General features: G+C 61.4%; 52 protein-coding genes and 1 tRNA gene (2 of these 53 running past the window's edge). 25 read left to right on the top strand and 28 right to left on the bottom strand.

The window, feature by feature from the left end; translation table 11 throughout:
• The 3 genes from lspA to B0B52_RS11875 form a co-directional block, all read left to right on the top strand.
• A protein-coding gene (lspA, locus tag B0B52_RS11865) for a signal peptidase II (protein ID WP_077593852.1) crosses the window boundary here: on the top strand, positions 1-240 show its final stretch. Its footprint begins 258 nt before the window's first position; only the last 240 of its 498 coding nucleotides appear in the window; its start codon lies beyond the left edge, outside the window; it ends in the stop codon at positions 238-240.
• A 178-nt stretch (positions 241-418) separates the two neighbouring features.
• Positions 419-2,086, top strand: coding sequence for a Na/Pi cotransporter family protein (locus B0B52_RS11870; protein ID WP_077593853.1), 1,668 nt, complete (start codon positions 419-421; stop codon positions 2,084-2,086).
• Positions 2,087-2,104: 18 nt separating this feature from the next.
• Complete coding sequence (locus B0B52_RS11875) at positions 2,105-3,340, top strand: multidrug effflux MFS transporter (protein WP_077593854.1); 1,236 nt, start codon at positions 2,105-2,107, stop codon at positions 3,338-3,340.
• Here B0B52_RS11875 and B0B52_RS11880 read toward each other — a convergent pair.
• From B0B52_RS11880 to B0B52_RS11900, 5 genes are all read right to left on the bottom strand, one after another.
• Entirely contained in the window at positions 3,337-4,155 is an 819-nt protein-coding gene (locus tag B0B52_RS11880) for an NUDIX domain-containing protein (RefSeq protein WP_077593855.1), read from the bottom strand. The genes B0B52_RS11875 and B0B52_RS11880 overlap by 4 nt on opposite strands.
• Before the next feature lie 101 nt (positions 4,156-4,256).
• Positions 4,257-5,612, bottom strand: a complete 1,356-nt coding sequence (locus B0B52_RS11885; RefSeq protein WP_168173542.1) for a DUF1501 domain-containing protein — start codon at positions 5,610-5,612, stop codon at positions 4,257-4,259.
• A gap of 32 nt (positions 5,613-5,644) precedes the next feature.
• Entirely contained in the window at positions 5,645-7,075 is a 1,431-nt protein-coding gene (locus B0B52_RS11890; RefSeq protein WP_077593857.1) for a DUF1800 family protein, read from the bottom strand.
• Between the two features lie 93 nt (positions 7,076-7,168).
• Positions 7,169-8,164, bottom strand: a complete 996-nt coding sequence (locus B0B52_RS11895; RefSeq protein ID WP_077593858.1) for a quinone oxidoreductase — start codon at positions 8,162-8,164, stop codon at positions 7,169-7,171.
• 178 nt (positions 8,165-8,342) lie between these two features.
• Complete coding sequence (locus B0B52_RS11900) at positions 8,343-9,446, bottom strand: SMP-30/gluconolactonase/LRE family protein (RefSeq protein WP_077593859.1); 1,104 nt, start codon at positions 9,444-9,446, stop codon at positions 8,343-8,345.
• A gap of 253 nt (positions 9,447-9,699) precedes the next feature.
• Here B0B52_RS11900 and B0B52_RS11905 point away from each other — a divergent pair, with 253 nt between their 5' ends.
• The 3 genes from B0B52_RS11905 (at position 9,700) to B0B52_RS11915 (ending at position 12,287) form a co-directional block, all read left to right on the top strand.
• Positions 9,700-10,068 (top strand): hypothetical protein, encoded by a 369-nt coding sequence (locus B0B52_RS11905; RefSeq protein ID WP_077594087.1) that lies wholly within the window; start codon positions 9,700-9,702, stop codon positions 10,066-10,068.
• A 231-nt stretch (positions 10,069-10,299) separates the two neighbouring features.
• Positions 10,300-11,733 (top strand): ethylbenzene dehydrogenase-related protein, encoded by a 1,434-nt coding sequence (locus tag B0B52_RS11910; protein WP_077593860.1) that lies wholly within the window; start codon positions 10,300-10,302, stop codon positions 11,731-11,733.
• 2 nt (positions 11,734-11,735) lie between these two features.
• Entirely contained in the window at positions 11,736-12,287 is a 552-nt protein-coding gene (locus B0B52_RS11915; protein ID WP_077593861.1) for a hypothetical protein, read from the top strand.
• 117 nt (positions 12,288-12,404) lie between these two features.
• Here B0B52_RS11915 and B0B52_RS11920 read toward each other — a convergent pair whose 3' ends face one another.
• On the bottom strand, positions 12,405-13,199 hold the full coding sequence (locus tag B0B52_RS11920; RefSeq protein WP_077593862.1) for an SDR family oxidoreductase: 795 nt from the start codon (positions 13,197-13,199) through the stop codon (positions 12,405-12,407).
• Positions 13,200-13,235: 36 nt separating this feature from the next.
• Between B0B52_RS11920 and B0B52_RS11925 the strand changes: the two genes are divergently transcribed.
• Both B0B52_RS11925 and B0B52_RS11930 read left to right on the top strand, forming a co-directional pair.
• Complete coding sequence (locus B0B52_RS11925) at positions 13,236-13,826, top strand: SH3 domain-containing protein (RefSeq protein WP_077593863.1); 591 nt, start codon at positions 13,236-13,238, stop codon at positions 13,824-13,826.
• 15 nt (positions 13,827-13,841) lie between these two features.
• Positions 13,842-14,891: a M48 family metalloprotease gene (locus B0B52_RS11930; protein ID WP_077593864.1), complete on the top strand. Its 1,050-nt coding sequence runs from the start codon at positions 13,842-13,844 to the stop codon at positions 14,889-14,891.
• A 198-nt stretch (positions 14,892-15,089) separates the two neighbouring features.
• Here B0B52_RS11930 and B0B52_RS11935 read toward each other — a convergent pair whose 3' ends face one another.
• The 8 genes from B0B52_RS11935 to B0B52_RS11970 form a co-directional block, all read right to left on the bottom strand.
• A complete protein-coding gene (locus tag B0B52_RS11935; RefSeq protein ID WP_254425702.1) occupies positions 15,090-15,959 on the bottom strand; it encodes a DMT family transporter in 870 nt (289 codons plus the stop codon).
• Between the two features lie 78 nt (positions 15,960-16,037).
• Positions 16,038-17,663 carry a gamma-glutamyltransferase family protein gene (locus tag B0B52_RS11940; RefSeq protein WP_077593866.1) on the bottom strand — a complete coding sequence of 542 codons (1,626 nt, stop codon included), beginning with the start codon at positions 17,661-17,663 and terminating at the stop codon, positions 16,038-16,040.
• A gap of 155 nt (positions 17,664-17,818) precedes the next feature.
• Positions 17,819-19,339: a tripartite tricarboxylate transporter permease gene (locus B0B52_RS11945; protein ID WP_077593867.1), complete on the bottom strand. Its 1,521-nt coding sequence runs from the start codon at positions 19,337-19,339 to the stop codon at positions 17,819-17,821.
• 9 nt (positions 19,340-19,348) lie between these two features.
• Positions 19,349-19,837, bottom strand: coding sequence for a tripartite tricarboxylate transporter TctB family protein (locus B0B52_RS11950; protein ID WP_077593868.1), 489 nt, complete (start codon positions 19,835-19,837; stop codon positions 19,349-19,351).
• Positions 19,838-19,949: 112 nt separating this feature from the next.
• Positions 19,950-21,752 (bottom strand): GspE/PulE family protein, encoded by a 1,803-nt coding sequence (locus tag B0B52_RS11955; RefSeq protein WP_077593869.1) that lies wholly within the window; start codon positions 21,750-21,752, stop codon positions 19,950-19,952.
• A gap of 47 nt (positions 21,753-21,799) precedes the next feature.
• Entirely contained in the window at positions 21,800-22,564 is a 765-nt protein-coding gene (locus tag B0B52_RS11960) for a spermidine synthase (RefSeq protein ID WP_077593870.1), read from the bottom strand.
• 3 nt (positions 22,565-22,567) lie between these two features.
• Positions 22,568-23,068, bottom strand: coding sequence for a DNA-deoxyinosine glycosylase (locus tag B0B52_RS11965; RefSeq protein WP_077593871.1), 501 nt, complete (start codon positions 23,066-23,068; stop codon positions 22,568-22,570).
• Entirely contained in the window at positions 23,062-23,913 is an 852-nt protein-coding gene (locus B0B52_RS11970; RefSeq protein WP_077593872.1) for a TatD family hydrolase, read from the bottom strand. The genes B0B52_RS11965 and B0B52_RS11970 overlap by 7 nt, the downstream gene beginning before the upstream one ends.
• A gap of 137 nt (positions 23,914-24,050) precedes the next feature.
• On the opposite strand from B0B52_RS11970, the gene B0B52_RS11975 reads away from it, so the two are divergent.
• From B0B52_RS11975 to B0B52_RS11990, 4 genes are all read left to right on the top strand, one after another.
• The gene (locus tag B0B52_RS11975; RefSeq protein WP_077593873.1) at positions 24,051-24,950 is read left to right on the top strand and encodes a S1C family serine protease; all 900 of its coding nucleotides are present in this window, start codon (positions 24,051-24,053) and stop codon (positions 24,948-24,950) included.
• A gap of 12 nt (positions 24,951-24,962) precedes the next feature.
• Positions 24,963-25,973 (top strand): MoxR family ATPase, encoded by a 1,011-nt coding sequence (locus tag B0B52_RS11980; protein WP_077593874.1) that lies wholly within the window; start codon positions 24,963-24,965, stop codon positions 25,971-25,973.
• 199 nt (positions 25,974-26,172) lie between these two features.
• Positions 26,173-27,147 carry a DUF58 domain-containing protein gene (locus B0B52_RS11985; protein ID WP_371327396.1) on the top strand — a complete coding sequence of 325 codons (975 nt, stop codon included), beginning with the start codon at positions 26,173-26,175 and terminating at the stop codon, positions 27,145-27,147.
• A 39-nt stretch (positions 27,148-27,186) separates the two neighbouring features.
• On the top strand, positions 27,187-28,230 hold the full coding sequence (locus B0B52_RS11990) for a VWA domain-containing protein (protein ID WP_077594088.1): 1,044 nt from the start codon (positions 27,187-27,189) through the stop codon (positions 28,228-28,230).
• On the opposite strand, the gene B0B52_RS11995 is transcribed toward B0B52_RS11990, so the two are convergent.
• Complete coding sequence (locus B0B52_RS11995; RefSeq protein WP_254425695.1) at positions 28,214-28,942, bottom strand: Crp/Fnr family transcriptional regulator; 729 nt, start codon at positions 28,940-28,942, stop codon at positions 28,214-28,216. The two genes, B0B52_RS11990 and B0B52_RS11995, sit on opposite strands and share 17 nt — an antisense overlap.
• Between B0B52_RS11995 and B0B52_RS12000 the strand changes: the two genes are divergently transcribed.
• Positions 28,902-29,348, top strand: a complete 447-nt coding sequence (locus B0B52_RS12000; RefSeq protein WP_077593877.1) for an isoprenylcysteine carboxylmethyltransferase family protein — start codon at positions 28,902-28,904, stop codon at positions 29,346-29,348. The genes B0B52_RS11995 and B0B52_RS12000 overlap by 41 nt on opposite strands.
• 46 nt (positions 29,349-29,394) lie before the next feature.
• Here B0B52_RS12000 and lolD read toward each other — a convergent pair whose 3' ends face one another.
• Both lolD and B0B52_RS12010 read right to left on the bottom strand, forming a co-directional pair.
• On the bottom strand, positions 29,395-30,078 hold the full coding sequence (gene lolD, locus B0B52_RS12005) for a lipoprotein-releasing ABC transporter ATP-binding protein LolD (RefSeq protein ID WP_077593878.1): 684 nt from the start codon (positions 30,076-30,078) through the stop codon (positions 29,395-29,397).
• Complete coding sequence (locus B0B52_RS12010; RefSeq protein WP_077593879.1) at positions 30,071-31,327, bottom strand: lipoprotein-releasing ABC transporter permease subunit; 1,257 nt, start codon at positions 31,325-31,327, stop codon at positions 30,071-30,073. Before B0B52_RS12010 ends, lolD begins: the two co-directional genes overlap by 8 nt.
• Positions 31,328-31,514: 187 nt before the next feature.
• Between B0B52_RS12010 and B0B52_RS12015 the strand changes: the two genes are divergently transcribed.
• Genes B0B52_RS12015 through B0B52_RS22470 form a run of 3 tightly spaced genes read left to right on the top strand, consistent with a single transcriptional unit; the run spans position 31,515 to position 34,279 of the window.
• Complete coding sequence (locus B0B52_RS12015) at positions 31,515-32,357, top strand: hypothetical protein (protein WP_254425696.1); 843 nt, start codon at positions 31,515-31,517, stop codon at positions 32,355-32,357.
• Positions 32,354-34,078, top strand: coding sequence for a single-stranded-DNA-specific exonuclease RecJ (gene recJ / locus B0B52_RS12020; RefSeq protein ID WP_077593881.1), 1,725 nt, complete (start codon positions 32,354-32,356; stop codon positions 34,076-34,078). The genes B0B52_RS12015 and recJ overlap by 4 nt, the downstream gene beginning before the upstream one ends.
• Positions 34,079-34,138: 60 nt before the next feature.
• A complete protein-coding gene (locus B0B52_RS22470) occupies positions 34,139-34,279 on the top strand; it encodes a hypothetical protein (RefSeq protein WP_168173537.1) in 141 nt (46 codons plus the stop codon).
• Between the two features lie 83 nt (positions 34,280-34,362).
• On the opposite strand, the gene B0B52_RS12025 is transcribed toward B0B52_RS22470, so the two are convergent.
• Positions 34,363-35,034 carry a glutathione S-transferase gene (locus tag B0B52_RS12025; protein WP_077593882.1) on the bottom strand — a complete coding sequence of 224 codons (672 nt, stop codon included), beginning with the start codon at positions 35,032-35,034 and terminating at the stop codon, positions 34,363-34,365.
• Between the two features lie 160 nt (positions 35,035-35,194).
• On the opposite strand from B0B52_RS12025, the gene B0B52_RS12030 reads away from it, so the two are divergent.
• From B0B52_RS12030 to B0B52_RS12055, 6 genes are all read left to right on the top strand, one after another.
• Positions 35,195-36,055: a 3',5'-nucleoside bisphosphate phosphatase gene (locus tag B0B52_RS12030; protein WP_077594089.1), complete on the top strand. Its 861-nt coding sequence runs from the start codon at positions 35,195-35,197 to the stop codon at positions 36,053-36,055.
• Positions 36,052-36,957: a DMT family transporter gene (locus B0B52_RS12035; RefSeq protein ID WP_077593883.1), complete on the top strand. Its 906-nt coding sequence runs from the start codon at positions 36,052-36,054 to the stop codon at positions 36,955-36,957. Before B0B52_RS12030 ends, B0B52_RS12035 begins: the two co-directional genes overlap by 4 nt.
• Before the next feature lie 22 nt (positions 36,958-36,979).
• Positions 36,980-37,615 (top strand): L-threonylcarbamoyladenylate synthase, encoded by a 636-nt coding sequence (locus B0B52_RS12040; protein ID WP_077593884.1) that lies wholly within the window; start codon positions 36,980-36,982, stop codon positions 37,613-37,615.
• 120 nt (positions 37,616-37,735) lie between these two features.
• On the top strand, positions 37,736-38,404 hold the full coding sequence (locus B0B52_RS12045) for a site-2 protease family protein (protein ID WP_077593885.1): 669 nt from the start codon (positions 37,736-37,738) through the stop codon (positions 38,402-38,404).
• Positions 38,405-38,406: 2 nt separating this feature from the next.
• Positions 38,407-39,732, top strand: coding sequence for a tryptophan--tRNA ligase (locus B0B52_RS12050; RefSeq protein WP_077594090.1), 1,326 nt, complete (start codon positions 38,407-38,409; stop codon positions 39,730-39,732).
• 185 nt (positions 39,733-39,917) lie between these two features.
• Entirely contained in the window at positions 39,918-40,505 is a 588-nt protein-coding gene (locus B0B52_RS12055; protein WP_077593886.1) for a response regulator transcription factor, read from the top strand.
• Between the two features lie 21 nt (positions 40,506-40,526).
• Here the strand turns inward: B0B52_RS12055 and B0B52_RS12060 are convergent, their stop codons facing one another.
• Positions 40,527-41,948 carry a HAMP domain-containing sensor histidine kinase gene (locus B0B52_RS12060; protein ID WP_077593887.1) on the bottom strand — a complete coding sequence of 474 codons (1,422 nt, stop codon included), beginning with the start codon at positions 41,946-41,948 and terminating at the stop codon, positions 40,527-40,529.
• 927 nt (positions 41,949-42,875) lie between these two features.
• Between B0B52_RS12060 and B0B52_RS12065 the strand changes: the two genes are divergently transcribed.
• A complete protein-coding gene (locus B0B52_RS12065; RefSeq protein ID WP_077593888.1) occupies positions 42,876-44,390 on the top strand; it encodes a P-loop ATPase, Sll1717 family in 1,515 nt (504 codons plus the stop codon).
• A 153-nt stretch (positions 44,391-44,543) separates the two neighbouring features.
• On the opposite strand, the gene B0B52_RS12070 is transcribed toward B0B52_RS12065, so the two are convergent.
• The 5 genes from B0B52_RS12070 to B0B52_RS12090 form a co-directional block, all read right to left on the bottom strand.
• A tRNA-Ser gene (locus B0B52_RS12070) sits at positions 44,544-44,631 on the bottom strand.
• A gap of 38 nt (positions 44,632-44,669) precedes the next feature.
• Entirely contained in the window at positions 44,670-46,004 is a 1,335-nt protein-coding gene (gene serS, locus B0B52_RS12075; protein WP_077593889.1) for a serine--tRNA ligase, read from the bottom strand.
• Between the two features lie 31 nt (positions 46,005-46,035).
• Positions 46,036-46,980 (bottom strand): threonine/serine dehydratase, encoded by a 945-nt coding sequence (locus B0B52_RS12080; protein ID WP_077593890.1) that lies wholly within the window; start codon positions 46,978-46,980, stop codon positions 46,036-46,038.
• Between the two features lie 4 nt (positions 46,981-46,984).
• Positions 46,985-47,977, bottom strand: coding sequence for a 4-hydroxy-3-methylbut-2-enyl diphosphate reductase (ispH, locus tag B0B52_RS12085; protein ID WP_077593891.1), 993 nt, complete (start codon positions 47,975-47,977; stop codon positions 46,985-46,987).
• Positions 47,974-48,447, bottom strand: coding sequence for a peptidylprolyl isomerase (locus tag B0B52_RS12090; protein ID WP_077593892.1), 474 nt, complete (start codon positions 48,445-48,447; stop codon positions 47,974-47,976). Before B0B52_RS12090 ends, ispH begins: the two co-directional genes overlap by 4 nt.
• Positions 48,448-48,602: 155 nt before the next feature.
• On the opposite strand from B0B52_RS12090, the gene radC reads away from it, so the two are divergent.
• Positions 48,603-49,277: a DNA repair protein RadC gene (gene radC, locus B0B52_RS12095; protein WP_077593893.1), complete on the top strand. Its 675-nt coding sequence runs from the start codon at positions 48,603-48,605 to the stop codon at positions 49,275-49,277.
• A gap of 17 nt (positions 49,278-49,294) precedes the next feature.
• On the opposite strand, the gene B0B52_RS12100 is transcribed toward radC, so the two are convergent.
• Positions 49,295-52,804: a M48 family metallopeptidase gene (locus B0B52_RS12100; RefSeq protein WP_168173543.1), complete on the bottom strand. Its 3,510-nt coding sequence runs from the start codon at positions 52,802-52,804 to the stop codon at positions 49,295-49,297.
• A gap of 222 nt (positions 52,805-53,026) precedes the next feature.
• Between B0B52_RS12100 and B0B52_RS12105 the strand changes: the two genes are divergently transcribed.
• Positions 53,027-53,683 (top strand): Smr/MutS family protein, encoded by a 657-nt coding sequence (locus B0B52_RS12105; RefSeq protein WP_077593895.1) that lies wholly within the window; start codon positions 53,027-53,029, stop codon positions 53,681-53,683.
• Positions 53,684-53,879: 196 nt separating this feature from the next.
• On the opposite strand, the gene B0B52_RS12110 is transcribed toward B0B52_RS12105, so the two are convergent.
• The 3 genes from B0B52_RS12110 to B0B52_RS12120 all read right to left on the bottom strand — a co-directional run.
• A complete protein-coding gene (locus B0B52_RS12110) occupies positions 53,880-54,296 on the bottom strand; it encodes a group II truncated hemoglobin (RefSeq protein WP_077594091.1) in 417 nt (138 codons plus the stop codon).
• Between the two features lie 2 nt (positions 54,297-54,298).
• The gene (locus tag B0B52_RS12115) at positions 54,299-56,842 is read right to left on the bottom strand and encodes an ABC transporter permease (protein WP_077593896.1); all 2,544 of its coding nucleotides are present in this window, start codon (positions 56,840-56,842) and stop codon (positions 54,299-54,301) included.
• Positions 56,843-56,921: 79 nt separating this feature from the next.
• Positions 56,922-57,157, bottom strand: partial view of an MBL fold metallo-hydrolase gene (locus B0B52_RS12120; RefSeq protein ID WP_077594092.1) — the end only. It continues 802 nt past the right edge of the window; 236 of the gene's 1,038 nt are visible here — the last part of the coding sequence; its start codon lies beyond the right edge, outside the window — the gene reads right to left on this strand; it ends in the stop codon at positions 56,922-56,924.

Consider the following 57,157-nt stretch of genomic DNA (forward strand, 5'->3'; position numbering starts at 1 on the left):
ATTCTGTGGATGCTCAAGTCGCACGCAGGCCAAAAACTGTTCTCGTTTGCGCTGGCCTGCATTCTGGGCGGCGCGTTGGGCAACGTGATTGATCGTCTGCTGCACGGCTATGTCGTGGATTTTCTGGATTTTCACTATGGCGGCTGGCATTTTCCAGCCTTCAATGTGGCAGACAGCGCGATCACGGTGGGCGCCGTCTGCCTGATCCTGGACGAGCTGCTGCGGGTAAAAAGAAGTTAGCCCCCACGCTTGTCGCTTCGCGTGCCTTCGGCGGTGCGCTGCCCCTTGCACGAAGAAGAGGGGCGCTGCGGCTGCGGCCCCGGCTTGCGGGGGATTACCATCGTTGTCGCTCGAATCACCCGGCGTTTCGAAGAATGCCCCTCAGGCCGCGCGCGGGCGTTATAGTGATTCCTAGTTTATGAAGCATTTGTTGAATTTATTGGCAGCCATTGCGCTGTTGGTGTGGGGAACCCACCTTGTCCGGACTGGCATCCTGCGTGTGTTCGGGGCCAATTTGCGCCAGGTGTTGTCGCGCAGCATCAGCAACCGCTTCGCCGCCGCCCTGTCGGGCCTCGGCGTGACCGCGCTGGTGCAGTCCAGCACCGCCACTTCCCTGATTGTTTCTTCCTTTGTCGGCCAGGGGCTGATCACGCTGCCGCTGGCGCTGGCGGTCATGCTGGGCGCAGACATCGGAACCAGCCTGATGGCCGTGTTGTTCTCGTTTGACCTGTCCTGGCTCTCTCCGCTGTTTATCTTTACCGGCGTCGTGCTGTTCATCTCGCGCCAGTCCACCAACGTGGGGCGCTTCGGCCGCGTGCTGATCGGCCTGGGGCTGATGCTGCTGGCCTTGCGCCTGGTCACCGATTCAACTGCGGTGTTGACCGCCAACGTCGCTGTCAAGGCCCTGCTGGGCACGCTCGCCAGCGATCTGCTCCTGGAGATCACCGTTGGCGCGCTGCTGTCCGTGGTGTCTTATTCCAGCCTGGCCATTGTTCTGCTGACAGCCACACTCGCAGCTTCCAGCGTGATTCCCCCGGACGTGGCTTTGGGCTTGGTGCTGGGTGCCAACCTGGGCAGCGGGCTGCTGGCTGTGCTGACCACCGCGCGCTCGGCCATTGAGGTGCGACAGGTCCCGCTGGGCAACCTGATCTTCAAGCTGCTGGGTGTCGCCATTGCCGCGCCCTTCGTCGGCTTCTGGCTTCGCCATGTGCCCTCTTACCTCTCAGAGGCGGCCACCATGGTGGTGCTGTTTCATTTGCTGTTCAATCTGGCGGTGGGCGTTGCGTTTATCGGCTGGACCCAGGTGGTGGCCCGCTGGGTGGAAAAATTCCTGCCGCGCCCGGTCAAGGGTGCCGCTGCAGGCGGCCGGCCGCACCATCTGGATCCAACGGCGCTGGCCACCCCGTCGCTGGCCATTTCCTGCGCGGCCCGCGAAGCCCTGCATCAGGCCGATGTGGTCGAGAGCATGCTGATCGGTGTGCTTGGCGTCATTCGCCGCAACGACTTGAAGCTGGCCGAAGACCTGCGCAAGATGGACGATACCGTGGACGAGCTGTACTCGGCCATCAAGTACTACCTGACCAAGATCTCGCGCGAAGCACTAGGCGAAGAAGAAAGCCGGCGCTGGACCGACATCATCAGCTTCACCATCAACATGGAGCAGATCGGCGACATCATCGAACGCGTGCTGATCGACATCGAAGACAAGAAAATCAAGCCCGGCCGCAACTTCTCGGAAGCCGGCATGGCCGAAATCTGCGAGCTGCACCAGCGCCTGCTCGACAACCTTCGTCTGGGCATGAGCGTTTTTCTCAACGGCAATGTGCGCGACGCGAAAAAGCTGCTGGAAGAAAAGGCACGTTTTCGCGACCTCGAGCGCGCCTACGCCAACACCCACCTGGGCCGGCTGTCTGACAACACCATGCAGAGCATTGAAACCAGCTCGCTGCACATCGACCTGATCAGCGACCTCAAACGCATCAACTCGCACATCTGCTCCATCGCCTACCCGATTCTCGACTCCGCGGGCGCCCTGGTGCCGAACCGCCTGCGTCAGAGCGCCTTCAGTGATTCAGTGTCACGCTGATCCGCAAGGAAGGCCGGGATGAACCCCGACGCCGGCCAGCTGTGGCGCGCACCGCGCTGGGCTCTGGCTGTGCTGCTTGCCTTGCTGGGCATGCTCGGTCCCTTTTCGATCGACACCTACATCCCCGCTTTCTCAGGCATCGCCCGCTCGCTGGGCGCTACACCGGTCGAGATGCAGCAGACGCTGTCGGCCTACCTGTTTGGCTTCGCCTTCATGAACCTGTTTCACGGCGCCCTGGCCGACAGCTTCGGCCGCCGTCCGGTGGTGTTGTGGGGCATCGCCATGTTCACCGTGGCTTCGGCCGGCTGCGCACTGTCGCAAAGCATTGGACAGCTGGTGTTGTTCCGGGCATTGCAGGGCTTGTCGACCGGCGCCGGTATTGTGGTCTCGCGTGCCGTGATCCGCGACATGTTCCCGCCGGCGCAGGCGCAAAAGGTGATGAGCCAGGTGACGATTTATTTCGGTGTGGCGCCAGCCATCGCGCCCATCATCGGCGGCTGGCTGTTTGTGCACCTGAACTGGCACGCCATTTTCTGGTTTCTCACCGGTATCGGCGTGCTGCTGTGGACAGCCAACTACAAGCTGCTGCCTGAGACGCTGCATGTCACGCAGCGCCAGCCTTTCAATGTGAAACACCTGATGCGCGGCTACTGGCAACTCGGCTCCAGTGCGCGCTTCTTCTTGCTGGCGCTGGCCAGCGGCGTGCCCTTCAACGGCATGTTTTTGTACGTGCTCTCGGCGCCTGAATTTCTGGGCTCGCACCTGGGCCTGGCACCGACCGAATTTTTCTGGTTTTTTGTGCTGACCATCTCCGGCATCATGGCCGGCGCCTGGCTCAGCGGCCGCTTGGCGGGCAAGATTGCACCCAAGCAGCAAATCCGCCACGGCTTTGTGATCATGCTGGTGATTGCCGTGCTCAACCTCGCGGCCAATCTGCTGTTCAAGGCGCACGCCTCTTGGGCCTTGTTTCCGATTGCCGTGTTTGCCTTCGGCTGGGCCCTCATGGTTCCTGTGGTGACGCTGCTGGTGCTGGACCTGTACCCCGAACGGCGCGGCATGGCTTCATCACTGCAGGCTTTCATCGGCTCGACAGCCAACGGCATCGTGGCCGGTGTGATCGCCCCGCTCATCATGCATTCCACTGTGGCGCTTGCTGCGACATCGTTGCTGATGATGGGCATAGGCCTCATAGCATGGTTGTACCTGCACCACCGCTGGCCGGAGATCGGAAAGGCAGTCTCCTCTCCGGACTAGTTGCCGGCAAGCAAAGCTGCCTGGATCAGCGCTGCTTCCAGCGTGAACTGACCCTGCTGCATCTGACGCAGCAACTCATACCCGTCCATCAGCACAAAACACTCAACCTCGCCGTCCTGGTTCACCGGCGCCATGCCTTCGGGCACCGTGCAGTGGTACCAGTCGATGTGCTCGCTGACGTAGCCTGCACCGTTCCCATCCCTCGCAGGCCGGCAGGTGTGCAGGCGCCCGCCGTAGTGCAAGTCGGCCAGGTCGGCCAGGTGAAGGCCGGCCTCTTCCCAGGTTTCACGTTGCAATGCAAGGTCCAGCGTGTCGGCGGCCGACACCATGCCGCCCATCAGTGTGTCCCACAGGCCCGGGTCGTTGGGTTTGTCAAAAGCGCGTTGCTGCACCCAGAACCGGCCGTCGGGCGCCTGCCCCACAAGGTGCACAGCCTGCGTGGCAATGCCCAGCGGGCGAACAGCGGCACGTTCCACCGTGCCCAGCCGCCGGCCCTGCGGGTCGCACACTGCAAGCTGCTCGTCGCGCCAGGCGCCTGCGAGCCCCGCCGCGTGCAGGGCCGTTGCGACGCGGTTCAAACCTTGCGTGAGTTCCCCCTGCAAGTGCCAGCCTGCCTGCCCGTTACGCTCTTCTTTTAATAGCTGTTCACGCCCGTCGAATAAGGGTTCAAGTGCGATTTGATGCAAAAAATCGGGCTCTACCGAGCCAATGACCGATTCGCCAGCCCACAAGGGCAGGCGCGGCCGCAGCGGTGCCTGCGTGGCTGCAGCGCGGAGTGCGCGAAGGTGGACGGGGTCAAAAACGGGTGGGCTCATGAAGCGTATTAAGCCACGCCTGTTTTTTTTGCGCCGAACGCTTGCTATGTATTTAATAGCTGCTCGCGCCCGTATCGCAAGGGCCAGGGCCCGAAATCGTCTTACGTTTTGACCAAAAGCCCATCCAGACGCCTGTCCCAGTTGACACCAGGCAGCGCAGCAGACAGTTGCGCATCACTGAGCGCAAACGTGCTGCGCAGCACCTGGGCCAGCACGGCGCGGTAGTCGTGGTGCGCGGGCAGGTCGCGGCCTTCGTTGAGGTTGCCGCTCGCCAGGCCGGTCCACTGGCCGTGCCAGCGCCCGCCGTTCACCCGACTGCCAACCAGCCACATCGCGTTGCCAAAGCCGTGGTCGGTGCCGCGCGTGCCGTTCTCCGCGCTGGTCCGGCCGAACTCGCTCATGACCACAATCACGTCGCCCGCCTCGGAAAAATCCTGCCGAAGCTGGGCAATGCCGCGCGCCAGGTTACCCAGATTGTTGGCCAGCTGGCCGGTCACGGCCCCCTGATTGGCATGGGTGTCCCAACCGCCGGCAGATAAAAACCCAAGGCGCAGGCCGCGGTCGTTGCGCATCAAGATACCGAGATGTTGTGCATCAAGCTGCGAGCCCACCGGGTCCGGTGCACCGTTGCTGGCCGCCAGCATTTGTGCCGACTGGGCTTGCGCGCTGGCAGGCGTGCCGTCGCGGTCCAGCTTGCGATCGGTCATCGGCATGGCGGCGGCCATCGTATTGCGGCGCGCGTCGGCCGCGGTTTTTTCGGTACTGAGCTCCTGGGCGCTTTGCATGCGGCTACCGGCGCCCTGGCGAAAGGCTTCGCTGATCTTGTCGTTGCCGGCGTAAAGATCCATCAGCGCCTGCCGTGTTTTCTCATTGGCCAGCACACCGGTTCTTTCGGCTGCCTGCCCGCGCGGTATCAGTTTGACGGAAGCCGGTCCGCCCAGAATGGCCGGATTGGCTTCGCCCACACCCAGTGCAGCCGCAGGCCCGGTGCGCAAGCCGGCCACCTTGTTGAGCCAGCCTGGCGCACCGCTGCTCTTGCCGGGCTGCGCTATTTCCATCTGGTACTGCGCATCAAAGTGCGAACGGTTCGGCGCCGGCAAACCTGCCGCCGGCACAAAGCTGAGCACGCCCTGCTGCCACAGCGGCAGCAAGGGGCTCAGCGCCGGATGCAGGGCAAAGGTGTTGTCCAGCCGCAGTGCGGTCTGCGCGCTGCCATCTGGCGCGGCAATGGCTATGTTGGGCCGCAGGGCGTAATAGTCGCGGTCGGCGTAGGGCACCAGGGCCGAGAGGCCGTCATAGGCGCCGCGCAGGAAAACAACCACCATGCGGCCGCCTGCAAGCGCAGTATTGCCCGGCGCCAGGGCCTGCGCCCAGGCGCCGGCTCCCAGGGGAAACGCAGACAGCGCACCCAGGCGCAACAACTCGCGACGACGCGAGAAAAACAAATCTGGATTCATGGGAACTCCTCGGCTCAGGTTCAATTTTTGGCTCATTTGCGCATGAAGTCAGGGCTGGCCAGCATGAGGCCGGTGCGTAGCGGCGCAGCCTCGCGCGAGACGCGTTCACGCGTGGCGCTGCTCAAAAAAACATTCAGGTACGCAGGCTCCGGGATGCGCTGCGCCACGCCCATGGCGTAGTCGGCACGCCGCGTCAACGCTTCAGGCGCGAGCCAGGTGGCGGCATCGGTCTTGTAGCCGTCGGGTGTTTGCCAGCCATGCATGGGCTGCCCTGCTTGCGCGAGGAAACCCAGCGTCTGCACGATGTCACGGCGCTCCCGGACGCCGCCGCCAGCGGTCAGCGCAGAACACGCAAAGTCCAGCGGCGTCTTGAAGAGTTCGTTGTTCGCAGCCCAGAACTCCGGCGCAGCCACCAGCGTGCGCATGACGGCCCGGGTATCGCCCCGGGTGCCCAGAAAAGTCTTGCTCAGCCGGTCCACCAGCGCCGGGGGCGGCTTGTCTGTCACAAAAAAAGTTGCCAGCCGCGTGGCTATTCTTCGCGCCGTGGCCGGATGGCGCGCAAGAAAGCGAATGGCTTCTTCGCCTTCAGCCATGCCCTGGGGCGAATAGGTGCGGCCGAGAAGGGTTTTGCTGCCGCCGTCATGCAGGCGTTCGGCAAAACGGAAGCCCTCACCACCACGCAGATTCACCGTCCAGCCGGTCAGAATGCGGGCCAGTTCGCGCACATCGTTTTGCGTATAGCCGCCGCTGACACCCAGCGTGTGCAGCTCCATCAGTTCCCTGGCGTAGTTTTCGTTCAGCCCCTTGTTGTTGCTCTGTGCCTGGTCCAGGTAAAGCAGCATGGCCGGATGGCGGGCGCTGGCCAACAGCAAGTCTTCAAAGCGTCCGAGAGCGTTGGGCCGGATCACGTTGACCACGTAATGGCCAACGAACGGGCGCACCGGCCCTTTGCCGACAAACACATTGAGGTGGTTGAACCAGAACTCGGTCATGCGGGCAAGCAAAGGGTTTTCAACGACGGGGTCGCTGCAGGCCATCAGCCGCCAGGCTGCGGCGCTTTGGGCCATCTCGCGGCTGAACTTTTCTCCTACCTCGGCGGCAGGCGTCGCGGCTTGCTCCCGCATGGTTTTGCGCGCTTCGCGTTCGGCATGGAAGTCGCGCGCAATGTCGTTGAGCGGTGCGTTGATGCCCGCCAGTTCAGCGGGAATGTTGGGCGGGCGCCGGCTGGCAGCGAAAGCTTCGTCGATCTGTTGCAGAGCCCAAGTACGCGGGGCCACTTCGGCAGCCTGCGCGGACGCGGGCGTGGGTGCGTAGCCGAGGCGTGAAGTGGCTCGCCAGGCGGCTGCCGTGTTGGGGCCGGGTTGGCCACCATCGGTCTGGGCATGCAGCGCGGGAACGCCCAACAAGGCGAGGCCGGTACATGCCAGCGCGAACCCGCGCACCCACTTGATTTTCTGGGACATGGATCACTCCTGAGAGGCTCCATTTAACGCCCGCTCGGCGCTGCGCGTTGAATACTGCGCGCAGCTTTACACAGTTTTTACCAAGCTCGCGGCTTACAGCGTCAGGATGGTGCAGCCGGTGGTCTTGCGGGCTTCCAGGGAAATGTGCGCGTCCTTTACCTGCGCCAACGGGAAGCGCTGATCGATGCGGATCTTGACCTTGCCGCTGCCGACCATGGCAAACAGCTCATCGGCCATGGCCTGCGTGCTCTCGCGCGTGGCGATATGCGTAAACAGCGTGGGTCGGGAGACGTACAGCGAACCCTTGGCGGCCAGCAGGCCGATATCCAGCGGCTCGACCTTGCCGGAAGCATTGCCAAAATTGGCGAGCAGGCCGAAAGGACGAAGACAGTCGAGCGACTTGAGGAAAGTGTCCTTGCCGACCGAGTCGTAAACCACCTTCACACCCTGGCCGCCGGTGATCTCCTTGACACGCGCAACAAAATCTTCCTTCGCATAGTTGATGGCGAAGGCCGCACCCTGTGCCTTGGCAAGTGCGCACTTTTCGTCGGAGCCTGCCGTGCCTATGAGTTGCAGCCCCATGGCCTTGGCCCACTGGCAAGCGATCAGGCCCACACCACCGGCGGCGGCATGGAAAAGCACAAAGTCGCCGGACTTCAGCCCGCCCTGCGGCTGGGTGCGGCTGAGCAGGTACTGCACTGTCAGGCCCTTGAGCATCATGGCGGCACCCGTCTCGAACGAAATGTCGTCAGGCAGCTTGCACACACACTTGGCCGGCATCACCCGAACTTCACAGTAGCTGCCCGGGGGCTGGCTTGCATAGGCCGCGCGATCACCCGCCTTCAGGTGCGTCACCCCTTCGCCAACCGCCTCCACCACGCCCGAAGCTTCCATGCCCAGCTGCAGCGGCATGGGCAGCTTGTACAAACCGTCGCGCTGGTACACATCGATGTAGTTCAGGCCCACGGCTTTGTGGCGGATACGAATCTCGCCCGGCCCCGGATCACCGACGCTCACCTCCACGAGTTTGAGTTCTTCCGGTCCGCCGTTCTGGTCAATGCGGACGGCTAGTGAAGTGGTCTGGGCCATGGTGGTTTTCCTTGAATGCGATGGAAGGGATGCAAAAAGAAGATGCATCCTGCCACGAATCAACAGTGCCTGCCCGACCAAGAAAAGGGTCGCCCGGCCCGGCACCGGGGTTTGACATTGCTTCGTGAACCGGCCTCGCAGGTCGTGCTTGATTTCCTGCGCTGCCGGTCACATCGGATTACTTCGCCCGCCAGCCCAGACCTTTGGCATGCAGACTCTGCACATAGAGCTTGTCGGCGGTTTCCGTGACTGCCGTGGTTTCCGGATAGGCCCCGGCCGGGTCCTGCAGGTCGGCGACGATTTTTCCGTCTTCTGTGAAGGCCATGACATGCCCATACGATTTGGGAATGGGCCACATGGTGCGCGGAAGTCTCAGCGTGAGCTTGCGCAGGAATGGCTTGCCCGCCATGTTGTCAATCGCAGGGTTTCTGGGTTTGGCCAACCCGAGCCATATCTTGCCGTCCAGGCCGCGCATGAGGTTGTCTGGATACCCAGGCAGATTGTCCAGCAGCACACTGGCTTGCGGATTTGCTTGCGCCACGTCCAGGTTGCTGGCATCCGCCGCAATTTTCCACACCCTGTACTTGCCGGTTTCGGCAACGAACAAGGCTTTGCCGTCCTGGCTCAAGGCAACGCCATTGGCAAAGCTCAGGCCTTTGGCAACAACACGTGTACCGCGGGTGGCGGGGTCATATTCCAGAATGCGTCCGGTGGAAGACTGCTCCAGGATGTCCAGCACACTGGCTTCGAAGGTGCCGCCCCAGAGAGCCGGCGCAAACCGCGTGGACGCATCACTCAGGTAGATTTTTCCGTTGCCCGCCACCACAACAGCATCGGCATACCGAATCGGATCGTCGCCGACCTTGTCAGCCAGCACGGTAATTTTTTTGTCCGGGCTGATGGACAGCAAGCCTTTCACCGCATCGGCTGCAATCAGGTTGCCTGCAACATCAAAGTCAAATCCGAGCACCCTGCCGCCGGTGTTGGCAAATACTTCCTGTGCGCCGCCATCCGGATTCATACGCAGGATGTTGCCGCTGACAACGGTCGCGTACAGCTTGCCGTCTTTGGCCACAACAATATGCTCGGGTCCTTCCTCCGAGCCCAGGGAAATCATTTGCAAACCAGCCAGCCTGTTGTTCACCGCGTGCGGCCCGGCGTAGCCCGGTGCGGGAGGCGCCGCCCAGCTGACAGGCTCGACAGGCACCGGCCAGAAACTGAGGTAAGCAGCCAGCATTGCAAGAATGATGACCAGGGTGAAGGCGGCTTTTTTGATGGGCATGCCGCACTATAACTTTGGGAGGCCGCAAACGGAGTGAAGTGCCACTCTCGAAAACCCGGCACTATGCCCCAGGTTCACCCCCTGCCCTTCAACTCCGTTGCACGGGTCAGGGTTAGAGATATTTAGCCGACAGGCAAAAATATTTTCGGCACCTTGCGTCCAAATATTCCCCTCCGGCGTAAGTATGGGCAGAACGCAATATCGCGTTCCGCTGGTTCACCTGTTGGTGACAATTCACAAGGAACACCTGATCATGAAAAAGCAAACACTTCTGGCGGCAACATTATTGGCACTTCTGCACTTTGGCGTGCAGGCACAGCCCGTTGTGAAGGACGGCGCATTGGCCGATGCAGCCGGGCGCACCGTGTACACCTTTGACAAGGACGCACCCAACAAGAGTAACTGCGCTGGTGGCTGCCTGGCAGCATGGCCGGCATTTGTGGCCAAGCCTGGTGCCGCGGCGGCCGGTAACTTTGGCTTGATCGACGCTGGGGGCGGCAAGCAGTGGACGGTGAATGGAAAACCGCTGTACTTCTTCGCCGGGGATGCCAAGCCAGGAGATCGCAATGGCGACGGCAACGGCGGCGTCTGGCACATCGTTTCACCCACTGCAGCGAAGTAACACTTGCTCAACCAACCGGGCAACAACGCCCGGTTGCGGCGTGCAGCCTGCCCGGCATGTCGACCCGGGTACCCCCGGGCTCGAGGCCACGCGGAGTTTGATGTCGCGCTCCCTGAAAATCGGCTTGCCCTCAAGCATGCAAGACCATTTGAACAACGTTGACTTAAATCAACGAACGCATCCTGTGCCGGGCCTAGCATGAGTTGAAGTTTCACAATGCGGAGACATCAAATGGATGACCGTTTACGGTTCAAAGGGCTGGTTGCGGCCCTGGCTTTGTTTGGCGGGGGCTTGCTGCTGTCATGGCTCACCCACGGCACCGGGGTGGTTCACAACGATCCCAAACGCAGTATCAGCATCCCCAGGCAACTGACTGTGCCACTGCAGGTGCAAGCCGCTTACAACGGCTCGCATATGTTCTTTCGGTACCGCTGGCCGGCCGAAAAACCCGGAATCTTTCATGATGTTGTGAAGTTCGAAGACGGCAAATGGGTTCGCAAGGGTGCGGGTAATCCCGGCCCGGAGAAAGACGGAATCCATGAAGACCGGGTGGCGATGATGCTGGACGATGGCAGCGTGCCTGAGTTCGCCCGTTACGGCGGCTACATGGTGATCGGCTCCGGCATCGACACTTTCACCAGGCATGCAAGCAAGGAAGAGGTTGAAGCGCACCCCCATCTGGGCAAGAAACTCAAAGGGGATGTGGTCACCAAGTCTTTGCCCGGAACCCGCACGGACATCCATGACTGGTCCAGCGTGCAGCCCGAAGCGACACTCAAGGCGCAACGCGAAGCCGGCTATTTCCTCGACCTGTGGCACTGGCGCGGCCACCGCTCGAACCCGATCAACATGTCGGACGACCAGTTGATTGCAGAAGCACGTTTGGGCGACGCTGGCAAAAGTTCAGCCGGCAGCAACTGGGATGGCGAGAAAAAACAACCCAGGCTGATGTTCAACGCGGCCACTACCGGCTACAAGGCCCTGAAATGGGATGACGTGAAGCAAGGCAAGATTGCCCAGGATTCCACTTATTTCCTGCGTGAAGGCGAAGCGGTGCCTTTTGATCCGGCTGCTGGCTGGGTCAACGGCGACACCTTGCCACGACGCACTTTGCGCACACCCGAAGGCTCCATGGCCGACATCGCGGTGCAGGGCAAGGGCCGCTGGGCCGATGGCTATTGGGATGTCACGCTCACGCGCAAACTCGACACCGGCAATCCGCTGGACGACAAAACTCTCAAGGATCAGGGCGCTTACGCGGTTGCCTTCGCCATCCACCGCGATGCCACCGGCGGTCGCTGGCACTACGTTTCCTTGCCTGCTTCACTCGGCCTGGGACGTGCCGGAGACATCGTGGCAACGCGCTTTGCAGGTGATGCGCCGCAATGGGGCACCCAATGGGCCAACGTCGAGCTGTTCTACCCCGGGCAGGTCAGCTGGCCGCACCTCAACAGCACAAAGCATGCGGGTGCTGAGTTCATCCGAAAGGGTCAGCCTGTGACAACACACCATAGCGTCGAACAACTCAAACATTACGGCATTGAAGCCGAATTTGCCGACGTCATTTATCGCCAGTGGCTGTGGACTCTGCTTGCCGGTGTTGCCCTGATCGCCGCTTTCGGCATCGCCCTCAACCAGCTGCTCAAACGCAACCCAGGAGTTTGACCATGGCCCCGTATCACGTTTTGATGGTTCACTTTCCCATCGCCTTGTGGATGACCGCCACACTGGTCATCCTGTTTCGCGCCTTTTCCGATGGACCGCTAGCCAAGTCGGTGGACCATGCGCTCGTCCCCCTGCTCAGCATCAGCCTGATCTTCGGCGTGATCGCCTTCTCGATTGGCCTCATGGTCTGGCCCTGGGAAACCATTTCCGCTTCGGCAGTCGGGCGCAACCATGTGCTGACGGCGAGCTGGACGGTGGCGTACTGGGCCCTTGTCCTGTTTGTGCGCTGGCGCCGTGGTGAAGGCGTGTGGGATGGCATGACGCGATGGATCATGGCCGGTCTGGCACTGCTGGGAAGCGCGCTGCTGGGCATCACCGGCACGCTCGGCGGTCATCTGGTGGGCATCTATACCGAGGTGTCGGCCGGACTGCGCCTGCTGGGCTGGGAGGTCTACACCACCTACTATGTGCCCGACATGGCCCTGGCAGGCATCGGCATCATTGCCGTCATGCTGTTGGTCCTGGGATGGTGGAGTCGCAGCAGGATCCGGTAAGCGCCATCGTCCAGCTTCATCTGGAGCGCCTCGGCAGTTCATCGGCCACTGCGAAAGTATGGCTACACCTTTCCTGCAGCCCTGACGGGGGGCGTTGCCCTGTTGCGAAGGTCACGATCAGAAGCTGCCTGGATAGGCTCCGCCGTCGGCCAGCACGTTCTGGCCGGTCATGTAGCCGGCATGCACGCTGCACAAAAAGGCGCAAATCGCACCAAATTCTTCAGGCGAGCCAAAACGCTGCGCGGGAATGGTCTTGCGGCGCGCTTCCATCAGAACTTCCATCGGCTGGCCGGTTTTTTCCGCCGCGCCTTTCATGGTTCCCTTGAGCCGGTCGGTGTCAAAAGCACCGGGCAACAGGTTATTGATGGTGACGCCCTGGCTTGCAAGCTTGCTGCGCGCGATGCCGGCGACAAAACCGGTCAGGCCGCTACGCGCACCGTTGGACAAGCCAAGAATGTCGATCGGCGCCTTCACCGCGCTGGAAGTGATGTTCACGATGCGGCCAAAACCGCGTGCGGCCATGCCGTCGACAGTGGCCTTGATCAGCTCGATGGGGGTCAGCATATTGGCATCCACGGCCTTGATCCATGCGTCACGGTCCCAGTCACGAAAATCGCCGGGCGCTGGACCGCCGGCATTGGTGACCACGATGTCGAAGTCTTTGCGCACCGCAAAAACAGCGGCCCGGCCTTCTACCGTCGTGATGTCTGCAGCAACAAACTGAACGCTGGCGCCTGCAGGCCGACCGCCGTCAGCTATCAACATGGAAGCCGCGGCTTCAAGAACCTGCGCGCCACGGGCCACTATCAGCACGTTCACGCCCTCGCGCACCAGCGCCTGGGCACAACCCAGGCCCAGGCCCTTGCTTGCACCGCATACCAGTGCCCATTTGCCTGCAATACCTAAATCCATAATAATTTCCACTTAATCGTTGGGAGGTGATGAGCCATGATACTGAGTAAATTCAACCGTTTTAGCCGTCTGGGCACTGGCCTCCTGTTGCTGGGCAGCGCGCTGGCCTATGCGCAAAGCGAATCCGTGCTCATCAAGCGGGCGGCAGAACTGCGCGAAGCGCCGGGCGAAAATTCACGTAGCCTGGCCGCTCTGGCCGTGCGCACCCCGGTCACCCGTTCAGGCGCACGCCAGGGAGCGTGGATCCAGGTGCGCACCGCCGAGGGCGCCAGCGGCTGGGTTCACATGTTTGATGTGGCTTCCACCACCGGCACTGTGTCCAGCGCCGGTACGGGTGCACTGCGCGGGCTGACCAGCTTTTTCAACAAGGGCAGCGCCCAGGGCGGAACCACCACGGCGACATCTACCGTCGGTATTCGCGGGCTGGGCGCTGAAGACCTGGCCCGCGCGCAGCCGGACATGGCTGCCGTGGCGCAGGCCGATGGCTTGCGGCAGGACGCCGACCAGGCACGCCAGTTCGCCGCCGGCGCCGCGCTGTCCAGCCGTACGGTGGAGGCCCTGCCGACACCGGCACCCGTGCAAGCCCCAGCGCAAAGTACCAATCCTGGCAGCGGCAACTTCAATTAACAAGCAGGAGCCACCATGAACCCGCAATATCTTCTGACCCGCGCGGCCTGCCTGCCGTTTGCCCTTGCTGTTGCACTGGCCTGCGCTCCGGCGCAGGCCCAGGATGTCGGCAAGACCCTGAATATCCTGGGCTCTATTTTTCGCCAGGCTGCGCCCGCCGAAGCGCCGGCGCAGCAACCCGCCTCACCAGCGGGAATGCTCGGCAACTTGATGGGTGCCAACCTGGCACCGGGGGGCGGCAATGCTGCACGTGCTGGTGACTTGATCGGCCTGCTGTCGCAGTCGCTGGAGCAGATCGACGAACCGAAAGAAATCGAGATCGGCCGACAGCTTGCGGCCGTGTTGCTGGGCAGCAAACCGCTGCACCCGGACATGGCCCTGCAGCGCTATGTCAACCAGTTGGGACGCTGGATCAGCCTGCAGTCCACCCGTCCCCATTTGCCCTGGACCTTTGCCGTGCTGGACGATCCTGGCTTCAACGCGTTTGCGGCACCGGGCGGTTACATCTTCGTGACCAAGGGTCTGGTGGACGGCGTGGCTGACGAAGCCGAGCTGGCTGGCATCCTGGCGCACGAGATCACCCATGTCACGGCAAAACACCATCTGCAGGCCATCGCCAAAACCGCACGCGCCGGGCTGCTCACGCAGGTCATCGGCTCGCAGGTCAAGGGCCAGCTTGCCGGAGCGGTATCAGCCCAGTTTCTGAGCTTGGGGCGTGACCTGTATTCCCGCGGCCTGGACCAGGGCGACGAGTTCGATGCCGACCGCAGCGGCGTGGCGCTGGCTGCGCGTGCCGGCTTTGACCCTTACGGCCTGGTCGCCGTGCTGCAACAGCTGCGCACGGCCACGCCTGACAACCCTCTGTTTGCACTGTCACTGAGCACCCACCCGCCGGCCCAGCAACGCCTGGACTTGCTGGAGCAAGCCATGGGCAACCGGCTGGACAGCTTTGCGGGTCAGTCACCCATCACGGTCACGCAGCGCATGGAAAGCCTGTCGGCCAACCGCAGCGCCAGTGCAGTGCCAGCAGCCCCCGCACCCAAGCGCGCACCGGTAAAAAAATAAGTCAGCAAGCCCACTCCCCCACCAGCAGGGGCCGCGGATCTGGCACCGCCAGTCCGCAGGCGCAGCGGCCCCCAAGGGGCTGGAGCCTGCGGCTCCAAAGCTGCTTGAGCAGCTTTGGACAGGCGACAGAGGCGAAGCTTCTAGCGAGCCGCGGCCTGCAAGGCCTCGGGAGTTACACGCAGTGAGCAACCGTGGGGGCTATTTCCCTCGGGTGAAGACGAAAATCCCGGCGATCACCAGCACTGTGCCTGCCGCCACCCAGCCGGTGAAAGGCTCACCGAGGATGAGCACGCCCATGAGAATGGTGGACATGGGGCCGACCATGCCGGCCTGTGCTGCAAGACCGGCCCCGACGCGTTCGATGGCCATCATCACCATCAGCACAGGAACCGCCGTGCACAAGGTGGCATTGACGACCGACAGCCAGATCACCTCAGGCGCAACGGCAGCGGCACCCATGGGCCGCAACACCAGGAACTGCACGATGCAGCAAATACATGCCACGGTGGTAGCCAGGCCCACCAGCCTCAGGGCGCCCAGGCGCCGCACCATTTCACCGCTGTAGACAAGATAAATGGCGTAACTGACAGCACTCAGGAAAACCAGCAAGGCACCCCAGGCAGCTTCCCGGCCCAGCAGGTTGATTTCATGGCCAAACACGAGCACCACACCGCCATAACTGACCGCCATGCCGATGACCTGCGTCAAGGTGATGCGCCGCCCATACAGCACAAGCCCCAGCAGCAGGACCAACGTGGGATTGAGATACAGAATCAGCCGCTCAAACGACGCGCTGATGTAAGCCAGGCCTGCAAAGTCGAGAAAACTTGCGAGGTAATAGCCGGTAAACCCGAGCCACGCCACACCCAGCCAGTCTTTACGCGTGAGGGCCGCCTTGCCGCGGCTGGCCCACCAGGCCATGGCGGCAAAAATCGGCAATGCAAACAACATGCGGTACATGATCAGCGTAACGGCATCGACACCGTAACGGTAGGCGAGCTTGACGATGATCGCCTTGCCGCTGAAGGCGATGGCGCCCAGCGTCGCCAGCAGTAAGCCACCCGCTATGCTTTTAGGAGCTGCTTGTGCCCGTAAACCTTGGGCTGGGAGCGGTTTTTCTTCGTTCTTTTGAGTCAAGACACGCTTCTAGAAGCCAACCGCCTGGCCATCACGCCTGCCATCACTGGCAACGACATACCCTTCGACCTTCGGGTCGCCGGCACGCCAGATGAATTGACCCGCGCCGAAATCCTGGTAGGAGTCATTGATGACTTCCGTGCGGTGGCCGCGGTCGGCCAGGCCCTGTACCGTCTGCGCGTTCATGGCCGCTTCGACATTGATTTCGAGCCCCGCGTTGTAGCGCCAGCGTGGCGCATCGCAGGCGGCCTGCGGGTTCTGCTTGTAATCCAGCATGCGCACCAGGGTCTGCATATGGCCCTGCGGCTGCATGTTGGCGCCCATCACGCCATAAGACATGATCGGTTGTCCATTCTTGGTCAGGAAAGCCGGAATGATGGTGTGGAAAGGCCGCTTGCCCGGCGCCACCTGGTTGGCGCCCGCCTCCAGACTGAAGGCATGGCCGCGGTTTTGCAGGCTGATACCGAACTCGGGCTCGACACAGCCTGAGCCAAAACCCATGTAGTTGCTCTGGATGAAACTGACCATCATGCCGTCTTCGTCGGCTGCGGTGAGGTAGATGGTGCCGCCCTTGACCGGATTGCCGGCGCCGAAGTCCTGCGCTTTTTTCATGTCGATGAGTTTGGCACGAGCAGCGAGATAGTCGTCATCGAGCATTTGCTCGACGCTCACCTCCATCGACGATGGCTCGGCCACGTATTTGTAGACGTCGGCAAAGGCCAGTTTCATCGCCTCAATCTGCAGGTGCTGTGAGTCCACACCGTCCACGGCCAGGCTGGCGAGATCAAACTTGTCGAGGATACCCAGGGCAATCAGCGCGGCAATGCCCTGGCCATTCGGCGGTATTTCATGCAGGGTGTAGCCGCGGTAGTCCTTACCGATAGGCGTGACCCATTCCGGCTTGTAGGACTCGAAATCTTTGGCCGTGATGCTGCCGCCGTTTTGCGTAGAGAACTTCTCGATGGCCTGCGCGATTTCACCGCCGTAATAGGCCGTTCCCTTGCTCTGCGCGATGGCACGCAGCGCCCTGCCCGCAGCCTTGAACTGAAACAACTCGCCAACGTTCGGTGCCCGGCCCCAAGGCAAAAAGGACTGCGCAAAACCGGGCAGGGATTTCAATTCATCCGTCGCAGCCGCCCACTTCTGTTGCACCACCGGCGGGACCAGGTAACCGCGCTCGGCGGCCTCAATCGCCGGCTCCATCAGATCAGCGAAAGGCAGTTTGCCGAAACGCTCGCTCATCGCCACCCAACTGGCCACCGCGCCGGGCACAGTCGCCGAGTCAAACCCGCGCTTGGGAGGCGTGGTGGCGCCTGCGCGGTGTTTGCGCTTGAAGTAATCGGGCGTCCACGCCTGCGGCGCGCGTCCTGAAGCGTTCAGACCATGCAGCGCCTTGCCATCCCAGATCAGGGCAAATGCGTCACTGCCCAGGCCATTGCTGACGGGCTCGACAATCGTCATGGTGGCCACGGCGGCAATGGCGGCGTCTACCGCATTGCCGCCCTTGAGCAGCATGCGCAGGCCGGCCTGCGCGCCCAGCGGGTGCGAGGTGGAAACCACATTGCGCGCAAACAGCGGAATGCGGGTGGAGGTGTAGGGGTTGCTGTAGTCGAAGAAAGTAGATGGGGATGGCATTAGGGAATTGTCAATGATTTCCCCGGAAACCGCCCAGCCCTTGCACAACCTCCAGGAGCCTGTCGGATCCGGGAATCGACGCCCCAGTCCGCCAGGCTCCTGGCGTCCAATAAAAAACGGCGCCCGAAGGCGCCGTTGGCATGCGGGAGCACTCCTTATACCGGCTCTTCTTCGTGGAAGGCTTCCTCGCGTTTGTTCTTCACCGCGGGCAGCAAAACGATGATCAGCAGCAACACACCAGCCGTCAGCAACCCGGCAGACAAGGGACGCGTCACAAACACGCTCCAGTCGCCACGTGAAAGCAGCAGGGCGCGGCGCAGATTTTCTTCCATCATGGGGCCCAGAATAAAGCCCAGCAGCAGCGGCGCCGGCTCGGCGCCCAGCTTGATGAACGAATAACCGATCACGCCAAAAATCGCCACCATCCAGATGTCCCAGGTGTTGTTGTTGGTCGAGTAAACACCAATGGCACAGAACAACACAATCGCGGGGAACAGCAGGCGATAGGGAATGGTCAGCAGCTTGATCCAGATACCGATCAGCGGCAGGTTCAGAATAACCAACATCGCGTTACCGATCCACATCGAGGCAATCAGGCCCCAGAATAGCTCCGGGTTGCTGGTCATCACCTGCGGACCGGGCTGAATGTTGTGGATCGTCATGGCGCCCACCATCAGGGCCATCACAGCGTTGGGCGGAATGCCCAGTGTCAGCAACGGAATAAAAGAGGTTTGCGAGCCGGCGTTGTTGGCCGATTCAGGCGCGGCCACACCGCGAATATTGCCCTGGCCGAAAGGCACTTCGCCCGGCTTCATCTTGACTTTCTTCTCCAGCGCATACGCCGCAAACGCCGCCAGCAGGGCGCCACCACCGGGCAAAATACCCAGCGCCGAACCGAGGGCTGTACCGCGCAGCACGGCAGGCGCCATGTTCTTGAAATCTTCCTTGGTCGGGAAGAGCCCGGTCACCTTGGCAGTGAAAACTTCGCGCTCATGCTCGGGTTGCGCCAGGTTGCTGATGATCTCACCGTAGCCGAACACACCCATGGCGATCACGACGAAGCCGATACCGTCGGTCAACTCGGGCACATCGAAGCTGAAACGCGCCACGCCGGAATTCACGTCGGTACCCACAAGGCCCATCAGCAAACCCAACACAATCATGCCGACGGCTTTGAGCAGTGAACCGGAGGCCAGCACGACCGCACCAATCAGGCCCAGAACCATCAAGGCAAAGTATTCTGCAGGGCCGAACTTGAAGGCCAGCTCGGTCAGAGGGGGAGCAAAGGCCGCCAGAATCAGCGTACCCACACAGCCCGCAAAAAAGGACCCCAGCCCGGCAGCGGCCAACGCTGGGCCCGCCCGCCCCTTTCTCGCCATCTGGTACCCGTCAATACAGGTCACGACAGAAGAAGACTCGCCAGGCAGATTCACCAGAACTGCGGTGGTGGAACCGCCGTACTGCGCGCCGTAATAAATACCGGCCAGCATGATCAGCGCCGACACCGGTGGCAACGCGTAGGTTGCGGGCAACAGCATGGCGATGGTGGCCACAGGGCCGATGCCGGGCAATACGCCGATCAGGGTACCGAGCACGCAGCCGACAAAGGCATACAGCAGATTGATGGGCGTGAAGGCAACGCTAAAGCCCAGGGACAAATTTGAGATCAGATCCATTTTTTATCCTTAGCCGGTGATGAATGCAGGCCAGACCGGGAACTGCAGTTTCAGCGCCACGATGAATGCCAGATAGCTGCCAATGGCCAATACGGTGGCGAGAATGAAAGTGGTTTTGACCTTCCAGCCGGCTTCAGCCATGCTGGCGATGAAAACCAGGGCATAGATGGCCACAATCAGGCCGAAAGCGGGAAGCCCGATGCTGGGCAGACCGGCCAGCAAAACGCCAAACACCACGTTTGCCAGAATAATGAAAATCAGCGGCTTCCAGGCCCACTTGCCAATCTTGTCGCCACCCTGGGTCTCCACAACCAGCGCCGTGAATGTGATCACTGCACCGATAAAGGCAAGGAGCACGCCCAACATCAGCGGAAAGTAGCCCGGGCCCATGCGCGCGCCCGTGCCGACGTTGTAGGTGCTTGCGCCCCATGCAAACGCAACACCCACGGCCATGAACATCAGGCCGCAAAAAAAGTCTTTCTGACTCTTGATATTCACGGTTTGTCTCCTGTAGATAAAGAATGAATCGGTGGATTGTGCATGCAATTGCCCATGACGAGCATGTGGCTTTCACTTAGTCATGGTCGGATTGTAAGAACTGGATAAGCAATCAGGACATCGGCGGTGTGGTCGAAAGGATTTCCTCAACAGTGGTCAAGCCCTCAGCCACCTTGAGGGCACCCGCGAGCCTGAGCGGCCGCATGCCGTCTGCCACCGCCTGGCGCCGCAATGCATCGATACTGGGCTCCTTGGTGACCTTGTCCTTGAAAGCTTCGGTGACTGTCAGGAGTTCATACAGCCCCATGCGGCCCAGAAAGCCGGTCATCCGGCAATCAACGCATCCCGCGGGCTTGTAGGGCTGGTAGCCCCCGTTGATCTGCCAGGGCTTGACGATCTCGGTCAGCGTCTCGCGCGAGCTGCCTTCGTCTTTTTCACGGCACTGCTTGCACAGCGTGCGCACCAGCCGCTGCGCCAGAACACCCAACAGCGTGGCATTGATCAGGTAGGAGGGAATCCCCAGCTCCATCAGCCGGGACACGGCAGAAGGCGCGTCATTGGTGTGCAGCGTACTGAACACCAGATGCCCGGTCAGCGCGGCCTGCACGGCCATCTCCGCGGTCTGGAGGTCGCGTATCTCGCCAACCATGATGATGTCGGGATCCTGCCGCATCAAGGCACGCAGGCCCTCGGGGAAATCAAAGTCCAGATGCGCCTGCACCTGCGTCTGGTTGAAAGCCGGCTCGATCATCTCGATCGGGTCTTCGATGGTGCTGACGTTGACTTCTTCGGTCGCGATTCGCTTCAGGGTGGAATACAGCGTAGTGGTCTTGCCCGAACCCGTGGGGCCGGTGACCAGCACAATGCCATAGGGCCGCTTGACCAACTGTTCCCATCGCGCCGCGTCATGCTGGGAAAAACCCAGCGCGTCGAGGTCTTTGACGGTGGTGTCCGGGTCAAAAATCCGCATCACCATCTTTTCGCCGAACGCTGTGGGCAAGGTGGAAAGGCGCATTTCGATTTCATCGCCGCGCGGATTACGCGTCTTGATGCGGCCATCCTGCGGCCGGCGTTTTTCGACCACATCCATGCGCCCGAGCAGCTTGATGCGCGCCGTCATCGCGTTGTGAACGCCCATGGGCAACTGATATACCGGGTGCAGAACGCCGTCAATGCGAAAGCGGATCACGCCCTGGTCCCGCCGCGGCTCCAGGTGAATGTCGCTGGCGCGCTGGTCGAACGCGTATTGCCAGAGCCAGTCCACCACCTGCACCACGCCCTGGTCATTGGCATCAAGTTGCTTGTTGGTTTTTCCCAGCTCGACCAACTGCTCGAAGCTGGCAGCGCCGCTGTTGCCGCCGGCCTTCATGGCGGCTTTCACTGACTTGGCCAGCGCAAAAAACTCGGCCGTATAACGCGCAATCTCCAGTGGGTTGGCGATCACCAGGCGAACGCTGCGTTTGGCCTGACGCTCGACCTCGGACACCCAGTCGGTGATGAAAGGCTCGGCAGTAGCCACCACCACTTCGGAGGGACTCACCTGTACCGGCAACACCTTGTGGCGTTCGGCATACACGGCCGACATGGTATCGGCCACTTTGCCCACATCAACCTTCAGCGGGTCAATGCGCAGGTAATCGAGCCCGGCCCGGCCCGCCAGCCACTGGGCAATGGTTTCTATGTCCAGCGGCTTGCCGTCGGAAACGCGTGTCATGCTGACGCTGGCCAGACGGATCAGCGGATGCTGGGCACTCTGCACCTGCGAACAACGCGCAATGGTGCGCTGGGCCTCGGCGGTCGAGATCACGCCGTCTTCACTGAGCCACTCGACAAGCCGCCGCCAGTCCAGCGGGCCAGCCACAGACTGTTTGGCACTCGGTTCAGGACGGGACTTGGAGGGCATGGCGGGGCGCATGGTGGCACTTTAACTGATGCGACCAGGCCTCCCCCGTCGCCGACAGGTCAACACACGGGTTTGAAGAGCCTGAGCCATTTTTTGGCTGGCAAGCCGAAACGGGACTCCACCACATCCGCGTTTTGCACCAACTCAGTGCGCTCAGGACGAGTCGGCTCACGCTGTGCCGCAACAATGGTGTTGCCCTCGCGTGTTGGCTTGAAGGCCCACACCGATTCGGGCCCGAACGCCTCGGCAATTTTTTCCAGCGATCTGAGGTAGCTCGAGTCCCTGCCAAACAGATTGACCGTCATGATGCCGTCCTCGCTGAGCAACTCCCTGCAGTCGGCGTAAAAGTCCGCGCTATCAAGCACCGGCGCGGCGGCTTCGTGGTCGTACAGGTCCACCTGCAAGGCATCGACTGTCCCCTGATGCTCCGGCTTGCGAATTTCCCGCGCGGCATCGGCCAGGATGACCTTCAGGCGCAAGTCATCTTGCGGCAGCTTGAACCAGAGCCTGCAGGCAGCCACCACCTGCGGGTTGAGCTCGACGGCGGTGGTTTTCATCTTCAGTTTTTTGTAGCAAAACTTGGTCAACGCCGCCGAGCCCAGGCCCAGCTGCATGGCGTGGCGCCTTGCCACTGTGCCGGGGTCTGCAAACAGCAGCCAGACCATCATGCGCTGGACGTATTCCAGCTCAATGTCAAAAGGTTTGTCCAGCAACATCGAGCCCTGGACCCATTCGGTGCCCAGATGCAGATAGCGGATGTCGCCGAAGTCGGAAAAATTGACCTCGGGCAGGATCAGATTTGTGTCGGTATCTTTACGGGCCATGGCTCAGTCAGTCAATCGGTGTTTTTCAAATACTTCACGCCAGGCTACGAGTTTGCGCTCAAACGACCAGGAGGCGTTGGCCGGGCTGGTGGAGGGTAGCTTGTAAACCGGCAAGCCGAACAATGAGGTATGGCGGGCATGTTTAAAGCTTTCCCCGCCGTTGTGGGCAATCGCTTCCAGTACAGGACAGATTTTTTGCAACTCCGCAAAATCATTGACTACCGGCTTGCGGATACTGCTGTCCAGGCTGCCTTCACGCTCGCAGGCAGCATACACGTCCCACACGCCAAGTTGCCTGGACAACAGCCATTCGCTACGAATTTGATAGCTATCAGCGCCCGTACCTACTGGGCCATCCGGCCAAATGGCTTGAAGAATTCGCCAGAAATGGTTTTGCGGGTGACCATAGTACTGCTGCGCCTGCAGCGAAGCCACGCCCGGGAAACTTCCCAGGATCAGCAGGCGTGTGCGGTTGGAAACCAGCGGCGGCAAACCGGTCAACATGGCAGGAGCGGCACCAGCCCGGGCAGCGCCGCCAGCGTATTGGATCGCGCTGCCTGCGCCAACTCATCCACCGTGATACCGCGCAGCCCGGCAATAACCGCCGCAATGCGCGGCAGCTCGGCCGGCTCGTTACGGCCTTGCGCCTGCCCCTGGCTGCGTTGCTCAGCGGTTGTGTAAAGCCAGTGCGGCGCAATGTCCGGGGAATCGGTCTCCAGCACCATCGCCGACAGAGGCAATTCTGTCGCCAGCCGCCGCAACTGCAAGGCCCGGTCAAACGTTACCGCGCCACCAAAGCCAAGCTTGAAACCCAGCTTGAGAAACTCTTCCGCCTGTTGCAGGCTGCCGTTGAAGGCATGGCCAATGCCTTGCCAGCCATCCCCTGGCGGCACCAACTCGCGTAAATACTTGAGCAGCCGGTCGGCTGACCGCCGCACATGCAGGATCACCGGCAGGCCGTGTTTACGCGCCAGCAAAAGCTGCTCGCGGTAAAAGTGTTCCTGGCGCTCGCGTAGCGGGCTTTGTGTCAATTCCGGAACAAAAAAATCCAGCCCGATCTCGCCCACAGCCACCAGGCGCGGGTCGCTCCTGTGCCGGCCCAATTCGGCGTCCAGCAGCGCCAGATCGCCTTCCTGCGCATCCTTGACACACAGCGGATGAATACCTAATGCATAACTGTCCTCAAATTCATGCGCCAGGTGCCGGACCGCGTCAAAGTTGAAGGCAGCGACAGCCGGGAGCACGCAGTGCCCCACACCGGCCGCGGCGGCGCGTGCCCGCATTGCAGCCCGGTCCGCTGCAAACTCCGGCGCGTCCAGGTGGCAATGGGTGTCTATCCAGAAAGGCATGCGCCAATAATGCCTGAACCGGCCCTCGCCCCGCCCGGCGGATGCCCCCACGCCCTGCCCGAACACTGTGCACGGATGCATCAGACGTGATACTGTGCACTCTCACTCCCGAAAACCCTTCATCACAGGTGAAACGGATGCGCAGGCCAGCCCTTTACAGCCGCTCCAACCAGGCCCCCCGGGACAAGGCGCCCGATCCGCCTAACCCCGCGCCGGTGGCCGCGGAATCCGACCCGGCGAGGCGGTGGTTTTCACCTTCGGATCCTCGCCTGCTGTGGGCGGCCCTCGCGGTCATGGCCGTGCTGCTGGTCATCAGTCTGTCACTTTCATTGCGTACCTCGCCGCGCAAGCTGACCCAGGAAGACATCAATGCCGCTGTCCTGAAAACGCTGGAAACCACCCAGTTGCCCTCTGCGGTGGCCAGGGCCTACGAGGCGATTCGCCCGTCCGTCGTGCGCGTCACCGGTTACGGCAAAAGCAAAGACGGCAAGGAAGAAGTTGAATACGGCGTCGGCACCGGCGTGGTCATTGTTGACAAGGGCATCATCCTGACCAACCTGCACGTGGTGCAGGGCGCGCAGACCATCAAGGTGGTTTTTTCCGACGGTCTCGAATCCACTGCACACATCACCGGCGCCCAGCCCGAAAACGACCTCGCGGTGTTGCAGGCGCACAAAATTCCGGACGACATGATCGCCGCCACCATGCGCTCCACCGGCGACCTGGCTCCCGGCGACCATGTGCTGGCAGTCGGCTACCCCTTTGGTATCGGGCCGTCTGCCTCGGCGGGCGTGATATCCGGTCTCCAGCGCACTTTCCGCTCGCCGGAAGGCAAGCAGGAAATGCGCAACCTGATCCAGTTTGACGCTGCGGCCAATCCCGGCAACTCGGGCGGCCCGCTGGTCACCATGGACGGCGAAGTGGTCGGCATCGTCACGGCCATCCTCAACCCCAACCAGCAACGCAGTTTTGTCGGCATTGCGTTTGCCGTGCCGATTGAAAATGCTGCCTCTGCAGTCGGCCTCACCCCTTTCTGAAGGACCTGTCCCATGCAAACACCCGTATCCCCGCAAGACCCGCAGACCGCGCAGCTGATGGAGCAAATCCTCTACGAAGTCAAACGCGTGGTGGTCGGCCAGGACCGTTTTCTTGAACGGGTGATGGTGGCCATCCTCGCGCAGGGCCACTTGCTGGTGGAAGGCGTGCCTGGCCTGGCCAAAACCCTCACCGTCAAGACGCTCGCCAATACCATCCACGGAAAGTTCAAGCGCATCCAGTTCACACCCGATCTGGTGCCTGCCGACCTGGTCGGCACGCGCATCTACAACCAGAAAACCGGCGACTTCAGCACCTCGCTGGGCCCGGTGTTCACCAACTTGCTGCTAGCCGACGAGATCAACCGCGCGCCCGCCAAGGTGCAGAGCGCCTTGCTGGAAGTGATGCAGGAACGGCAAGTCACCATTGCCGGCGAAACCCATCGTGTGCCCGAACCCTTTCTGGTGATGGCCACGCAAAATCCCATCGAAACCGAAGGCACCTATCCGCTGCCCGAAGCGCAGGTAGACCGTTTCATGATGAAGGTGCTGGTGGACTACCCGACCGACGAAGAAGAATTTGTGATCGTCGAGCGCGTCATCGGGCCCGCCGTTGCTGTCTCCAGCGTGGCCACAACCGAGCAGCTGGCCGGCTTGCAGCGCGAATGCCGCCGCGTGTACGTGGACCCTTCGCTCATCCAGTACGCCGTGCGTCTGGTCTCTGCCACCCGCACGCCCGAAAAGCATGGTCTGAAGGATCTTGCCCGTTTCATCACCTTTGGGGCCAGCCCGCGCGCCACCATCAACCTGACCGAAGGCGCGCGCGCCTTGGCGATGTTGCGCGGCCGCAGCTATGTTTTGCCCGAAGACATGACGGACCTGGTGCCCGATGTGCTGCGGCATCGGCTGGTGCTGTCTTATGAAGCCCTGTCCGAAGGACTGACACCGGACGCCGTGGTCTCGAAAATCATGGCGAAAGTGCCTGCGCCCGCACGGCCTTTGGAGCATGAAAAACTGGCTGCCTGAAGATGTTGCCCCCACGGTCGCTCACTGCGTGTAGCTCCCTGCCCCCCAAGGGGGCCGCTGCGCCTGCGGACTGGCAAAGCCAGATCCGCGGCCCCTACTCGAAGGGGAGTGTTCTTCGCTCGCTGGTTGCCTTACCCCTTAGGTGGCGGAGCGCCTGAGCATGAGAAACTGGTTCCGAAGATCTACCCGGGCTGAACCGATGGAGGCCCCAAGCGGCGCTTTGGCAGAGGCTTCGGGTGGCAACGCCGAACATGTGCTGCGCCGTCTTGAATGGACCGTCCTGCGCCGCCTCGACGGCCTGTTGCAAGGCGACTACCGTACCTTGATGCGCGGCACCGGCATGGATCTGGCCGATTTGCGTGAATATCAGCACCACGATGATGTGCGGCACATCGACTGGAACGTCACGGCGCGCCTGCAATTGCCGCATGTGCGCGTTTTCACGGAAGACAGGGAGATGGCCAGCTGGTTCCTGCTTGACCTCAGCCCTTCGGTTGATTTCGGCTCCGGCCTGCAGCGCAAGAGCCAGATCTCCAGTGAGTTTGTGGCGGTTCTGGCCCGTGTGCTCACGCGCCATGGCAACCGCATTGGCGCCATGCTGTATGGCACGGGGGTGGACACCGTGATCCCTGCCCGCGGTGGCCGCGGGCATGTTCTGCGGTTGCTGCACAGCATGCAGGCGCGCCCCGAGGCGCAAGGCGAGGCAACCACGCGGCTGGATGATTTGCTGCGCTCTGCCGCCCAATTTTTGCGCCGGCGTTCCACCGTTTTTGTGGTGTCCGACTTCATCAGCGAGCCGGGCTGGGAGAAAACACTGGGCCAGCTGGCACAGCGGCACGAGGTGGTGGCTGTGCGCCTGCTCGATCCGCTGGAGCTGGAACTGCCCGACCTGGGGCTGTTGCCCATTCGGGATGCAGAGACCGGTGAACAATTGTTGGTCGACACCCACGACGCAGGCTTTCGCAAACGCTTCGCAAGAATTGCCGCGCAGCGCGAAGCGGACTTGCGGCAGGCGTTGGCGCGGGCCGGTGTGGATACGCTGGAGCTGTCCACCGACGGCGACCTGGTCGACGCCATCATGCGTTTTACAGAGCTGCGCAAGCGCCGCGGCCAGACCTCGGGCGCGAGCGGCCGCGGCCGCGTGCTGCCTGATCATCTCAAGGCGGTGGCCTGAAGCGGCCCGCCCCCAAGGAGACTTCTCGTGAACTCACCTGTGACATTCCTTTGGCCCCAGTTTCTCTGGCTCATGCTCGCGCTGCCGCTGCTGGTGGCCGTGTACATCTGGCTGCTGCGCCGCAAGAAAAAAATGGCTCTTCGTTATGCCAGCCTGTCGATCGTGCGCGAGGCCATGGGTGCCGGGCAGAGTTTTCGGCGCCATATTCCGCCGCTGCTGTTCCTGCTGGCCATGGCCGCCATGCTGCTGGCTGCGTCGCGACCCTTCGCCGTGATCACCCTGCCTTCGCAGCAGGAAACCATCATCCTCGCCATGGATGTCTCAGGCAGCATGCGGGCCACCGATGTGCAACCCAACCGGCTGGTCGCTTCGCAAAATGCTGCCAAAGCTTTCCTGGCCGAATTGCCGCGTAGCGTGCGTGTCGGCATCGTTGCCTTTGCCGGTACCGCTTCGGTGGTACAGCCCGCCACCTTGAGCCGGGAAGACCTGGTGACTGCCATCGACAAGTTCCAAATGCAACGCGCCACCGCCATTGGCAATGCCATCGTGGTGTCACTGGGCGAGTTACTTCCCGATGCAGGTATCGATCTGGCTTCGCTGACCTACGGGCGCAACCGCAGCAGCGGAGTCGCTATCGACCAAGTGCCCAAAGAGCCCAAAAAGAGCTTCACGCCTGTCGCCCCCGGCTCTTACGGTTCCGGTGCCATCATTCTGCTGACGGACGGCCAGCGCACCACCGGCGTGGACCCGCTGGAAGCGGCGAAGATTGCCGCTGATCATGGCGTGCGTATCTACACCGTAGGCATTGGCACGGTCGACGGCGAAACCATCGGTTTTGAAGGCTGGTCCATGCGCGTGAAGCTCGACGAGGAAACCCTCAAAGCCATTGCCAACAAAACCCAGGCTGATTACTTTTATGCGGGGACCGCAGCAGACTTGAAGAAGGTTTATGAAACCCTGAGTTCACGGCTGACAGTCGAGAAAAAGGAAACCGAAATTTCCGGCTTGCTGGCCCTGGCAGCGGCTGCTCTGGCTCTGGTATCGGCGAGCCTGTCCTTGCTGTGGTTTAACCGGGTGCTCTAGAGTTGCCGGCCCGTTTGATGCGTGCCTTGATGCGGCTCAGACCCACGGGCGTCACGCGTATGTACCCGGCTAGGTCTTTCTGGGAAATCCGGGACTCCAGGTCGGGGTGTTCCAGCAGGAAGTTTTTGTAGCGCTCCTCCGCCGTGAGCGTCAGGAGATCCTTCTCCCGCTTCTCTTTTCGGAAGCCATAAATTTCAAACGCGCGGCGAAGTACGCGCTGCCAGGCCATGTGCTGTTCGGCCAGCGCGTGAAGAAGCGCATAGTCGACCTTTTCAACCACCGCGTCCTGCAGCGCAAGCACCGAAAAAGTCGTCTGGCCGCCAGTCTGAAGTGCGCTGAGGCTTGAGAAAAAAGCACCTTCTCCAGCAAAAGCCTTGATCCATTCCTTTCCATCGCCTGTTTCGTAAATCATCTTGAGCACGCCCTGGCGAACAAAGAAAACAAAGGGTTGACTCTGTCCCACGCGGAAAAGGTGCTCGCCGGGACGCAGGCGCACCAACCGAATCGTTGACGCCACACGATCCCAGCCAGGCAGCGGGTCACACGCCAGTAGCTCAAGAACGCCTCGTGCAACAGGTGCAGAAGAGTTTGTCTGTCCGTTAACCTCGGTTAACGACAACGGGTTCTCCGCCCTGCAGACTTGCGGAGTCAAAACACTTTCGAGGGTATTCATGCGATTCATACTGCTTCCTCCCGTTGTCATGGTGCTCATTGCAGGTGCGATGCTGGCGCTGGACCGGTTCCTTCCGCTATTTCATCTGTGGGGCGCGCCCTACAGTTGGGCCGGCTATTTTTTCATTGCGGGCGGACTGGCCATCGCCAACTGGCATGCACGCCTGTTCAAGAAACTCGGCACCAATATAAATACCTTCGGCGAGCCCGGAAAGATCACGCGGGAAGGACTCTTTCGCGTCTCCCGCAACCCGATGTACCTTGGCTTCGTCACAACGCTGGCCGGCGTTGCCGTGCTCCTGGGCGCCGCATCACCGTTTCTCGCCGTGGCCGGGTTTGCCCTGCTTACCCACTATTGGTACATCCCGTTCGAAGAGCGGGCCATGCTCCAAAAGTTCGGCCAGGAGTACACGGACTACCAGCACAGCGTTCGACGATGGCTCTAAAGATTTGCCGCTGCGCGACCGTCATGCGGGACGCATCACCTCGACTTCAAACCCACGCCGACAAGCGGCCCGACACCAACCTGAAGCGCCGCTCACAACGCGTCGCAAGCGTTTCGTCGTGCGTGACCATCACAAAAGCCGTGCCGTGCTCGCGCGCGAGCTTGAGCATCAGTTCAAATACGCCGTCCGCTGTTGAGCGATCCAGGTTGCCAGTCGGTTCATCGGCCAGGACGCAGGCCGGCTTCGTCACCAGCGCCCGGGCAATGGCCACGCGCTGGCGCTCGCCGCCCGAGAGTTCTGCAGGCCGGTGGTGAATGCGGTCTTTCAGGCCCACACTGGTCAGCATGGCTGCTGCGGTCTGTGCAGCTTTCTGGCGGTCGTCGCCGCGTATCCACAAGGGCATGGCCACGTTGTCTTGCGCGCTGAACTCGGGCAGCAAATGATGAAACTGGTAAACGAATCCCAGATGCTGATTGCGCAGGTCACCCTGCGCAGCCGCCGATAGCGAAGACATCTGCTGGCCCTTGAGCTCGACCTGCCCGCTTGTAGGTGCGTCCAGCCCCCCCATCAAATGCAGCAAGGTGCTTTTGCCGGAACCGGAGGCGCCCACGATGGCCAGCGTCTCTCCAGCAAACACCTGCAGGTCCACGCCGTGCAGAACAGTCAGGTCAATCGGGCCTTCGTGGAAGCGTTTGGTCAAGCCGCTGGCATTAAGAACAATTTCACTCATAGCGTAATGCTTCCGCCGGGTTGACACGGCTGGCGCGCCAGCTGGGGTAGATGGTTGCCAGAAATGCCAGCACCAGGGCGATGAGGGCTATCGGCATGATGTCGGCGTACTGCGGGTCACTGGGCATGCGGCTGATCAGGTAAATGTCTTTCGGCAAAAAGCTGGCGTTGAGCAAGCGCTCCAGCGCGGGCACGATAACGTCGATGTTGAGCGCGATGCCCAGACCCAGCAGCAGGCCCGAGAGAGTGCCGATGACCCCCACCATGGCGCCCTGCACCATGAAAATACCCATGATGCTTTTCGGGCTGGCGCCCAGCGTGCGCAGGATGGCGATGTCGGCGCGCTTGTCCGTCACCGTCATCACCAGCGTGCTGACGAGGTTGAAGGCCGCCACCGCGACGATCAGCGTCAGGATGATGAACATCATGCGTTTTTCAAGCTGCACCGCGGCAAACCAGGTGCGGTTCTGCCGCGTCCAGTCACGGATCAGCAAATCACCGCTGAGCGTGCGCGACAGCTGCGCCGCCACCTCGCGCGCCTGATGCAGGTCCTGAAGCTTGATACGTATACCGGTCGGGCCTTCGAGGCGGAAAATTTTGGCGGCATCATCCTGGTGCAGCATGACGAGGGCCGAGTCGTATTCAAAGTGGCCGGAGTCAAAGGTGCCGACCACCGTCATCTGCTTGAGCCGCGGCACCACGCCGGCAGGTGTCACCTGCCCGCTCGGGGCAATCAGCGTCACCGAGTCGCCCTCGCGCACGCCCAGCGCGCGGGCCAGTTCGCCACCCAGCACCACACCGAAACCTCCCGGAACAAGTTTGGGCAGCGCCGTGTCCTTCAGGTCCACCGCGAGGTCCGTCACCTGGCCCTCCAGCGCCGGGTCTATGCCGCGCACCAGGGTGCCCTTCATGTCTTCGCCCCGCGCCAGCAGGGCCTGCGCTGCAATAAAGCTGGCAGCGCCGACAACTTCGGGGTTCTGCTTGATCTCAGCCAGGGTTTTCTGCACATCGGGCAGCGCCGCGCCATTGGGTGCAAACACCTCAATGTGCGAAATCACGCCCAGCATGCGGTCACGCACCTCCTTCTGGAAGCCGTTCATCACGCTGAGCACGATGATCAGCGCCGCCACGCCCAGCGCAATGCCCAGCATGGAAACGCCGGAGATGAAGGAAATAAAACCGTTGCGCCGTGTCGCGCGGCCCGCGCGGGTGTAGCGCCAGCCCAGAATCAGCTCATAGGGGATTTGCATGAGGCAATTGTGGCATCAGCCGGGAACCCCCTGCATCCCGGACAATAGGCGGATGGCCACTTTCCCGACCCCGCCCAACCACCACGGGGTGCTTCCCTTTGCCGCGTGCGCCTCCGACGATTGGTTACCCGCCGTCCGAGCCATGCCACCGGACAGTTTCCGCAACTTCAACAAATTGCTCCGGGGTATGAAACCGGCGCACACCGACAGTGGCGACGCACATTCGCTCTCGCCGCCCCATGAGCGGGTGCTGGCCCAGGCGCTGGGCCTGCAGGCGCCTGATGGGCTGATTCCCTGGGCCGCCTGGCAACACCTGCAGGCCGGCGGCGCTCCCGGCGCCCGAGCGTGGGCTCACATCACTCCCTGCCACTGGGCCATGGGCCGCGAACAGGCCACGATGACCGACCCGGCCGCACTGAACCTGCAAGAAGGCGAGTCGCGCACCCTGCTGGCGGCCATGCAGCCTTATTTCGAAACCCATGGCATCACGCTGCACTATGCCAACCCAACACGCTGGCTGGCTGAAGGCGAAATGTTTCGTGACCTGCCCAGCGCGTCGCTGGACCGGGTGCTGGGCCGCAATGTGGGCCCGTGGTTGTCTGGCGGCGTAGCAGGGCGCGCGATGAGATTACTGCAGAACGAAATGCAAATGCTTCTGTACACACATGCTGTCAATGACGCGCGTGCCACCCGAAGGCAACTGAGCGTCAACTCTTTCTGGGTCAGCGCAAGCGGTGCGCTGCCCGACAACTTCAAGGCCCCGGCAGCCGGCAACATCAGCACGTCGCGCGAGCTGGCGCAAGCCGCTTTCAGTGACGACTGGGCAGACTACGCCCAGGCCTGGGCGGCGCTCGATGCCAGTGAAGGCGCGCGCCTGCTGGCCTTGCAGCAAGGCGGTGAAACCGTGCGCCTGAGCCTTTGCGGAGAACAGAGCGCGCTGAGCCTTGAAACGGCCTCCATCGGCATTTTCACAAAACTCACCAGCATTTTTGGCACCAAGCCCTTGCCGGGTCTACTTGAGACGCTATGAAAATAATAGTACGTGAAGCACCCCCGCGCAGTGTGTGGGCGCTTGAGCAGGCTGGCGTGCACCCCTTGCTGGCGCAACTGTATGCCGCGCGCGGTGTGGTCTCGGCTGACGAGCTGGACGACGGGCTGGCGCGCCTGCTGCCGCCCACCAGCATGAAAGGTACGGCGCAGGCAGCCACCCTGCTGGCCGACGCCATCGCCGCGCAAAAGAAAATCTGCGTCGTCGCCGACTACGACTGCGACGGCGCCACCGCCTGCGCCGTGGCGCTGCGCGGGCTGCGCCTGCTTGGCGCAACGCAGGTGAGCTACATCGTCCCCGACCGCGTGGTCGACGGCTACGGGCTGACCGCCCCCATTGCCGAACGCGTCAAGGCCACAGGGGCCGACATTCTCGTCACGGTAGACAACGGCATCGCCAGCATCGAGGGCGTGGCGCGTGCGCGCGCGCTCGGCATGCAGGTGCTGGTGACAGACCATCACCTGCCGGCCATGCGTGAGGGTCAGATCGTTTTGCCCGACGCCGACGTCACCGTCAACCCGAACCAGCCCGATTGCGGGTTTGAAAGCAAGTCGATTGCCGGCGTGGGTGTAATGTTTTATGTGCTGCTCGCGCTGCGTGCCGAGCTTCGCACTCGCGGCGTATTCGATTCAGGCAATCAACCGAAACTGGACAACCTGCTGCCCCTGGTTGCGCTCGGCACCGTGGCCGATGTGGTGAAACTCGACGCCAACAACCGCCGCCTGGTGGCGCAAGGCCTGAGGCGCATCCGCGCAGGCGCCCTGCCGGCCGGCCTGGCCGCGTTGTTCACCGCTGCCGGGCGCGTGGCTTCCGTGGCCACCAGCTTTGACTTTGGCTTTGCCCTGGGCCCGCGCATCAATGCCGCTGGCCGTCTCAGCGACATGACCCTGGGCATTGAATGCCTGTTGACCGACGATGCAGGCCGCGCCGACGAGTTGGCGAAAACACTGGACGGCATCAACCGCGAGCGGCGCGACATCGAGGCCGGCATGCGCGAGCAGGCGCAGTACGCGGCCGACGCGATGATCGACGAGGATGAGGTGCCGCCGCCGGCCATCGCCATCTTCGACCCCGACTTCCATGAAGGCGTGGTCGGTATCGTGGCCTCTCGCATCAAGGACAAGCTGCACCGCCCGACCTTTGTGTTTGCCGCCAGCCAGGCGCCAGGCAGGGAGCATGAGCTCAAGGGCTCGGGCCGCTCGATTGCCGGCTTTCACCTGCGCGACGCCTTGGACCTTGTGGCCAAACGCCACCCCGGCGTGCTGTTGCGTTTTGGCGGCCACGCGATGGCGGCCGGCTGCACCATTGCCGAGGAACACTTCGATATTTTCGAGCAGGCCCTGCAAGAAGTGGCGCACGAGTGGCTGGACGCGGCCACCCTGACGCGCAGGCTGGACACCGACGGCCCGCTGGCGCCGAAATACAGGCGCGCCGACCTGGTGGACACGCTGCACCGGGAGGTGTGGGGCCAGGGCTTTGCAGCGCCGACATTCAGCGAGGAAGTTGAGGTGGTGTCACAGCGCCTTGTCGGCGAAAAACACCTGGCGCTCAAGCTCAAGCATCAGGGCCAGCCGGTGGACGGCATCTGGTTCGGCCACACAGAGTCCTTGCCCGCACGCGTGAAGCTGGCCTTCCGGCTCGACGCAGATGAGTGGCAGGGCGTCAAGCGTGTGCGTTTTCTGGTGGAGGCCGCCGAGTTTTAAGCCCATGAGGGCTTTGTCCGACGGGGGCTGGGTAGCGCTGCCTACAGTGGCCTGACCCGTGTGGGCCCACCATCTGGGTCAGTGGCGCGCATGCGGCGTTGCCCACAACACTCCCAGAGGAAATACATGAACACCATCATCTACATCGTCGGCCTGGTCGTCATCATTGGCTTCATCCTGTCGTACTTCGGCTTCCGCTGAAAATCGTCACGGCATTTTTGCTATTAAATAAGTAGCTGGTAGCGCCCGTGGAATAAGGGCAAACGACCGATTTTGATCGATACTCAGGTCAAAACCGCGTATTCCCCGCCACGCTCGATGGCCCGCTTGTAGGCAGGGCGCTCATGAATGCGCCGCAAAAAGTCCATCAGCTTCGGCCGGCTCGCGTCAAGCCCGCCGCGCGCAGCGGCAGCTTCCAGCACAAAGCTGAGCTGGATGTCGGCGCCGCTGAAAGCTTCGCCGGCAAACCAGGTGCTCTTGCCAAGTTCGCCTTCCAGGTAGTCCAGGTGCTGCGTGATCTGCGGCTCAATCACCGCCGCTTTGATTTTGCTGCTGATGGCTTTGGCAATCGGTTTTGCAAAAAACGGCATGGGCGATTTTTCTATCTTGTCGAACACCAGCTTGAGCAGCAGTGGCGACATGGCCGAGCCCTCCGCGTAATGCAGCCAGTAGGTATAGCGCAGGCGGGCTGGCGTGCCCAGCGCCGGTGAAAACTTCCCGGCACCATAGCGCTCAATCAGGTAATCAATGATGGCGCCAGACTCGGCCAGTGTCAGCTCGCCGTCGGTGATCACCGGGGACTTTCCCAGCGGATGCACCTGGCGCAGCGAAGCCGGTGCCAGCATGGTTTTCGGGTCGCGCTCGTAGCGCTTGATCTCGTAGCCCACGCCCAGCTCTTCCAGCAACCAAAGGATGCGTTGCGAACGGGAGTGGTTGAGATGGTGAACGGTGATCATGGCCGATGCCCTCCGGGGTTTGAAAATAAAGCACGATGGTAGGCGATTGCCTTGACTTGGCCACAGAAAGTCCTGGGAGGTCATTCGCATCATCCCCACGGTTGGCCAAGGCATGCGGCCCGCCCCGGCAGCCCGGGGGCTGAAAGCCTAAAATGCTTTGGTGACCCCCAAAAACATCCTGAACGCGGACCTGCATTGCCACTCGGTTGTGTCGGACGGCACGCTGACCCCCGAGGCCCTGGCCGATCGCGCCAAAACCAACGGCGTCGAACTCTGGGCACTGACCGACCATGACGAAATCGGCGGCCAGCACCGTGCCGCTGCGGCCGCACGCGCCAACGGCATGCACTACCTGACCGGCACCGAAATCTCCGTGACTTTTGCCGGCGAAACCGTGCACATCGTCGGCCTGGGGTTCGATCCTGACGACGCCAGCATGCAGCAGGGCCTGCGCAACACCCGTGGCGGCCGCGAACAACGCGCGATGGAAATGGCCGAAGGCCTGGCCAAGGTCGGCATCAAGGGTGCCTACGAAGGCGCACTGAAGTTTGTCGGCAACCCCGACCTGATCTCGCGCACCCACTTTGCACGCTTCCTGGTGGAGTCGGGCGTCTGCAAGGAAACCTCGGAAGTCTTCCGCAAATACCTGACCGAGGGCAAGCCGGGTTATGTGCCGCACCGCTGGGCGAACCTGCGCGACGCCGTGACCTGGATCACCAGCGCCAAAGGGGTGGCGGTGATCGCCCACCCGGGCCGCTACAAATTCACGCCCAACGAAGAATACGCACTGTTCACCGAGTTCAAGTCGCACGGCGGGCAAGGCGTGGAAGTGGTCACCGGCAGCCACACGACGCAGGAATATGTGAAGTACGCAGAAACCGCCAAGGAGTTCGAGCTGGCGGCCTCCCGCGGCAGCGATTTCCACAGCCCCGACGAAAGCCACACCGATCTGGGCACCCTGCCTTTTCTGCCGGGCAACCTCACGCCTGTCTGGGAGCTCCTGGAAGACCGCATCCAGTGAGCCGCACGCCTTCGGCCCTGGCGGGCATTGCGCTGGTGATTGCCGCGGTCGCCTGTTTTGCGACGCTGGACACCACCACCAAGTTTGTCAGCGCCAGCGTGCCGCTGCTGATGGCCTTGTGGTTTCGTTACTTCTTCCAGGCATTGGCCACCACTGCGGCCGTGCTGCCTGCGCGCGGCCTGAGCGTGCTGCGAACGGCCCACCCGAAGTTCCAGTGCCTGCGCGGCATGCTGTTGCTGTTGAGCAGCCTGTTCGCCTTCCTGAGCCTCAAATACATGCCGGTGGGCGAGTTCACCGCCATCGGCGCCATCGTGCCGCTGCTCATCACATTGCTGGCGGCCACCGCGCTTGGTGAAAAAGTCTCAACCCTGCGCTGGTTGCTGGTGCTCGGCGGTTTTGCGGGCACGCTGATCATCATTCGCCCCGGCGGCGACGACTTCAACTGGGCCCTGCTGCTGCCGCTTGGCATGGTCGCAACCAACACAGGTTTCCAGGTGCTCACCAGCCGGCTGGCCAAAACCGAAGACCCGATCACCATGCACCTCTACACCGGCTGGGTCGGCACGCTGCTGGCCTCGCTGGCCCTGCCTTTTGTCTGGGCTTCCCTGCCCAGCTGGTCGCTGTGGGGCTGGCTGGTGCTGATGGGAGTGGCGGCCACCGTGGGGCATTTCATGCTGATCCTGGCCTACCAGAAGGCACCGGCCGCCACACTCACGCCCTACCTGTACGCACAGATTGCATTCGCCATGGTGGGCGGCTGGATTGCCTTTTCGCATGTACCCGACGGCTGGTCCATGGTCGGCATGGCCATGATTGCTGTCTGCGGCGCCGTCGGCGCCTGGTTGACCGCACGCGAAAGCCGCGCGCTGGCCCAGTTCAGCGTGCAACCCGCTGAATCCTGACTCTTCCTCCGATCCAGACCCCATGGCTCAGTACTTCGAAATTCACCCCGACAACCCTCAGACGCGTCTGCTCAAGCAGGCAGCCGCCCTGCTGACACGTGGCGCCGTCGTCGCCGTGCCCACCGATTCAAGCTATGCGCTGGTGTGCCATCTCGACGACAAAACGGCGGCCGACAACTTGCGCCGCATCCGCGGGGTGGACGACAAGCACCACTTGACCCTGCTCTGCCGCGACCTCAGCGAGCTGGCCAATTACGCGCGGGTGGACAACAAGCAGTTCCGGTTGATCAAGGCCGCCACGCCGGGGCCTTACACCTTCATCCTCGAAGCCAGCAAAGAGGTGCCGCGCCGCCTGAGCCACCCCTCACGCAAGACCATAGGCCTGCGTGTGCCCGGGCACAAAACCCTGCAATGCCTGCTGGAGCTGCATGGCGCACCCCTGCTGGCCACCACGCTGATCCCGCCCGGCGAGACCGAGCCGCTGAACGACGCCAGCGAGATCCGCGACCAGATGGAGCACGACCTGGCGGCCGTCATCGATGCCGGCGCCTGCCCGCAGGAAGCCACCACCGTGATCGACCTGACCGCCATGGGCCAGGGCGGCGACCCCGTGGTGGTGCGGCAAGGACGCGGCGACCTTGCCGCCTTAGGCCTGTAATTTATGCGCTCTTCCGCCAGCAGGGGCCGCGGAACCGGCTTTGCCGGGCCGCAGGCGCAGCGACCCCCTCGGGGGGCAGCGCAGTGCGCGAAGCGACAAGCGTGGGGGCGATAATTGGTCATGGATATCGCTGACCTGATTCAAACCGTTGCCATTTACGCGCTTCCCGTGCTCTTTGCCATCACCGTGCATGAGGCGGCGCACGGTTACGTTGCCCGCTACTTTGGCGACAACACGGCCTGGATGCTGGGCCGCGTCACACTCAACCCAGTCAAGCACATCGACCCGGTGGGCACCATCCTGATGCCGCTGCTGCTTTACTTCGCCACCTCGGGCACCTTCCTGTTCGGCTACGCCAAGCCGGTGCCTGTGCAGTTCGGCAAGCTGCGCAACCCCAAGCGGGACATGATCTGGGTCGCCCTGGCCGGCCCCGGCGCCAACCTTGCCCAAGCTTTGCTGTGGGGTGTCGCGTTCAACCTGCTGCAAGGTGCGGGCATCAGCGAGCCATTTTTCATCAAGATGTGCCAGGCTGGCATTTTGGTGAATATCGTCATGATGGTGTTCAACCTGTTCCCCTTGCCGCCACTGGATGGCGGGCGCGTGCTGGTGGGTTTGTTGCCCTACAAACAAGCCTTGTTCGTCTCGCGCATCGAGCCCTGGGGCTTCTTCATCGTGATGGCACTCGTGATTTCCCGGGTGATCACCGACCTGTGGATGCGTCCCCTCATGACGCTGACTTATGCCCTTCTTGAAATTGTGTTGATGCCCCTGGCGATGCTGGTTCGATGAACATGACAAACAAACAAACTGCCCTTCCCCAACGCTTCCTCACCGGCATCACCACCACCGGCACGCCGCACCTGGGCAACTATGTTGGCTCCATCCGCCCATCCGTGGCGGCGAGTACCGGCGCGGGCGCGGAAAGCTTTTACTTCCTGGCCGACTACCACGCCCTCATCAAATGCGATGAGCCGGCGCGCATCCAGCGCTCCACGCTGGAGATTGCCGCCAGCTGGCTGGCCGCCGGGCTGGACCCGGAGCGCGTCACCTTTTACCGCCAGTCCGACATTCCAGAAATTCCCGAACTCACCTGGCTGCTGACCTGCGTAACGGCCAAGGGTGTGCTCAACCGCGCTCACGCTTACAAAGCGGCAGTCGACAAAAACACCGCCGCCGGCAACGACCCGGATGGCGATGTCAGTGCGGGCCTGTTCATGTACCCGGTGCTCATGGGCGCCGACATCCTGATGTTCAAGGCGCACCAGGTGCCGGTCGGGCGCGACCAGATCCAGCACATCGAGATGGCGCGCGACATGGCGCAACGTTTCAACCACCTCTACGGCGAGCATTTTGTGTTGCCGCAGGCGCTGATTGAAGAATCCGTCGCGCTGCTGCCGGGCACCGACGGTCGCAAGATGAGCAAGAGCTACGACAACACCATTCCATTGTTCTCGTCGCGGGACCAATTGCAAAAACTCATCTCAGGCATCGTGACCGACTCACGCGCGCCGGGCGAACCCAAGGAAACCGAAGGCTCGGCCGTGTTCCAGATTTATCAGGCGTTCGCGAGCGAAGCGGAAACCGCAACCCTGCGCAAGGCTTATCAGGACGGCATTGGCTGGGGCGATGCCAAGCAGATCCTGTTTGAACGGATTGATCGGGAAATTGCACCCATGCGCGCGCATTACCAAGCTTTGATGAAAGACCCGGCAAAAATAGAAAACACCTTGCGCGTGGGTGCGGAAAAAGCGCGCGCAATGGCCATGCCTTTCATGCGCGAACTGCGTCACGCCGTGGGCCTGCGAAATCTTGGTGTTCAGGCGGTTTCTGGCTCTGCGGGGAAAACCGCCAAAGCATCTTTGCCCGTCTTCAAGCAATACCGCGAGACCGACGGCAAATTTCATTTCAAGCTACTCGATGCCAAGGGCCAACTGTTGCTGCAAAGCCACGGCTTTGACTCCCCTAGGGAAGCGGCGCAAACTATTGGATTACTACATGCCGGTGACGCCGATGCACTGGCAAGCCTGAAAAGCAAGCTGCAAGCGGTTTCCGGCGTAAGTGAGGCATCGGTGACAACCGCCTTGCAACAGCTCGCAGAAGCAAAAAAGGTAGACTAAAAACGTCTTCAACGTCTCTATCAAGGCTTTTAAGAACAAAGACTCGTACTAAAAAAGAATGCGTTTTCAAAAAACGTGCATTAATTCCGAAATGAATATTTTTAGTTAGCTCGCCAACTTGACACACACCGGGTATGCTTACTTTTAGCACCACTAACTGACAGTATTTAACACTTCGGACGCCCATGCGTATTTTTGTCATAGATGACCACCCACTTATGCGAGAAGCTGTGGTCCTTCTTATTCGTCGCCTGCATACCAAAGCTACAGTGACCGAACTTGACCGCCTCGCGGCCATCGGTCCGGCGGTTGAACAACATGGCATTCCCGACTTCATTTGCCTGGACCTCAAACTGCCCGACACCCATGGTGTCTCCGGTGTGCGAGAGCTTCGCCAACAGTTTCCCGAGGTGCCCATCGTGGTACTGTCTGCCGCCCCGGCGCAGGACTATCAGGAGCTGTCGCTGGAAGCCGGTGCCGACGTCTACATAGAAAAATCAGTCGGCGCCACCGAGATCTCCAAAGTACTGAGAAGTTTTGTAGTCGACGACAGCGCCGACCCGGAAGCCAGCACCGAACCCGAAAAACTGTCCAAGCGTCAGAAGCAACTGCTGGTGATGCTGGACAAGGGCATGAGCAACCGCGACATCGCCACTGAACTTCAGATCAGCGAACATACCGTCAAGGTTCACCTCTGGCGTCTGTTCCGCAGGCTCAATGTGAAAAGCCGCTCGCAGGCCAGCCACCTGGCCCGCACGCAAGGCCTGCTTTAAAGTCAACGAGCCGGGCTTCTGTTAGAAGCCGCTCTCGCTGCCCCCGCGCAAGTCTGCCTTGTCGTCATAAACGGGCAGCTCCACCCGGAACACGGTGCCCTGCCCCACGCGGGAGTGCACCCGAACGGGATGGTTCAAGGCCTCACCCAAGCGAGAAACAATCGACAGGCCCAACCCGAAACCTTCTTCGGTCCCATTGTGTTTGGCCACCCGATAGAACTCCTGAAATATGGCCTCCTGGTGCTCGGGGGCTATGCCCACACCGGTATCCCACACTTCCACGCACCAGCCCTGTTTGCGGCGGCGTACCGCCAGCAAAACACCGCCCTGCTCGGTATGACGAATGGCATTTGACAGCAGATTGCCCACCAGGCGCTTGAGCAGCACCGGGTCTGAAAGCACTTCCGCCGGCAACACGCGGGTGCGTAGCTCCAGCCCCTTCTCAATCGCCACAGGCGCGTGCTGCAGCTCCAGTTCGGCGATCAGTGAGGGCAAATCAATGCGCTGCCAGTTCACCTGGATCACACCGGAGTCGAGCTTGGCCAGATCAAACAGCGAATTGAACAGTTCATTGACCGCTTGAGTGGAACGCACGATTTTAGGGGCAATCTGCGCAACCAGCTCGGGCTCGGCCTGCAGCCAGTCGGCGTACAGGCTCAGTGCGTGCACCGGCTGCCGCAAATCATGGGCGGCACTTGCAATAAACCGGTTCTTGATCTGCACAGCCTCCATCGCCGTGCGCGTTTTTTCAGTCAGCGAAGCAATCAGGGCGGCATTGGCAAACTGCAACTCCAGCGTCACGCGTTGTCCCCGGTGGAAGCGCTTTCCGGCCAGGCGTATGGCGCTCCAGTAAATAAGCACCAGCGCAAACAGGCCGTACGTGGTCAAGGTGCCCGGAAACGGTGGCTCAAAAATCGCGCTGTAGGAAACCGCGGCCAGCACGCTGTAGGCCAGGCCATTGATGTAGCCGATAAAACAGCGCAGCGAGGCCGAGAACGCCCCCACGGCAAAGCCGGCCATGCCTGCAAGCACGATCAGGCAGATGAACTGGTCATAAACCGGCGCCTTGCGAAAGTACAGGAGCATGGACGACCCCCAGACCACCGCACTCAGGGTCCAGGTCCAGCTGTAGCGCGAAAGGAAGGCACGCAGATCCACGCCGCTCAAGCCCGCGTAGCGGCGGTGATAGAGCTTGATCACGCGGTAACGCCAGAGCGTGGTTGCCACCGCTGCCAGCGTCCAGCAGAACAGGGCCACCTCGTTGACATCGCCGTAAAGCACAACAAAAATGATCGGAATCACCATCGCCACGGAACGCAGCCCCGGCAAGCCACTGCGCATGAAGCTGCGCATCAGCTTGGCCTCCACCCAGTCGTCCCGGGCTACGGCGTCAATCGCCATGTGCCGGCTGGCGTCAGACGAAGGCAAGGCGGCGGAATTCATCGCTGAAGTTTAGCGGGCGATTAAGCGCTGCCAACCCGCATCAACCCATGTAAAACGAAAGGTTCACATTGAAGTATGGCGATGGTGCAAGAAGATGGCCGGCAGACCCGGTGCAAGTTTCGGTCTGCAAAACTACTTTGTACCTACCCACAAAAAAGCCTTGTAATCGATGGCTGGTACGACGCCCGAGGTTCCTTACGGCTACCTAGAGGCTATATTTGACTCATGTTTTTCAGGCACGCGCGGGCACAACAATGAAGAAAAAACGGTCCGGAATAGCTCGATGGTTTCTAGATCCACGCATCCCCGCAGATCAGGAGCGGATTCGGAAGAACCAGCGGTGGACGTTTCGCTTGAGAATGGTTGTCGTATTTATTGCTATTCCGCTGACTACCTTGGTATTTTGGGCGTACACCGAGGCGACGCGCGAGGATGATCCCGCTTTGAAGGCGTGCAATGTGACTTGCGCAGGGTTTCAAAAAAAGGGAGTCATCGTTCCAGATTCCCGCCTCACCCTTAAAAGCAATGGGACCGCAGGCCAAGCACCTATATGCTCTTGCGTTGCGCTTAAGGCGATCGGCAGTGCAAACGTAAGCCGATGAACGTGTTTACCACCGTTTCGCAACGAGCCGGGCGTGGAAGAATTCCTATCGGCGCGTGACGGAGCCGTTGACCAACGAAATGCGGTATCGGCCTTGGCCTTAGGCGTGGCCGCTCCACCTAACCTCAAGGCAAACATCCGGAAGCAAAAGGGGTCTAGCACAAGCACAGCGGCTACTGAAGCGCATTGAAGCCCTTGCCGACTCTCCTGCCAATACCGACTTTGTGCGACAGCGAGAGAGGATGCGAGGTTGGGTAATATCCACTTCCCGTAAAAACTTCCTCAAGGCAGAATGTAAACAACGCATTCAGAAGTAGGGAGTATTAATGGCGACAAATAGACCCGTACCGCAGATACGAATCAAGCTCAGTGACATCCACTTGTTCGGCAACGATGCGGCAGATCTTGAGCAGAAGGAACTGTTTTTTTCCTACGCCATTCAACGGCCAGAGCTAACCAATTTCCTCGATGATCAGTGGCCTGTTCAAGTTGTACGCGCCTACAAGGGAGAGGGAAAATCTGCCCTGCTGCGGTTGGCCGAGAAAAAGCTCACCCCTCAGAATGAGGAAGAGCTTGTAATCGCTGCTATTGGACCCGATCATTCTCCTGTTGTTGATAGCCTCGATTCCGATCTATGGACGAGAGAATGGAAAAAAAGTCTGCTCAAACTTGTCGCAAACGAAATTGGTTCTCGTTTAGGCATTGCATTCCGAGATGACGCTATTTCGCTAGTTGAAGAGGCAGAAGCCAACGGGTTTAAGCATCGCTCCTTTGTCTCAGCAATCGTTGATCGTCTCAAGTCTAGCCAAGTGCCCATAGAGCGAGCGCGCCTTCCTGTGGCGAGCTATGAAAAATTGGTCGCACGGTACCTAAGTGGTCGTCCTTTGATCTGGATAGTGATAGATGACATCGACCAGAATTTTGCAAATACAGATCGCTGGCGCGTGAAGTTGGCTTCCTTTTTTACTGCCTGCCGACAAATCGTGAAAGTTATTCCAGAACTTCGAATTCGCACAGCAATTCGCCCGAATGTTTGGGCAATTATCAAGCGCGAATTTGAGTCCCTGTCTCACCTTGAACAGTACATGCAGGACTTATCCTGGAGTGAAAGTCAATTTAGAACCCTTCTGGCAGCTCGTGTGTCTTCCTATTTGGTTAGGACAGGGCAATGGCAACTCATAAAGGCCAGTCTCCCTTTTGAAAAAACTGACGCTGAACTGGCCCTCATCTCAATGGTCTTCGACTCTCCGATGCCTTGGGGTGGCGATGTGCGTACGAAGGATGCTCATACGGTACTGTGGACAATGACAAGTCACCGACCCCGCTGGCTCGTAGAGCTTTGCAAGGAAGCCGGCAAGGCTGCGGAAAAGCGGGGGGCAAAAAAGATTAATTTGGACGATATTAAAAATCAGTTCGCTGTTTTTGGACGAAAACGGATTGAAGATACTGAGGCAGAATTTCGCTCGCAGTGTCCTCAAATTAGCGAACTGATCGGAGCGTTTTCACGACAACCTGATCTTTATTCCACTGATGAATTGTTGAAAACAATTCATAACCGAATTATTCAGGCCGTTAATCCAATGCTCTCTGGAAGCGTTGGAAAACCATCAGACCTTGACGTCGCTCACTTCTTATTCCAAATTGGTTTTATTTCGGGTCGCCGTGATTTCGGCGAAGGGCGAGGCTACGACCACGTTTACTACAGAGAGCAACCCGGGCTTCTGAAATTGAGAACGAATATTGACGATGGTCTGAGATGGGAAATCAATCCAATTTATCGAGACGTTTTGAATTTGCGATATGTTGCTGACAAGCGGCACACGAAAAGTGGAAAAAGATGACGAACGAATTATTCATGTTCCTTCAGTCCGCATGGGTGTAAAGAAGTTCAAACTGTTGAATTCCGTCGAAATCTGACCACCGAAAACAAAAAAGCCCCGGCTTGCGGGGCTTCCAGGGGCTTGGGTAACTTCGTGGGAAGACTCAAGCCTGTTTGGCGGAGAGGGTGGGATTCGAACCCACGGTACCTTGCGGTACGCCTGATTTCGAGTCAGGTACATTCGGCCACTCTGCCACCTCTCCAGTGTCTCGAGCCGCAATTCTAGCAGGCTGCCGAGGGCTTACTTGGCAGGTGCGGCAAGCACCACAACACCGCGCATGTAAGGCCGCAGCACCTCGGGCACGATGACGGAACCGTCGGCCTGCTGGTAATTCTCCAGCACCGCCACCAGCGTACGCCCCACCGCCAGGCCGGAGCCATTGAGGGTGTGCACAAATTCGTTTTTGCCCTGGGCGTTCTTGAAGCGGGCCTGCAGGCGGCGGGCCTGGAAGGCTTCGCAATTGGAGACGGAGCTGATTTCGCGATAGGCGCTCTGGCCCGGTAGCCAGACTTCCAGGTCATAGGTCTTGGTGGCGCCGAAACCCATGTCGCCGGTACACAGCAGCATGACGCGGTAGGGCAAGCCCAGCTTTTGCAGAATGGCTTCGGCATGGCCTGTCATCGCCTCCAGCGCGTCGTAGCTGTGGTCGGGGTGCACGATCTGCACCATTTCTACCTTGTCGAACTGGTGCTGGCGGATCATGCCGCGGGTGTCGCGGCCGTAGCTGCCGGCCTCTGAGCGGAAGCATGGCGTGTGCGCCGTGAACTTGAGTGGCAGCTGGGCTTCGGGCACGATTTCGTCGCGCACGAAGTTGGTCAGCGGCACTTCGGAGGTGGGAATCAGGTACAGCGCGGCGTTCTCAGCCTCGCCTTCCTGCCCGCCTTTTTTGGCGGCAAACAGGTCTTCTTCAAACTTGGGCAGCTGGCCGGTGCCCCGCAGCGAGTCGGCGTTGACGATGTAGGGCGTGTAGCACTCGGTGTAGCCGTGTTCGGCCGTCTGCACATCCAGCATGAACTGCGACAGCGCGCGGTGCAGGCGGGCCAGTTGGCCCTTCATGACGGTAAAGCGCGAACCCGTGAGTTTGGTGCCCAGTTCAAAGTCCAGCCCCAGCGGCTGGCCCAGGTCGACATGGTCTTTCACCTCGAAGGCAAAGGCCGGCGGCTCGCCGCCCAGGCCTTCGACCGGCGTCCATTTGCGCACCTCGACATTGCCTTCCTCGCCCTTGCCCTGCGGCACGCTTTCGTGCGGCAGGTTGGGTACGGCCAGCAGCAGGGCCTGCATCTCGCCCTGGATCTGGTCGAGCCGGAAGCTGGAGGCCTCGAGTTCCACCTTGGAGTTCGTCACCTGGGCCATCACGGCGCTGGCGTCTTCACCCTTGGACTTGAGCTGGCCGATTTGTTTGGACAGGGTGTTGCGCTGGTTCTGCAGTTCTTCTGTCTTGATCTGCAGGGCCTTGCGTTCGGCTTCCAGCGCCTGGAAAGCTTCCACGTTAAGGAAGGCTTGCGGGCTCTTGCGCGTTTCAAGGCGGGCGATGGCCGAAGGCAGGTCTTTACGAAGGAGAGTGATGTCTAGCATGGGGTGATTGTATTTTGTGCAGCCAAAGCCACTAGGTATTCAGCGTGGCCGGGTCAAGGTTGGCGCCGCAGATGATGAGGCAGACTTTTTCGTCGGCACGCGGCACATAGGCGCCGCTGTGCAAAGCCGCCAGCGGCAGGGCGGCGGCAGGCTCTACGGCCAGTTTGAGTTCTTTCCACAGCCACAGTTGCGCGCTGCGGATGGCTTCGTCGCTGAGCAGCAGCGCGTCACGCACATGCGCCTGGGTGGCCGCCCAGCCCAGGTTGCCAATACGTTTGGCACCAAGTGAATCGGCGGCGATGCCACTGACGGCGACATCCACCGGCTGGCCGGCTTCGCGAGCATTGAACAGCGTAGGCGCCAATGCGGGCTCCAGCGCGACCACGCGCGAGCGCTGTTCGAACCAGTTGGCAATGCCGGCAATCAGCCCGCCGCCCCCCACACTGACCAACACCGCGTCGGGCAAGCCGACCTGCTGCTCGATCTCCAGCGCCAGGGTGCCGGCGCCGGCCACCACTTCGGGCTGGTCGTAAGCGTGGGTCAGCAACGCACCGGTTTGCTGCTGGCGCGCCAGGCAGGCCTGCAATGCATCTGAGTAAGCCGCGCCGGTGACGACCAGCTCGGCACCCAGCGCGACGAGTTTGGCGCGCTTGGCGAGGCTGGACACCTCGGGTACAAACACTTCGCAGCGCACACCCAACTCACGCGCCGCAGCTGCGGTGGCAATGCCGGCATTGCCGCCCGACGCCACAATCACGCCGCTGGCTGGAATGGTGTTGGAGAGCAGGCGGTTCAGCATGCCGCGCGCCTTGAAGCTGCCGCCGGTCTGCAGGTGTTCAAGCTTGAGCCAAACTTCGGCACAGTCCACACCCAGCGCCTTGCCGGGCAGTTTCCACAACGGGGTTTGATGAATAAAGTGGCCGTAGCCCTTTTGGAACGTACGCTGACAGCTCTCGATTTGATAGCGCATCGTCATCGGATCAGGGCTCGGCGTGCAGATCGCTGTCGATGGCGTCCAACGCGGTGCCGTGCATCTTCAGACCTTTGGGCAGCGGGAACTTGATGGTTTCTTCGATGCCCGTCATCTTGCGCACCGACACGGCGCCCAGCGCCTTGATGCGGTCGATCACCTGCTTGACCAAAATTTCAGGGGCAGAAGCACCGGCGGTCAGGCCGACGCGGCTTTTGCCTTCAAACCATTCGGGCTTGAGCTCGGTCGCGTCATCCACCATGTAGGCCTCGGTGCCGAGCTTGGCCGCCAACTCACGCAGGCGGTTGCTGTTGGAGCTGGTCGGGCTGCCAACCACGATCAGGATGTCGACCTGCGGGCTCATGATCTTGACGGCGTCCTGGCGGTTCTGCGTGGCGTAGCAGATGTCCTGCTGCTTGGGCTCGCGCACTTGCGGAAAACGCGCCTTCACGGCGGCGCTGATCTCGGCGGCGTCATCCACGCTGAGTGTGGTCTGCGTCACCACCGCCAGCTTTTCTGTTTGCGCGGGCTGGATGCGCGCCACGTCTTCCACGTCTTCCACCAGGTGAATGCCGCTGTCGAGCTGGCCCATGGTGCCTTCGACCTCGGGGTGGCCCTTGTGGCCGATCATGATGAACTCGTAGCCTTCCTTGTTCAGCTTGGCCACTTCCACATGCACCTTGGTCACCAGCGGGCAGGTGGCGTCAAAAATGCGGAAACCGCGCCGCTCGGCCTCGCGCTCGGTCGCCTTGCTGACGCCGTGAGCGCTGAACACCAGCGTGGCGCCCGGCGGCACGTCGTCAAGGTCTTCAATGAAGATGGCGCCCTTTTCCTTGAGCTCGTTGACCACATAGGTGTTGTGCACGATTTCATGGCGCACGTAGATGGGCGCGCCGAACTTGCCGATGGCGCGCTCGACGATTTCAATCGCGCGGTCAACACCGGCGCAAAAGCCGCGCGGCTCGGCAAGGATGATTTCCTGAGGGGTGGCCTTACCAGTCATAAGACGCCAATCACGTGAACCTCAAACACCACCGGCTGGCCCGCCAATGGATGGTTGAAGTCAAACTGCACCGCATCACCCGCTTCCTTGACCTGCTGCACCGCACCGGCGTACTGGCCCATGCCGTCAGGCGTCGGGAACTGCACCACGTCGCCCACCTTGTATGTTTCGTTCGGGTCGCCCAGTTCGTTGAGCAACTTGCGCGCAACCCACTGCAGCAACTCGGGGTTGCGCTCGCCAAAGGCCTCACCGGCGGCCAGCTCGAAGCTGGTGCGTGTGCCTTCCGGCAGGCCTAGCAGGCGCTGCTCAATGGCGGGCGACAACTCGCCGGTGCCCAGGCTCAGGGTGGCCGGCTTGCCGCCAAAGGTGTTGATGATGTCGGCGCCGTCCGGACCCGCCATGCGGTAATGCAGGGTCAAAAAAGAACCTGGCTGGACGAGCGTTGGGGCGGGTGTTTCCACGGTGGACATAAGACTTTCGGGGCCGGCCAGACAGGCCGCCAACTGTTTGTAAACTGCCCCTATTGTAGAAAGTGCGGCCCAGGCAGAAAAACCCTCCCCGGTTTACCCCTGCTAGCGCCCTGCCACCCCCGCGTCGTCCCGCCTGTCAACCAACAAAAATCACCATGATTCTCAAAGACCTGCCCGAGGACGCCCGCCCCCGCGAAAAACTGCTGGCCCGTGGCCCCGGCGCGCTCAGCGACGCTGAATTGCTGGCGCTGCTGCTGCGCAGTGGCATTCCGGGCAAAAACGCGCTGCAGATGGGGCAGGAGTTGGTGGACACTTTTGGCGGTGTGGCCGGGCTGCTGCACACCGGGCACAAGGCGCTGGAAAGCATCAAGGGCCTGGGGCCGGCCAAGCGGGCCGAACTGGTGGCGGTGCTGGAGCTGGCGCGCCGTGCGCTGGCGCAGGAACTGCAGGACAAGCCGCTTTTCGACACCCCGCAAGCGGTGCGCGACTATCTGCAATTGCAGCTGGGCAGCCGCCCGCATGAAATATTTGCGGTTCTGTTTCTGGACAGCCAGCACCGGCTGATTGCGCTGGAAGAGCTGTTTCGCGGCACGCTGACGCAAACCAGCGTCTACCCACGCGAGGTGGTGGTGCGCGCGCTGGCGCTGCACGCCGGCAGCGTGGTGCTGGCACACAACCACCCCAGCGGCGAGCCCCGGCCGTCGCGGGCCGACGAGGCGTTGACGCAGACACTCAAGGCCGCGCTGGCGCTGGTGGATGTTCGCGTGCTGGACCACTTCATAGTGACCCGTGCGCAGGCGGTTTCCATGGCTGAGATGGGCTTGCTCTGATGGCGTGAAGCCGCTCTCTAGATCGCGCCCTTTTTGACGACTTGCGGCGTGAGTTCAAGAAGCGGATTGGATTTTCCAAATGCTTTCACGGCGGCTTCGATCTCGGCCTTGTCAAACGCCGACAGGCTTTCCGACTTGGGATCAAGATAGAAGGTCATCGCCACGGCCTGCTTGCGCTCTGCCGGGTTCTTGATCAGTTTGGCTTCCAGCGCATAGGGCCAGGATTGCCACGGCTCGAACTTCTGGCTCTTCCTGGCCCAATCCAGTGCCAGCGCCGTGATCTTGCTGCTGCCGGTCATTTCGGCGACCAGGCCGGCGATCTCTCCAAAGGTGTATTGCGTCAGCATGGCTCTTTTGTCCGTGTGCGGCCTGCTGTGCAGGGCGCGCTGAAGCAATTGCAGGGCTTCGTCTTTTTTGCCTGCCGCACCGGCGAGAACCGCCTTCGCCAGAAAATAATCAAAGCGCTGGTCCAGCTTCTTGAAGTTACCCAGAATTTTCTCGACACCGGATGCGTCACCAACCTTGGCAGCTGCATAGGCGTAGTAAGGCAAATAGGGGAAATAGGGTGAATAAGGTGAATAGGCGGATCGGCCCGAAAAATCGTAGATGGTTGCAGCTTCATCGAATATCGATTTTGCCGCCGCAAATTCCTTGAGCTTGATCGCCCTGTAGGCTCCTACAAAATAAGCGTGAACGGACTTCACTCGGCGTTTTTCGGGGGCATTGTTCAGTATCGCGCTGTCGCTGGGAATCACCGAAGGAAGTTGGGGCACCTTCCACCACTGCTGGTCCATCGCATCGATCACCGTGGCCAAACCGGCGGAAGGGATCCGGTCGGTGGTGGTAAATCGCACCAGGTAGATGGCAGCGGCATTATTGGCTTGGCCCATGCCCTTGAACTCGCTTTGCTGCGCCCACGCCACCATCTCAGCCTCTGACAGCCCGGCGATGTGGTGCCCGACGAGCGCCGATTCCCAGATTTGCGGCTCTTTGGTTTCTTTCACCAGCACCTTGAAGCCTTCCCAGGCCTCTTTGGAATGGCCGCTCGCATGGAGCATGCCCAGATAGTCCCTGTACGCATAGGACTGGTTGTAGCGCTGGGCGCGCGTCAATGTGCCCGCCATGGCGGCATTGAGATCGCCGGCCAGAAGTTTCAGGCGCACATCGGCTGTCATCTCTCCGGCAGCCCCTGTGCGCTGGGAGGCCGCAATTTTGTAGAGGGGCACGGCCAGGTCAAAATGACCTGTCCAGTAAAAGTACGACCCCGCTTCGTAGGCGTTGTTTGCGATACCCACCCGGCTTTCCTCAGAGCCCTTTTTGAAGCCCTCGTAGGCATGGAACACCCTGGCGGCCGCGTTGACATCACCGGACTCGATCAACAACTTTCCCAAAGCGTCGTAAGACGCCCAGTAAGCGGGCGAAAGTTTGATGTTCTCGCGAAGCAAGGCTTGCGCCGACGCGCCGTCCCCGCGCTCAAGGGCTTCCACAACGAGCAACTCATTGCGCCGGGGCGAGCCGGTGAAGCGCCCTGCGATGGACTTCATGAGCTCGCTCACCTGCCCCTTGTGGGGATAGAGACCGTAGTGATAGGCAAGCTGCGCCAGAGTTTGGATCTCGGTGGTCGCGTTCCTGAAGGCGGCCTCGTCGTTGCTCACGTTGGTATCCGGATTGCCGCCGTCCGCCCAGGTCCAGTAGTAGGGCCGGTAGGGAATGTCGGTGTAGTAAAGATTGTCGTGATACCCGTAGTACGGTTTGCCGTCCGCGTGGAACTGCTCCTGCGCCCTGTTGGCGACCAGGGACTGCCCCTGCTCCCAGTAGTACGCATTGAATGCGTTCTCACGGTAGGCCTTGTCCAGTGCGGCTTTTTCCGACCCGCCACCGCTGACTGCAAGCCGGGCCTCCACCTTTGAGCGCTCCATCGCGTAATAAGGATAGCCTTTGTAGCTTGCGTCAATGCTGTTGGCAAAGACGATGGCCTTGGCCGGGGTGCCCTGGACGTAGGACAGGAAATTGATGTAACGCATCAGGTTGTCGTTACCGGTCTCCTGCAGCAGCGCCAGGTAATCAAGCGGCCCGGGTTGATTGACCATGAACTCGCAGCACAACCTGGCCACATTGGCATCGATGAAGTGGCGGCCGTGGTGAAGCACTGAAAGATTGGCGATGGCCTGAATCTTGGCAGGGTCGCCCAGGGCCGAAGACCCGCGCACCATGTCTTCCAGTGAGTGACCCTTGACGGGCAACTCATAGTCCAGCAGCATTTTCAGCGAGGCATTGTCGTATTGCACCCAGACGTCCCAATCCACAAAAGCCCGGGTCACCACAAACGGCCATATCTCTCCCGGCAGCTTGAGCGCCGCCACGTCCGCCATTGATTTTTTGGCCGTGATCACGCCATAAGCCGCGGCAATCCTGTTTTCGTCCAGCTTCTGGATCAGTTTCTTCAAGGGGTTCTTTTCGCGCGCGGCCATCGCGCGTACTTCAGGCAAATTTCCATTCAGGGCGGCGAGCAGCCCCCGCTCTTCATCCGTCTGCGGCGCGCCCAGCTGTTTGATGGCCGCCATACGCAAACCCAGGGCCATGTAGGCCCGCGCACGAAGGGCGCGGTATTCAGGCGATGCGGGTGACAGGCTCAAGAGCGCCAGAAGCGCCTTCTCGGCAAACATCTCTTTCGCCCGCTCGGTGTTTGCCGGGGTCAGTGCGCTGTACAGCAGGAATACATACGCGTCCTGCGCCGGATTGCCTGTCGATGCCATCAGGCCGAGGGGAGACTGCGGCAGCGCCGCCATCTCCAGCTTGCTTTGTGTTTGCGCGAAGACGGGTGACGCGGCATCGGCGCCCACCGCCTTGAGAATTTCCGGCAGCAGGGACTCGTAGGCCTGAACAGCCGGAATGTCGTCGTCCAGTGAAATGCCTTCGAACTTTTTAGTGACGACCGGGCCGGGCCAGCGCGCACCGTCGCGCGCGGTGCCCGTGTAGTCCTGGGTCAATACGGCAACCGACATTTTTCCCTTGCGGTCGTGCCCCGCATAGCCCCAGACAATGCGCTTGACGCCCAAGGCGTCCGCCAATTTATAGACATCTTCCTGTTTGAGTTGGCGCTGCCCCTCCCCCAGTGCTTTGGCCACCAGATAGGGGTCCGGGATTTTGACCTTCTGCGATTGGGCCATGCCCATCGCCAGCTCCGCCGTCATGAGGGACCGCGTCGCCCTGTCAACAGCCCAGCCCCACACTTGGTACGGCACCACCAGCACGTCAAACTTTCCGTTCAGCAGCGTTTTTTCGTAGAAGGCTTTTTCGTTGCGCTGCCACTCCGAAACCGGGCGCGGATAGGGGCGCGGCACGAAGTGGACCATGGCACGGTCTTCAAAAGGCGGCAGCAAAGCGATCCGGGCTGCCTGCGCTGCCTGCGCGGCGGCTGCTGCTGCGCGGGCGGCCGCCGCGGCCGCTTCCTGCTGCATCCTCGCCTCATTCGCGGCAGCCTCCTCCCGCAGGTTCTGCACATATTGAACGCCAAATGCACTCATGCTGAACAAGAGGATTGCGCAAAGCACGACCGTAGACCGCTTCATTTTCTCTCCCTGAATTCTTAATCCAGACTTGACCGAGCGGGTCTGGATGATATGTGGACGTTCGAACCGCCAAGCCCGGGATCGTACTGTAGCCACCCGCAAGTCGCGGTCTTAATCATGCGGAGCGTGGTTTATCTACATCGGTGAGTACGGAAGCACTAAGATAAAGTAAGCGCCATGAAAGCGCCCGCCCTGAAAAGCCTCAAGGACCTCAAGGCCGTCAAGCAGGACATCGAAATCCGCGCTCGGCTGGAAAAAGAGCAAGAAGCCGCGCGCGTTGCAGCCGCCGCCAAAGCCAAGGCAGAGAAAGAACTTTTCTCGCGCGCCGTCGGCCCGGTCAAAGCGCTGCCCGCCAAACATCTGCCCGGCCACAAGGCCTCACTGCCGGCAACGCAAGCCGCGCCCATCCCGGTGCAACAGCAGCGCGACGAGCTGGCGGTGATGCGCGAAGCGATCTCTGACGGGTTTGACGTGGAAAGCCTGCTGGACACCGACGAGGCGCTGAGTTTTCGCCGGCCCGGCATGGGGCCGGACGTGGTGCGCAAGCTGCGCCGTGGCGGCTGGAGCATTCAGCGCCAGCTCGACTTGCACGGCCTGCGCCGCGAAGACGCGCGGGACGCGCTCTCGGCCTTCATTCGTGAAGCGCACAAGGCCGGCATCCGCTGCGTGCGGGTGGTGCACGGCAAGGGCCTGGGTTCGCCGGGCAAGACGCCGGTGCTCAAGGGCCGGGTGCAAAGCTGGCTGATCCAGAAAGCCGAGGTGATCGCCTTTGTGCAGGCACGGCCGGCCGAAGGTGGTGCGGGCGCGCTGGTGGTGCTGCTGGCGCAGAGCTGAAACGCGCGACCCGCTATCAATTCAGTAGCTGCTTATACCCGTGCGATAAGGGGTTCGAGCCTGTTTCATGCATGAAATCCGCCTGAATCCGGTCTGACAGTCACGTTGTCGCGAATTCTATAAAGAAAATGTGCCAAAAGCCCACAGCGGGCGGGCGCGAATAGCTATCAAATAAATAGCATAACCGCGACAAAATCTAGGCTGGCGAATTGCGCATCCAGTCGGCCGTCTGGAAAAAAGAAACCCGCAGGCGTTCGCGCAAGGCTTCGTCAACACCTGTTTCACCCATGGCCTGGTCCATGCAGGCCAGCCACTGGTCGCGCTCGAGGATGCCGATGACGAAAGGCATGTGCCGCATGCGCAGTTTCGGGTGGCCGAAACGCTCGGTGTAATGCTGCGGCCCGCCCAGCCAGCCGCACAGGAACCAGAACAGGTGCTGCCGCGCCTTGACCAGATGGCTGCCGTGCGCCGCACGCAGCGCTGCATAGCCGGGCTCCAGGTCCATCAGGTCGTAGAAGCGTTCAACGAGTGCCTTCACGCGCTCCTCGCCGCCTATCCAGGCAAAGGGCGTGTCGAACGGCGGTGTGCCCGGTGGTTTTTCTTCGATCTGCATGTTCATTGGGCCTTGCGCAGGGTTTCGACCACCGGTGTGTTGAGCACCGAGCGCAAGCCCCACCAACCCGCAGCCAGTGCCAGCGCTGCGCCGGCCAGGCTGCCCAGCAGCGGCACGGTCCAGGAGCCGGTCCAGCTGAAGTTGAAGACAAATTTGGCCAGGGCCCAGCCGACGGCCAGCGCAACGATGGAGGCCAGGAAGCCGGCCAGCAGGCCGACGCCGGCGAGTTCGGCGCGCTGCACCTGGCGCAGCAGCGAAGCACGCGCGCCGACAGCACGCATGATGGCAAATTCTTTCGCGCGCTCTTCGCGCGTGGCGGTGATGGCAGCAAACAGCACCACCAGCCCGGCCGCCAGCGTGAAGCCAAACAAGTACTCGACGGCGCGTATCACCTGGTCCAGCACGCGCTGTACCTGAGCGATGGTGCTGCTCATGTCGACATTGGTGATGTTGGGGAAGGCCTTGACCAGCTCGTTGTCGAAGCTGCGTGGCCTCTCGCCATTGACTGCGGCCTTGCGCTCAGGCGCACGGAAAGCACTGATGTACGACACCGGCACATCGGTCATGGTGGCCACCGGGTACATCACAAAGAAGTTGACGCGCATCGAACCCCAGTCCACCTTGCGCAGGCTGGTGATTTTGGCTTCGCTGAGCTGGCCGCCGATGTCAAAACGCAGGCTGTCGCCAAGCTTGAGGCCGAGGGTGCCGGCCAGCCCATCTTCCACGCTGATGGCGCCTGCCTCGTCGGGTGTCCAGCGGCCGGCGACAACCTGGTTGTGCGAAGGCTGCTGCGCCGCATGGGACAGGTTGAATTCGCGGTCCACCAGTCGCTTGGCACGGTCGTCCACGTAGTCATCGGGCGCAACGGCCTTGCCGTTGACGGCCACCAGGCGGCCGCGAATCATGGGGTACCAGTCGAACTTGGTCACGCCGCCGTCGCGCAGGGCCTGCTGGAAAGCATCGCCCTGCTCCGGCTGCACGTTGATGACAAACCGGTTTGGCGCATCGGGCGGCGTGGCGCCACGCCAGCTGCTGATCAAATCGGTACGCAGCAACACCAGCAGCATCAAGGCCAGCAGGCCGACCGCCAGCGCGCTGACCTGCACCACGGCGTAAGCCGGCCGGGCTGAGAGCTGGCGCGTGGCCAGCACCAGCCAGCGCGGTGCCGTGGCTTCGTTAACGCTCACGCGCAACAGCTTGACGGCCGCAAAGCTGGCCACGGCAAACACCGCCACCGCACCGGCAAAACCACCCACCGCAATCAGGCCGAGCTGAAGGTCGCTGCTGGCCGCTACCAGCAAAGCCGCAAAACCCAGCACACCCACCAGCAACACCGCGAGCGAGGCGGGCCGCAGGTTGCCGACATCGCGGCGGATCACGCGCAGCGGCGGCACCTGGGCCAGTTGCAGCACCGGCGGTAAGCCGAAGGCCAGCAGCAAAGTCAGCCCCATGCCCATGCCAAACAGCACCGGCCAGAAGGTGGCGGCAGGCAGCGCGGTTTCCACCAGTCCGGCGAGCAGCAGCACAAAGCCGTAATGCACCGCATAACCAATGGCGACGCCCAGCGCGCTGGCCCCCATGCCGGCCAGCACAAACTCGAAGGTGTAGGCCAGCGCAATCGTGCGCTGCGGCTGACCCAGCACGCGCAACATGGCGCAGTCATCCAAATGCTTGGCGGCAAAACCGCGCGCCACGATGGCCACAGCCACGGCGCTGAGCAGGGCTGCCAGCAGCGCCACGAGGTTGAGGAATTTTTCGGCACGGTCCAGCGTCTGCCGCATTTCGGGGCTGCCGCTTTCCAGCGACTCGAGCCGCACGCCGCGCAGCTCGGTCTTCTTGATCTCCTGGCTGGCCCACTGCACATAGGCTTTCACCGCCGCGTCGCTGCCAGCCACGGCAAATCGGTAGTTGGTGCGGCTGGCGGGCTGAATCAGGTTGGTCGCGGCGAGGTCGGCGCTGTTGACCATCACGCGCGGTGAAAAATTAATGAAGCCCGCGCCGCGGTCGGGCTCCTGAATGATCACGCGCGTCAGCTTGAAGCTTGCATCTCCCATCAACAGGGTCTGCCCCACCTTGAGGCCCAGCGCATCAAGCAGCGATGCGTCGGCCCAGGCCGTTCCGGGCGCCGGGATCTCCCGCGTGGCCGCGCCGCCGCCTTCGACGCTGTCGCCTACCGTCATGGTGCCACGCAGCGGGTAGCCATCGGGCACGGCCTTGAAAGCCACGAGTTTGCTGGCGCCGCCGTCGGCTTCCAGCGCGCGGCCCATGGTCGGAAAAGTCACGGTGGAAATGGCCTGCAGCCCCAGGCTGCGCGCCTTGGTGATAAAAACTTCGGGCGTCATACCGTCGCTGCGGAGAACGGCGTCACCGCCCAGCAGTTGCCTGGCGTCGCGCTGCAGCCCACCCTTGAGCCGGTCTGCAAAAAACCCGACGGCCGTCAGGGCCGCCACCGCCAGCGTGACGGCAACAATCAGCAGGCGCAGTTCACCTGCACGCAGATCACGCAGCAGCGTGCGCCAGCCCAGCTGGAGAAAAAGTGTGTTCATTCAGTGACGATAACGCAAAGCGCACACCCTTCAGGGACGGACGGGTTTTGCCTCAGTGGTCAGGCGCCGCGCGGCTTCATCAGCGCAGCTTGCTCCACCACAACTCATTGGAACGTGGTTTCCCGATAGTCAGCACCTCACCAATCACGGGGGTTGCCAGGTCGATGCCCTGTTTGACCGCCAGATCGGCCAGCCGGTCCATCGGCTCACGCCACGGGTGAAAAGCCAGGTCAAAGGTGCTGTTGTGGACGCTGTAGAGGGTTTTGGCTTTGAGGTCCTGGAAGGCGCGAATGCTTTCTTCAGGCGTCATGTGCA

The sequence above is a fragment of the Polaromonas sp. A23 genome (assembly GCF_002001015.1).
Lineage (GTDB): Bacteria > Pseudomonadota > Gammaproteobacteria > Burkholderiales > Burkholderiaceae_C > Polaromonas.

Coding starts and splice junctions, on each gene's coding strand:
- B0B52_RS11945 (WP_077593867.1), bottom strand. CDS start 19,339: ATGGATCTGATCTCAAATTTGTCCCTGGGCTTTAGCGTTGCCTTCACG.
- B0B52_RS12100 (WP_168173543.1), bottom strand. CDS start 52,804: ATGAGTGCATTTGGCGTTCAATATGTGCAGAACCTGCGGGAGGAGGCT.
- B0B52_RS11930 (WP_077593864.1), top strand. CDS start 13,842: ATGAACCCGCAATATCTTCTGACCCGCGCGGCCTGCCTGCCGTTTGCC.
- B0B52_RS11975 (WP_077593873.1), top strand. CDS start 24,051: ATGCGCAGGCCAGCCCTTTACAGCCGCTCCAACCAGGCCCCCCGGGAC.
- B0B52_RS12040 (WP_077593884.1), top strand. CDS start 36,980: ATGGCTCAGTACTTCGAAATTCACCCCGACAACCCTCAGACGCGTCTG.
- B0B52_RS12050 (WP_077594090.1), top strand. CDS start 38,407: ATGACAAACAAACAAACTGCCCTTCCCCAACGCTTCCTCACCGGCATC.
- B0B52_RS11925 (WP_077593863.1), top strand. CDS start 13,236: ATGATACTGAGTAAATTCAACCGTTTTAGCCGTCTGGGCACTGGCCTC.
- ispH (WP_077593891.1), bottom strand. CDS start 47,977: ATGACTGGTAAGGCCACCCCTCAGGAAATCATCCTTGCCGAGCCGCGC.
- B0B52_RS11915 (WP_077593861.1), top strand. CDS start 11,736: ATGGCCCCGTATCACGTTTTGATGGTTCACTTTCCCATCGCCTTGTGG.
- B0B52_RS11880 (WP_077593855.1), bottom strand. CDS start 4,155: ATGAGCCCACCCGTTTTTGACCCCGTCCACCTTCGCGCACTCCGCGCT.
- B0B52_RS11885 (WP_168173542.1), bottom strand. CDS start 5,612: ATGAATCCAGATTTGTTTTTCTCGCGTCGTCGCGAGTTGTTGCGCCTG.
- recJ (WP_077593881.1), top strand. CDS start 32,354: ATGAAAATAATAGTACGTGAAGCACCCCCGCGCAGTGTGTGGGCGCTT.
- B0B52_RS11910 (WP_077593860.1), top strand. CDS start 10,300: ATGGATGACCGTTTACGGTTCAAAGGGCTGGTTGCGGCCCTGGCTTTG.
- B0B52_RS11940 (WP_077593866.1), bottom strand. CDS start 17,663: ATGCCATCCCCATCTACTTTCTTCGACTACAGCAACCCCTACACCTCC.
- B0B52_RS11870 (WP_077593853.1), top strand. CDS start 419: ATGAAGCATTTGTTGAATTTATTGGCAGCCATTGCGCTGTTGGTGTGG.
- B0B52_RS12115 (WP_077593896.1), bottom strand. CDS start 56,842: ATGAACACACTTTTTCTCCAGCTGGGCTGGCGCACGCTGCTGCGTGAT.
- B0B52_RS11900 (WP_077593859.1), bottom strand. CDS start 9,446: ATGCCCATCAAAAAAGCCGCCTTCACCCTGGTCATCATTCTTGCAATG.
- B0B52_RS12015 (WP_254425696.1), top strand. CDS start 31,515: ATGAAACCGGCGCACACCGACAGTGGCGACGCACATTCGCTCTCGCCG.
- B0B52_RS11905 (WP_077594087.1), top strand. CDS start 9,700: ATGAAAAAGCAAACACTTCTGGCGGCAACATTATTGGCACTTCTGCAC.
- B0B52_RS12000 (WP_077593877.1), top strand. CDS start 28,902: ATGCGATTCATACTGCTTCCTCCCGTTGTCATGGTGCTCATTGCAGGT.
- B0B52_RS12065 (WP_077593888.1), top strand. CDS start 42,876: ATGGCGACAAATAGACCCGTACCGCAGATACGAATCAAGCTCAGTGAC.
- B0B52_RS12025 (WP_077593882.1), bottom strand. CDS start 35,034: ATGATCACCGTTCACCATCTCAACCACTCCCGTTCGCAACGCATCCTT.
- B0B52_RS12080 (WP_077593890.1), bottom strand. CDS start 46,980: ATGACGATGCGCTATCAAATCGAGAGCTGTCAGCGTACGTTCCAAAAG.
- B0B52_RS11890 (WP_077593857.1), bottom strand. CDS start 7,075: ATGTCCCAGAAAATCAAGTGGGTGCGCGGGTTCGCGCTGGCATGTACC.
- B0B52_RS11995 (WP_254425695.1), bottom strand. CDS start 28,942: ATGAGCACCATGACAACGGGAGGAAGCAGTATGAATCGCATGAATACC.
- B0B52_RS12110 (WP_077594091.1), bottom strand. CDS start 54,296: ATGCAGATCGAAGAAAAACCACCGGGCACACCGCCGTTCGACACGCCC.
- B0B52_RS12045 (WP_077593885.1), top strand. CDS start 37,736: ATGGATATCGCTGACCTGATTCAAACCGTTGCCATTTACGCGCTTCCC.
- B0B52_RS11955 (WP_077593869.1), bottom strand. CDS start 21,752: ATGCGCCCCGCCATGCCCTCCAAGTCCCGTCCTGAACCGAGTGCCAAA.
- B0B52_RS12090 (WP_077593892.1), bottom strand. CDS start 48,447: ATGTCCACCGTGGAAACACCCGCCCCAACGCTCGTCCAGCCAGGTTCT.
- B0B52_RS11965 (WP_077593871.1), bottom strand. CDS start 23,068: ATGTTGACCGGTTTGCCGCCGCTGGTTTCCAACCGCACACGCCTGCTG.
- B0B52_RS12060 (WP_077593887.1), bottom strand. CDS start 41,948: ATGAATTCCGCCGCCTTGCCTTCGTCTGACGCCAGCCGGCACATGGCG.
- B0B52_RS12055 (WP_077593886.1), top strand. CDS start 39,918: ATGCGTATTTTTGTCATAGATGACCACCCACTTATGCGAGAAGCTGTG.
- B0B52_RS11970 (WP_077593872.1), bottom strand. CDS start 23,913: ATGCCTTTCTGGATAGACACCCATTGCCACCTGGACGCGCCGGAGTTT.
- serS (WP_077593889.1), bottom strand. CDS start 46,004: ATGCTAGACATCACTCTCCTTCGTAAAGACCTGCCTTCGGCCATCGCC.
- B0B52_RS11875 (WP_077593854.1), top strand. CDS start 2,105: ATGAACCCCGACGCCGGCCAGCTGTGGCGCGCACCGCGCTGGGCTCTG.
- lolD (WP_077593878.1), bottom strand. CDS start 30,078: ATGAGTGAAATTGTTCTTAATGCCAGCGGCTTGACCAAACGCTTCCAC.
- B0B52_RS11985 (WP_371327396.1), top strand. CDS start 26,173: ATGGAGGCCCCAAGCGGCGCTTTGGCAGAGGCTTCGGGTGGCAACGCC.
- radC (WP_077593893.1), top strand. CDS start 48,603: ATGATTCTCAAAGACCTGCCCGAGGACGCCCGCCCCCGCGAAAAACTG.
- B0B52_RS11920 (WP_077593862.1), bottom strand. CDS start 13,199: ATGGATTTAGGTATTGCAGGCAAATGGGCACTGGTATGCGGTGCAAGC.
- B0B52_RS12010 (WP_077593879.1), bottom strand. CDS start 31,327: ATGCAAATCCCCTATGAGCTGATTCTGGGCTGGCGCTACACCCGCGCG.
- B0B52_RS12105 (WP_077593895.1), top strand. CDS start 53,027: ATGAAAGCGCCCGCCCTGAAAAGCCTCAAGGACCTCAAGGCCGTCAAG.
- B0B52_RS11980 (WP_077593874.1), top strand. CDS start 24,963: ATGCAAACACCCGTATCCCCGCAAGACCCGCAGACCGCGCAGCTGATG.
- B0B52_RS11960 (WP_077593870.1), bottom strand. CDS start 22,564: ATGGCCCGTAAAGATACCGACACAAATCTGATCCTGCCCGAGGTCAAT.
- B0B52_RS11895 (WP_077593858.1), bottom strand. CDS start 8,164: ATGGCCCAGACCACTTCACTAGCCGTCCGCATTGACCAGAACGGCGGA.